Raw genomic sequence first — 57,124 nt, 5'->3', positions numbered from 1 at the left:
ACCGAAGAACAGCGGATCAATCTCGAAAACCGCCAGCAGCGGCAGGAAGATCGGCACGAAGATGATGATGATCTCGGACCATTCCAGCGGCCAGCCCAGCAGGAAGATGATGAGCTGCGCCATGATCAGGAACTGGATCGGCGACAGGTTCATGGATTGCACGAACTCCGAGATCACATGCTCCCCCCCGAGGTAGGAGAACACGGCAGAGAAGGTGTAGGAGCCGACGAACAGCCAGCAGACCATCGCCGTGGTGCGCACGGTGAGATAGACGCTTTCGCGCAAACGCTGCCATGTCATCGCGCGGTAGATGAAGGCAAGGAAGATACCGCCCAATGCGCCGATGGACGCCGCCTCTGTCGGAGTAGCGAGACCGAAAAGGATCGACCCGAGCACCGCAAAAATCAGGAACGCCAGTGGCACGAAAGAGGTGATGATCATCATCACCAGCTTGCCCATCGGCATATCCGGCACCTCATCCGCCGTAGGCTTTGGTGCCGACGATGGCTGCAGCAAAGACCGCCCGATGATATAGACCAGATACAGCCCCACCAGCGTCAGCCCCGGCAGCAGCGCCGCCGCATAAAGACGCACGATCGACACGTTGGTCGCCGCCGCATAGACGATCAGCATGATCGACGGCGGGATCAGGATGCCCAGGGTGCCGCCCGCACAGATGATGCCCGCCGCAAAGGACGGGTCATAGCGCGCTTTCAACATCGCCGGCAGCGCCAGCAGGCCCATCAAGGTCACAACCGCGCCCACGATCCCTGTCGCCGTGGCAAACAGCGCGCAGGTGATCAGCGCCGCCACCCCCATCGATCCGGGGACATTCTTTGACGCGATGTTCAGCGTGGTGAACAAACGGTCAACGATGTTGGAGCGTTCGACGATATAGCCCATGAACAGGAACAAGGGCACAGCCGTCAGCACCTCGTTCGACATCACGGTAAAGGTCTGGTTCACGAAGAGGTCAAATATTCGGTTGTTATAAAACCCCTCTATCCAACTCGACCATTGTTCCCATTGTCCGGCGGTTTCATCCAGCCGGTCAAAACCGCGCCACATACGGCGCGCATCGAAATAGGCGTAGTAGCCAAAGCCGATGCCCATGGCCATCAGGGTAAAGGCGATCGGGAAGCCCAGAAAAACAAAGATGATGAACAGCCCAAGCATCATCAGGGCGATTTGCGGATCGGTCATGTGATATGGTCTTTCTCGGCCATATTGGCCTTCTGGATCAAAAGATCTTCGGTCTCGAAAACGTCTTCGTCCGCTTCAAGCCAGTAATTGTCCCGGATCGCGATAATGCAGCGGCATACCTGCGCGATCCCCTGGATAAACAGCAATATGCCCGCCGCCACGATCACCGCTTTGAACTGGTAGATCGGCACACCCGCGGGACTGTTGACGGAGACCTCTCCGTATTGCCAGGACCGCGCGGCGTATTTCCAGCCGGACAGGATCAGGGCCAGCACACCGGGGAAAAAGAAGACGATATACAGCACGATATCGATCTTGCCCTGGGTCTTGGGTTGCAGCAGCCGGTACAGGAAATCGCCCCGCACATGCCCGCCACGCGACAGCGTATAGGCCCCGCCCATCATGAACAGCGTGCCGTACATGATAAAGGAAACGTCCAGCGCCCAGGCCGTCGGGCTGTTAAGCACATAGCGTACGAAAACCTCGTAGCCCGTGCCGATGGACATCAGCAAGATAAGCCACGCGAATGACTTGCCAAACCATGCCGACAGGCTGTCGGCGAACCGTATAAATGAAATCATGATGTCCCCATGCCTCGTCTGAAACCCCGGCACACAAAGGTGCCGGGGTTCTGTACTTTACCTGTCAGCGGGATCAGAGCTTGATCTTGCCAGGGAAGTAATGCTCGTAGGCCAGACCATAGTCGGGCGAGTTCATCAGCTCGTAATACGACACACGGCTGACCCACTCGCGCTGGCTGTCGAGGGTCTTTTTCATGAACGGATCGGCTTCCAGCTCGGGGATCAGTTCGTCCCATGCCTTCAGCTGTGCGTCCAGAATCTCTTTCGAGGTGCGGCGCACGGTGACCCCTGCTTCATCCTGCAAGAACTGAAGATCCGCAGAATAGCGGTTCATCGCCTTGGCTGTGTTCGCGGTAGAGGCCGCTTCGACAGCATATTTCAGGATCGCCTGCAGGTCCGGGTCCAGATCCTCAAGGAAGGTCCGCGAGAACAGGAATTCGAAGCTTTCCGACGCCTGGTGATAGGACGACAGATAGTAGTTCTTTGCCACGTCCTGCGCGCCAAAGTCCTTGTCCGACGAGGGGTTGTTGAACTCGAAAGCGTCGATCACGCCACGCTCCATCGCGGGCACGATTTCGCCGCCCGGCAGCTGAGCGACGGACATGCCGAGCTTGGCCATCAGATCGGCCGCCAGACCCACGGTGCGATATTTGAACCCCTGCAGATCCTCGACCGAATTCACCTCTTCCTTGAACCAGCCAAACGGCTGCGCAAACATCGGGAAACCCATGTAGCCAACCACATCGAGGCCCATGATGTCCTGTGTCAGCTCGTTATACAGCTCTTGGCCGCCGCCTTCGTAGAACCACGACAGCATGGTCGTTGCGGAGCCGCCGAAAACCGGACCTGTGCCGAACAGCGACGCGGCCTTGTTCTTGCCGTACCAATAGACAGGCACCGAATGCGCGGCATCGATCAAGCCGTCATTCACAGCGTCCAGCACCTGGAACGCCGCAACAACCGCGCCCGCAGGCAGCACATCGACCTTGACGCGTCCGCCCGACATTTCTTCGACGCGGGTGGCATAGTCGCGTGCGAAGTCCTGCCAGATGTTGGCATCATTCCATGACGTTTGCATTTTGATAACCAATGGCGCTTGCGCCAGAACCGCCGGAGCCGCCAGCATGCTGCCAGCCGCAGCCCCGCCAGCGACTGCCGATTTGGTCAAAAACGAACGTCGATTAATACTATTATTAGTCTTCATTTTGTTCTCCTCCCAGAGCGACTGCACGGCCCTTTTTCAAGTTCCCTACCGGCAATCGTGTCCCGACCTTACCGCCTTGACTGATTTAATCAAGAATTCTGATCATTGCTCTCCGCGTGGCTTGCCTGTAGGAAAAGAGTTACGTTATAACATAACGAATCACTTCCTTACCGACCTGAATGGAGCCCATGATGACCCGCATCCACACCGCATTTCTTTCCGCTCTGGCCGCGACCTCTCTTGCCGCCACAGCCCTGCCCGCCCTTGCGGATCACGCCAAAGACAAGGCGCATGACCACGAAGCCCACGATCATGACCATGACCATGACCATGACCATGACCACAAGCACGACCACGGCGACGACGACATCTACAAAGGCTACTTCGACGATGCGCAGATCAAACCGCGCCCACTGGCCGACTGGGAGGGCGACTGGCAGTCCGTCTACCCGCTGTTGCAAAGCGGTGATCTGGACGCAGTGATGGCGCATAAGGCGGCCAAGGGTGACAAAACCGCCGCGGAATACAAAGCCTATTACGCCACCGGCTATGCCACCGATGTCGACCGGATCGTATTCTCGGGCGATACCGCAACCTTCTACACGGGCGAGACATCGGTGCAGGGGCGGTATGAAAGCGACGGCTTCGAGGTGTTGACCTATGAAAAGGGCAATCGCGGTGTGCGCTATATCTTTGAAAAGGTCAGCGGCGACGCCGAGGCCCCGATGTTCTTCCAGTTCAGTGACCACAAGATCGCGCCCGCCAAGGCAGATCACTATCACCTTTATTGGGGGGATGATCGCGCGGCCCTGCTGAAAGAGGTCACCAACTGGCCGACATATTACCCCGCGGCCCTCAGCCCCGCTGACATCTCTGCCGAGATGCAGGCGCACTGACATCCTGCGCCGCTGCCTGCCTTGACGGTGGCGGCGCACCCCTTGCTTCCAGCGACAAAAGTACCATGCCGAAAACCACCCTTCGCCAGCCCAACTGCCGCAGCAGCCTTGCCGCACGCCGCCGTATGCAGGACCCAATGGCTGCCTATGACCGCTTGCCGCCGGAACTGCGCGGCTGGCTGGCCCAAGCGGCATTGCCTTGGTCCGCACGCTCTGCCCTGCGGGCGTGGCAGCGCGCCTTGCAGCGGTTCAGTGGCGATACGGATGCCGCAAAACAGCACCTATCGCGCTGTGAGCGCAACACGCTGACCCGCGACCGTCTGCATATGCCGGACGCCCCTGCCACATGCGCAGGTGTCCGCCCCCTCTGATCCGCTGATCTGGCCTTTGACCCGCGCCGCCCTACCTGAGCTGACAGAATGATACGAGATGCCGCCGCTTGGTGGTGCCCGTGATCGACCCTTGATGTGATAGGAAAGCTATGTGCCGCGTTCTCGCCTATATCGGGCCTGAAATCCCGCTTGAAAGCCTGCTGATCAAGCCGGAAAACAGTCTGATCAACCAAAGCCTTGACCCCGAGCTGCACCCGAACCTGCAGCTCGCCGGTTGGGGCTTCGGATTATGGAGCGCGCATCTGCTGAAGCCCGAGGAACCGCTGCTGTATCACCGCCCCATGGCCGCGTTCCACGATGACAACGCCCCCGGCATCATCCCCAGTTTGCAGGCCAGCACCATGCTCGCCCATGTCCGCGCTGCGGCCTATGACGCCCGCAATGTGCTGGCGGACGAGAACTGCCACCCGTTCTCGTTCAAGGGCACCCCGTGGATCATCGCGCAGAACGGAGCCCTGCCCCATTGGCGGCTGCTGCAGCGCGAATTGCTGCCCCTGTGCAAAGACGATTTCCTACGGCAGATGAAAGGCACGACAGACACGGAATTCTTCTACGTGCTGCTGCTGTCCCTGCTGGAAGGCGATAGCGATGACGACGTGCAGGCAGCGTTCGAGAAGCTTCTTGATGCCGTATTGCGGGCGATGCGCAAACTGGATCTGGTCGCCCTGACCAAGTTGAAGATCGCGCTGGTGTCCACCGATCGGATCATTGGCGTGAACTATGGGGCCGGCCACAAAGGCGAAACCGCACCCGAAGGCGACTGGAAAGACCTGCGCAAAGCCGGCCCCGGCACCGATGACTACGCCCTGTCGATGCTGCTTGAACCGATGTACCTGTTGATGGGCAAGAATTTCGAGGACTACGCCGACAGCTACAAGGTCGATGCCAGCCCCGAGGGCAAAGCGACCTCGGCCATTTTCGCGTCTGAACCGTTGACCGAGGATGGGTCAGACTGGCTACACATCCGCTTCGGAGAGATGGTGAGCCTGCGTCGCGTCGACGGCAAGATCAGCAAAACGATCACCAAGCTGGACGTATAGACTATGGCCGACCGCTACCCCGATTTCGCCACGCTCGCCGCGGCGCATGATCACGGCAAGGACTACCGTACCACCGTGCAGGATCGCGGCACGCGCGTCGCGATCCTTGCGCCCCACGGCGGGACGATCGAACCGGAAACGGCAAGCATCGCACGGGCTGTCGCCGGAGATGATCTGTCGTTCTATCTGTTCGAGGCGCTGCGCGCCGGGGCGCATGGCGATTACCACATCACCTCGCATCGGTTTGATGAACCTCGGGCGCTGGCACTGGTGGCTGGGGCGGACACGTCGATCGCCATTCACGGGCGCAAGGATGATGGCTCCGACACGGTCTGGCTGGGCGGGCGTGACGAAACCCTGCGGGATGCTGTCGGCGACGCATTGCGCGCGGCGGGCTTCGGGGCCGCGCTGAATACGGCCCTGCCCGGCGTACACCCCAGCAACATCTGCAACCGCACCCGCAGCGGCGCGGGCGTGCAGTTGGAACTGCCCCGATCCCTGCGCCGCAGCTTGTCACAGGACGCCACGATGATGGCGCGCTTTAGCACAGCGCTTCGGGCGGCCATTTCAGCAGCGGGCCTGGACGGCGACGAGGCTACCCGCCGAGCTTGATGCTTACCGGTCCGACCGACAGGGATTGCGGGGCCAGCGCATCGGCGTCTCGCAACCCCTTTATCAGCGCGATGGCAGAGGCCGAGGTGCCCGGCAGGAAGTGATTGCTGCCCGTGTCGGCAATGCCCGTCATATCCACCACGAAGACGCCAAGCCCTTCAAGCTGGTCCAGATCCTCTACCGATCCCAGACGGGCAGCCCCCCCTGACAAGCCCGACGACAGGCGCAGCAACCGGTCGTTCTGCGCGATCGCCACGGTAAAGGGCTGCGGCAAATGGCCAAGCGCATGGGCCTGCGCGCGGAACAGATCCATATCGATATCGGGCGAGATCAGCGTCGTCGCAGACAAACGGTCCAGCAGGGCGCGGTCCCCGCTCAGCGCGATCTGGCGCAACGTCTCCATAATCAGCAGCCCGCCCATCGAATGCCCCACCAGCGACACGCGCAGCCCGTCCTCGCGCAGCAGGCGCCGCAGCAAAGTCGCCAGCGCATCGCGGGCGATCAGCACGCTGTCACGGTCATAGGTATATTCGAAGGGGTTCGCCGCTGACGACCACGAAAAGTGGATCTGCGGCCCCTTGAGTTCATAGTCCCACGCCACCTGCGCATGACGGTATGCGGCTTTGGCAAAGCCGTTGTTATAGCCATGCACAAAGACCACCGCCTCTTGCCCCGGTGTCGACGCGGCGCGGGCGGCGGTGACCAGCGCCTCCAGATCCGGCAATGTCTCTGCCCCGGTGAGGGCGAAATGGCGTGCGGGGTCGGCCCGCGATCCGCGGCTGCGTTCGATCTGCCCGACCTTGTGGTTCGGCGGGATCGAGATGGCAAGCCGCGCGAAATCCAGCGTTTTGGCCCGCCCCGCACCGTAGGCGATCGGCGCGGGATCGGCGGTGCGTGTGGTCGCGACGAGCAGCTGTTGCACGCCCGCGCCCACATCCGCCCCAACGCCTGCGCTGGCATGGTCCGGATCAACGACAGAGAACCCGCCCTGCCCGCCACATCCGGCGACGGCACCCGCACTGGCAAGGGCAATAAAGTGGCGGCGGGTCGGTGTGCGCATCAGGGGGCCTTCCGGTCGTGTCGGGCGTATATACGCGCCGCCGCACCCTGCCCGTCAAGCCGGATGTCACGTCATGGCGGCTTTGGCCCCATACGCCGACGGTCAACAGGCTTGACAGCGACGGGCGCTTCTGGTCCGCCTGCGGCAGTTTTAGCAGGGCTCCGGACGGGGCATATTGGGCGGCAATCAACACAAAGGGCGCAGCATGGCGACACTCTTGATCCACACGGGCGGCACGATTGGCATGGCCCAGACCCCTGACGGTTTCGCCCCTCGCGACGGGGTGGTCGAAGATGCGGTCGCGGCGCTGGTGGCCAGCGGCAAGGTCACCGGAGAGGTCGAGGTGCTGCGCCTTGATCCGCTGATCGATTCCGCGCTCGCCACGGCGCAGGATTGGGCGCGCATCGCGCAGACCATCCATCAGCATCGGGGCCGCTTTGACGGCTTCGTCGTGACCCACGGGACGGATACGCTGGCCTATACCGCCGCCGCCCTGTGCCTTGCGCTGCCCGGTCTGGCGCAGCCTGTGATCGTGACCGGCGCGATGCGACCGCTGACTGTGGCTGACACGGACGGCACGGCCAATCTGATCGATGCGCTTGCCGCAGCGCGTACCGCACCGGCGGGGGTCTGGGTGCAATTCGGGGGCAAACGGCTGCATGGCGGGCGGGTGCGCAAGGCCCATTCGCAGGCGCTGGACGCCTTTACCGCCGCGCCAACCGACAGGGAACCGCGTGTCACCGCACCCGACCCGCAGCTCAGCCCCCTGCGCCCCCAAGAGGTTGCCCTTTTGACCGTCACCCCCGGTTTCAGCGCCGCCCTGCTGGATCATGCGGCGACCACCTGCGACGGGATCGTTCTGCGCTGCTTTGGCGCGGGCACGGTCCCCGACAGCCCCGCCCTACGTGCCGCCTTGGGCAAGGCGCAAGGCAAGGGCGTTCCCGTGGTGGCCGTCAGCCAATGCGCAGAGGGCGGCATGCAGATCGGCACCTACGCCGCGGGCAAGGCGCTGCGTGACAGCGGGGTGGTCGACGGCGGCCAGATGACAGCCGAGGCGGCCTTCGTCAAAATCCACCTCGCGCTAAGCTGCTTTGCGCAGTTTGACGCGCAACACGCCTATCTGGCTGCGGATCAATGCGGAGAAATGGCCGATTAACGCGCGAAGGGCCAACCCGCTAGAGTTGAATTGCGAAATAACCTGTATAAGGATCAACGCACTAGACGTCGCACAGGGGCTGCGTGCTTCGCGCTGCGTCATTCGGCTTTACGCTTTGGCCAAGAACACCGTAAAACGCGGCAAAACAAAGGGACATTTATATGGAATTTCTACAAACGCTCTTCGGCTGGATCGGAGACTTCACCTGGGGATGGTCGCTGATCCCGATCCTCGTCATTTTCGGTATCTTCATCACCATTGCCACCGGTTTTGTGCAGATCGAATACTTTGGCCGCATGTTCCGCGTGCTGTCGAACAAGAACAACGCGGATGATTCCAACCAGATTTCAGCGCGCGAAGCCTTGCTGGTGTCGGTCGGTGGACGTGTCGGCGGCGGCAACATCGCGGGCGTCGCGGTTGCGATCACCCTTGGCGGCCCGGGTGCGGTCTTCTGGATGTGGGCCATCGCGTTGGTCGGTATGGCCACGAGCCTTGTCGAATGTTCGCTGGCACAGCTGTTCAAGCGCAAAGTCGGAGAGCACAGCTACCGCGGCGGTCCGGCAGCGGCCATCATCCACGGGTTGGGCAAGGAATACCGCTGGCTGGCAGTGATCTACGCGATCTGCCTGATCGCGGCCTTCGGTCTGGGCTTCAACGCGTTCCAGGGCAACACGGTTGCAGGTTCGATGCAGGACAGCTTTGGCATTGACCGTCTGTGGACCGGTATCGCGCTGGCGGCCATCTCGGGCTTTATCATCTTTGGCGGCATCCACCGCATTGCCAAAGTGTCGGACGTTGTCGTGCCGATCATGGCCATCGGCTATCTGGCAATGGCGCTGATCGTGATCCTGCTCAACATCACCAGCCTGCCCGGCGTGATCTATGACATCGTGACCAATGCCTTCGGCCTACAAGAAGCCGTTGGTGGCGGTATGGGTGCTGCGGTTGCGCAGGGCCTGCGGCGCGGTCTGTTCTCGAACGAGGCGGGTCTGGGCTCTGCCCCGAACGTCGCGGCCACCGCCGAGGTACGTCACCCCATCAGCCAAGGCATCACGCAGTCGTTTTCGGTCTTTATCGACACGATCATCATCTGCTCGTGCACGGCTTTCGTGATCCTGCTGGGCGACGTCTATGTCCCCGGTGCCGAAGGCATCGACGGCGTGGCGCTGACACAGCAAAGCATGGTGTCGCATCTGGGCACATGGGTGCAGTATTTCCTGAGCGGCGCGATCCTGCTGTTCTCGTTCTCGTCGATCATCTACAACTACTATCTGGGTGAAAACGCGATGACGGTACTGACCAAGAGCCCCTTGGGCATTCTGGGTCTGCGGATCGCGATCATCGCGATTGTCTTCCTGGGTGCGACAGCACCGGCGGCGACTGCGGTGTTCTTCTTCTCGGATCCGATGATGGGTATTCTGGCGTTGGTCAACTTGCTGGCGATCATGATGCTCTTCCCCGTGGCCATGCGCCTGCTGCGCGACTTCCGTCGTCAGCTAAAGGCAGGCGTCGAACGCCCCGTGCTGAACCCGGACGATTATGCCGATCTGGATATCGACCGCGACGCATGGAAGCTCCCGGCAGAGTGATCCGGACGCATCTTACCTGAATTCGATACGGGCCGTAGCATCTGCTGCGGCCCGTTTCTTTTGCCCCCCGACGCAGCGTTCTGAAACTCGGCAATGGTCAATACCGTCTGCGCTGTCCCATAGTCGGCGCAAAGACATGCAACCAATCGGGGAGGAACGGCACATGGCTGAATTCGATATCATCATCTACGGCGCGACAGGGTTTACGGGGCGGCTGGTCGCGGAATACATCCACGCGACCTATCCGGACCGACCATGGGCGATGGCAGGGCGCAGCGCGTCCAAGCTGGCGCAGGTGCGCGACGAGATGGGCCTGCCCGCCGATACCCCCCTGATCGAGGCCGATGCCTCTGACCCTGCCTCGCTTGACGCGATGGTCGCGCGGGCGCGGGTTATCATCACCACGGTCGGCCCCTATCTGCTGTATGGCGAGCCGCTGGTCGCGGCCTGTGTCAAGGCGGGCACCGATTACGTCGACCTGTCGGGTGAGCCGCCCTTCATGTGGGACATGATCGAAAAGTACAACGATGCCGCCAAGGCCAGCGGAGCCCGGATCGTACACTCCTGCGGCTTTGACAGCATCCCCTTCGATATGGGCGTCTATTTCCTGCAGCAAGAGGCACAGAAACGCTTTGGCGCGCCGCTGAAAGACGTCAAGGGACGTGTGCGCGGGATGAAGGGCACGTTCTCGGGCGGGACGGCGGCGTCGGGCAAAGAGACGATGAAGCTGGCCATGGGCGATCCCGATGTGATGAAGCGTCTGGTCTCGTCCTTCGCGCTGACACCGGGGTTCGAGGGGCCGACACAGCCTTACGGCAACAAACCCTACGAAGACCCCGATTTCGGCATCTGGGTCGCCCCTTTCGTGATGGCGTCGATCAATACCAAGAACGTGCACCGGTCGAATATGCTGATGGGCCACCCCTACGGTACGGATTTCACCTATGAAGAGATGATGTTCACCGGCAAGGGCGAAAAAGGCGAGGCGATCGCCAAGAGCATCGCCAAATCCAACCCTATGGGCGACGATGATATCAAACCCGGCGAAGGCCCGTCGAAAGAAGAACGCGACAACGGCAGCTATGACCTGATGTTCACCGGCACCTCCGCAGACGGAGAGCGGCTGACCGTTGGCGTCAAGGGCGACCGCGATCCGGGCTATGGCTCCACCTCCAAAATGCTGACCGAAGCGGCGCTTTGTCTGATCGAGGAAGCCGCCGACACCCCCGGCGGCGTGCTGACGGCGGCCCCTGCCTTTGGTGGTGCGATCATTGACCGGCTCACAGCCAATGCAGGGCTCACGTTCGAGGTAGAGAGCTAAGCATCACACCCTCGCGGTGACCGCTATTGCGAGGGGGTACACGACCGCGCACGGGCCACAGCGGCTGACAGAAATCGCGCGGCGTAGCCTCTTGCACCTGCCAGAGGGATCGGCAACCCTACGCTGTGCGCCACTACTTCGGCGCGAACTCTGGGGAGGAGATCACCGATGAAGAAACTATTTACACTACTGGGCATCGCCCTGCTGGCCTTGCTTGCCTACCTCGCGTTCTGGCCCGTATCCGTCGCCCCCGTCGCGTGGGAGGCCCCGCCCGATCAGGGCTACACCGGTGATTTCGCGGCCAACGACCGTTTGACCGCATTGAAGATCGTCGAGCTTGAGGGCCGCAGCGGGCCGGAGGATGCCGATATCGGCCCGGACGGGCTGGTACATGTCGCCACCCACGATGGTGAAATCCTGCGGATCGAAGAGAACGGGGCCATCACCGTCTTTGCGCAGACCGAGGGCCGCCCCCTTGGGATCGAATTTGACGACAGCGGCACGCTTTACGTCGCCGACGCCTATCGTGGCCTGCTGTCGGTGGACCGCGGCGGCAAGGTGACCCTGCTGGCCGAGACGACCAAGGACGGCAGCCCGATCCTTTACGCCGATGATGTGGATATCGCCGCCGATGGGAGCGTCTATTTCTCGGATGCCTCGACCCGCTTTGGCGCGCAGGATAACGGCGGCACGCTGGCGGCATCGGTGTTGGATCTGGTGGAGCATTCGTCGAACGGGCGCATTCTGAAATACGACCCCGCATCGGGCGAAACGACTGTCTTTGCCGACGGTCTGAACTTTGCCAACGGGGTGGCGGTGGATGACGCGAACAGCGCGGTATTTGTGGTCGAAACCGGCAGCTACCGCGTCTGGCGCTTCCCCATGGACGGCAGCGCAGGCACGGTGGTGCTGGAGAACCTGCCGGGATTTCCCGACAATATCAACAACGCCCCCGATGGCACATTCTGGGTCGGCCTGGTCAGCCCGCGCAACCCCGTCATGGATCAACTGGCAAACAGCCCCTTCCTGCGCCGGGTGATCATGCGCCTGCCCGACGCGATGAAACCCGCGCCGCTGCGCTATGGCTTTGTCCTGCGGATGGATGCCTCGGGCAAGGTGCTGGAAACGCTCCAGGATCCGGCAGGTGACTATGCATTGACCACGGGTGCCGTGACCCTGCCCGACGGGCGCATTGCCGTGACCTCGCTGACAGAGCCACGTCTGGGGATGCTCGACGCCGCTCCGCGCTAAGACCTACAGGCGCTGGCCCAAGGGGCGGGCCAGTGTCACGCCTGTGACACATCCCGAAGCGCCGCCGCGACCTGTTCGATCTGCGTGCTGCGCAGGCCGGCGATATTGATCCGACCGGTGGCCGTGCCATAGATCGCGTGGTCACGGCGCAAGCTCTCCATCTGGTCGGGCGCGAGGGGCAGCAGGGAAAACATCCCCTGATGGTGCCGCAGCGCTTGAAATGCGGGGGCCGCATCTATCGCGGCCAGCGCATCCGCCAACTGCTGCCGCAGCGATTGGACACGGGCGCGCATGCTGTTGAGCTCTTCTTCCCAGATGGTGCGGGTGTCAAAGACGTGGCAGGCGACAGCGGCACCATGTTCGGGGGGCATCGAATAATTCGCGCGGGTCAATGTCTCTAGGTGGCGGCCCACATGGGCGATGGACGCCGCATCCGGCCCCAGCACCATCGCCGCCCCGATACGTTCGCAATATAGCCCCATGTTCTTGGACCCGCTTGCCGCAACCATCGCCACGGGCACCGCGTCGACCATCACCCGCAGCCCCGCCGCATCTTCGTCGAGCCCGCGGCCAAAGCCCTGATAGGCAATGTCGATCAACGGGATCAGCCCCCGCGCCGCGCAAAATCCGGCCAGCGCATGCCACATATCCGCATCGGGATCGATGCCCGTGGGGTTGTGGCAGCAGCCGTGCAGCAGCACCACATCCCCCGGCTTTGCCGCCGCCAGATCCGCGAGCACGCGGTCAAGATCCAGCGCGTCGCCCTTGGCCTGCCAGCGATACAGCTGCAGCGTCAGCCCCGCCCCCTCGAATATCGGACGATGGTTCACATAGCCGGGGTCCGTGCTCGAGACCGTGGTGTCGGGGCGCAGGCTGGCCAGCATATCCCCCAGGACGCGCAAGGCGCCTGTCCCGCCGACCGTCTGGATCACATGGCTGCGCGCGATCCGCGCGGGCGCATCGCCCAAGACCAGCCGCGCCATGCCCGCGTTGAACACCGCATTGCCCGCCAAAGCGCGGTAGGTTTTCGGCGCACTGTCCTGCGCCAAGGCGCGCTCGGCCATGCGCACCGCCTTCATATTCGGCGTGGCCCCGTGGTCATCGCGGTAGACGCCGATGACCATGTCGATCTTGTGGGCGCGCGGATCGGCGCGAAAGGCAGAGGTCAGACCCCAGATCGGGTCTTCGGGAAGGGCGGCAAGCGCGTCGAGCATCGGGGTTACTCCTTGGGGCGGTTGGCCAGCATGACGCCGGCGCAAATGATGAGAACGGCCAAAATCGTGCCAAGCGTCAGGGCCTCGTGCAGCAGCGGAACGGCAAGCACCGCCGCAATCGCAGGGGCGAGCGACCCGATCGCGGCACATTTCGCGACACCAAGGCGCGCGATGGCGATGGCATAGGTCAGGCTCGACACAAGGCCGACACCGACCCCTTGGGCAAGGATGAATGGCATCGCCTCGGCCAGTCGCACCTGCGTGAGGTTGCTGGGCAGCACCCCCGTGGCGAGCAGCGGCAGCAGCACCAGCGTGGATGGCAGTGCCAGCACCAGCGCGCAGCCGATCGGGTCCAACCCACTGCCCCGCAGCCCCAGCGTATAGCACCCCCAGAGCAGACTGGCCGACAGCAGCAGCGCCACGCCGGTCAAACTGCCTGCGGCCAAATTGCCCGAGGCCCCGATCAGCGCCGCCACCCCCACAAGGATGATCCCCAGCGGCAGCAACACAGCGGGGCGCTGCCGGTAGATCACCCACGTCAGAACCGCCACCGACACCGGTGTCGTCCCGGCAATCAACGCCCCCACATGCGTGGCCGAGGTCTGCGCCCCGCCCATAGCCGCGAGCCAGAAGAACGGCAGCCCCGCCCCCGCCGCGATCATCAGCCAGCGATGCGCGGGCAACCGCCTTAACACAGCGATACGTTTTGGCAGGAAGGGTAAAAAGAACAGCGCCGGAATACCCGACCGGATCAACGCCACATCGCCAAACGTCAGCTGCGCCCCGCTGGCGGCACGGGTGGACAGCGCGAACCCCGCCCAGACCAGCACGGTCACCGCAATCGCGAGATAGCCAACCAGGGGCCGAAGGGGGATCTGCCGCGGACCAAGTCCATGCGCGGCGGGCAGTGAGGGGGAACTGAGCATATTCGTCCTGCGCGTTGTATTTGCGCTGTTTTACGCTGTATCCACGGGCAGATTCTTGCTAATGATTGCGCAATAGTAAGAATTTTGGGCATATCCTGCCCTTAGAGGGCCAAGATGGACAGTAAAGATCGCGAGATCATCAAAGCACTGCAGCGTAACGGGCGTCTGACCAATCAGGATCTGGCGGCTCAGGTGAATCTGTCGCCCTCACCCTGTTTGCGGCGCACCCGCGCGCTTGAGGAAAAGGGCGTGATCAAGGGCTATACCGCGATTGTTGATGAACGCGCCTACGGGCTGCCCGTGACCGCGCTGGTGCGCATCCGACTGAGCAGCCACACGGGCGACGTGGTGAAACTGTTCGAGAAGAAAGTGCACGAGACCGAACAGATCCTCGATTGCTATGTCATCACCGGCAGCGAGGATTATCTGTTGCGCGTGCTGGTCGAGGACTTGAAAAGCTACGAGGAATTCGTGCGCCACAAGCTGCACAACATCCCCGGCATTGCGTCGATTGATTCCAGCTTTGCCTATGGCGTGCTGAAGCAGTCGAACGTCTTTCCCGTGGTGACCTGAAACACCCTAGGGATCGTCGAACCGGTCGTGAACCCCTTCAAGCAGCGTATCCAGCGCGGATAGGAAATGCGCCGCCGCTTGGGGGTCGAGCTTGTCCAGAAACCGCGCCTGATGCGCGTCGACCAGCACCCGCGCCCGCGCCAGCAGGTCTTGCCCCGCCGCGGTCAGCGTGATCGCACGGGCGCGCCCGTCGCCTTCTGTCAGGTTCTGCACCAGCCAGCCTTTGTCGCGCATCTGCTTGAAGGTCCGCGACGCCGTGGGGCGGGTGATGCCGATATTCTCGGCGATACCGGAGGGCGCGGTGATGCCTTCCAGCGCGATACTGGCCAAAACGCACCATTCCAACCGTGTCAGCCCAAGCTGCGAAAGCTCTGCATCCAGACTGGCACGCATAACAGCGGCCAGCCGCGACACGCGAAAGCCCAGCCTGTCGTGCAGACGATAGGAGGCAGTGGCTAAGGTGTTCTCGGGTCCGGTCATAAGGCATGAATACTTCATTTTTGCCGCACCGCTACTGTTTGCTTGCAAAATAGTTGATCTAGGACAACTATAGTGCCGAATTAAGAGGCAATATCCATGACCCCACGGCTGCGTTCCCGCAAAAACCGCCCCATCCATATGGGTGCCTACCCGACTGAAAAGCTGCGGCGGGCGGAGGGTGTTGCAGGGCCGGTGCCGGCCTTCACCCCCTTGGGGGTGACGGGCGACGCGCGTCCGCTGGCCCAAGCGACGCGGGATCACCGCGCCATGCTGGATGCGATCCGCGAGGGTCTGGTGAACAAGGCCTTGGCCGAGATCCCCGCCGATCTGACCGAGCGGGCGCAGCACCTCAAGGCGTTTGCCCATTTCAACGATGCGACGATGGTGGGCATTTGCAAACTTGCCCCCGACCACCATCTGGCACAGCCCCTGCGCAATGCGGATGTGGCGCGGCTGGCGCAGGATTTGCAGACGCGTCAGGTCAAGACGCTCGCCTCTGGTGTGGATGCGATCATGGCCGACCTGCGCGACTCCGTCACCGCACCCGAGACGGATATCGCAGGCCATACCCATGCGCTGGTGCTGCTTTTTGCGCATCCCCGCGCGGTCGAACAGGATGAACCCGGTGCGACATGGATCGCGGGGATGGAGGATTACCGGTCGTCCCTACTTGCCGCGGAATCGGCGGCGGTATTGTCGAATTACATCCGCCTGCTGGGGCGTCCGGCGCGCGGGCATACGATGACGGCAAGCGATGTGGACCTGAACCAGCTGGCGGTCGCGGCGGGTCTGGCGCTACCGCAAGACGGTCAGTTGACCGCCCCTTTCGTCGGCACGCGCTTTTCGCTGGCCGCCGTCACCATGGCGATGGATCTGGCCTGTGACCGCCCTCTGGCCGCCGCCGCCCTGCCCCGCACAGCGCCCGCCTATGCAACGCGACGCTTTGTCGATGGCGCGCAGCCTTTCGAAAAGCTTAAACGCGTAGACAGCCCCACGACCTATATGGACGAACCGCGCATCCCGCGCCTGCCCAAACGCACCGATATGTTCAGCCGTGCGCTGTTCGGGGACATGGGCAAAAAGCTGCAAGACGGAGCCACCGGCGGGCGCTATATCCGCAAGACGCCGACCTCTATGGCGCAGCGGCGCGCGCTTGGGGCCTTTGGCCTGCTGCAAGACGGACAAGCTGCCGAAACGCAAACCGCCCTCGCCCCGCAACAGGCAGCAGAGATGGTCAAGGTGGTTGCCTATTTCCTGGGGGCCGATGCCGTGGGCGTCAGCCGTTGTCCCGATTGGGCATGGTACAGCCATGACGCCACCGGCACCGCGATCGACCCGCCCCATGATCAGGCGATCAGCCTCGTGATCGATCAGGGGTTCGACACGATGGAAGGGGCCTCGGGCGATGACTGGATCAGCGTGGCGCAATCCATGCGCGCTTATCTGCGGTTCAGCCTTGTGGGCGGCGTACTGGCGCGGTTGATCCGCGATCTGGGATATCCGGCCAAGGCGCATACGGTGATGGATGGCGATGTGCTGCAACCCCCGCTGCTGCTGCTGTCGGGCTTGGGCGAGGTCAGCCGCATCGGCGAAGTGATCCTGAACCCCTATCTTGGCCCGCGTCTGAAATCGGGCGCGGTGACGACCACCCTGCCGATGACCCATGACAAGCCGATCGACTTCGGCCTGCAGAAATTCTGCGAAAGCTGCCAGAAATGCGCGCGGGAATGTCCCTCGGGGGCGATCACGGCGGGGCCGAAGCTGATGTTCAACGGCTACGAGATCTGGAAATCCGACAGCCAGAAATGCGCCACCTACCGGATCACGACCGAGGGCGGCGCCATGTGCGGGCGCTGCATGAAGACCTGCCCGTGGAACCTTGAGGGGATCTTGGCCGACAGCGTGTGGCGCTGGACCGCGATGAAGCTGCCCGCTACCGCACCAGCGCTGGCCAAGCTCGACGATCTGCTGGACCGTGGCGACATCAATCCCGTCAAGAAATGGTGGTGGGATCTGGAGGTGCAGGACGACGGCGGCTACCGCCCCACGGACAAGCCGGTGAACAGCCGCGGTCTGCAAAAAGACCTGAAGCTGCGCGCGACGGACCAGACGCTGGCCGTCTACCCTGCGCCGCTTGCCCCGCATCCCTACCCCTACCCCGACCCGATGGACCGCGAGGCCGGCATCCGCGCCTATGGCGCGATGATCCCCGCCGCCACACACCGCGCGCGGGTCGCAAGCGGAGACACGCAGGGTCTGGTCCCTGCGCTCAAGCCCTTGGCGGATAGTCCGGTATTGCCGCTGACCGTCACCCGCGCGGATGTGTTAAGCGACGGCATCACGCGATATGAACTGCGCGATCCCGACGGGGCCGATCTGCCCCTGTGGCAGGCAGGGGCGCATCTGGATGTGGTGATCGCGCCCGAGTACCTGCGCCAATATTCCATGTGCGGCGATCCCTCGGACCGGTCGCGCTATGTCATTGCCGTCCAGCGCGAGGATCAGGGCCGCGGCGGCAGCGCCCTGATGCACCGTATCTTCACGCAGGGGCGCAAGATTTTCGCCGCGCGTCCGGTCAACCATTTCCCCCTGACCGAAGACGCCCCCTTCAGCGTGTTGATGGGCGGTGGCATCGGTATCACCCCGATGATCGCCATGGCGCACCGCCTGCATCAGTTGGGCCGCGATTTCGCGCTGCATTATTCTGCCCGCACCGCCGCTGATCTGGCCTTTGCGGCCGAGATCGCTGCCGCCCCTTGGGCCGCCCATGCCGTGCTGCACGTCAGCGATCAGGGCAGTCGGGCAGAGTTTGACACGATCCTGTCGGCCCATCCTGCCGGCAGTCATGCCTACGCCTGCGGCACCCCCGCCTATATGGAGGCCGCAATGACCGCCGCCGCCCGCGCGGGCTTTGCCGAGGATCAGTGTCACATCGAATATTTCGCCGTCCCCGAAGCCCCCCCGCGCGAGAACCACAGCTTTACGGTCCATCTGGCCAAGACCGGCAAAGACATCCACGTCCCCGCCGACCGCAGCCTGTCGGATATGCTGACAGAGGCAGGCGTGCCCGTCGATGTGAAATGCGCCGACGGGATCTGCGGGGTTTGCGCTTGCGGGCTGGTCGAGGGTGACGCCGATCACCGCGATTATGTGTTGTCACAGGCGCAGCGTGAAACCACGTTGATCACCTGCCAGTCGCGCGCGGCGGCAGCGGGGGGGCATCTGGTGCTGGATCTGTGAAAACCTAGCGTTCAGCACATCGGTAAAGTCAGGGCGGGTATGCGAAAACTGCGCTTGCAATACCCCCTGCCTTTCTGTCTACGGGCGCCACCGCAACCGACCGCAGGCTGGACCGATCATGACAGAACCCAACGGCGCTTCGATCACGTTCGAGAACGTGGGCAAAGCCTATTCCAAATCCGGCGGCACGACTGTCACGGCGCTTGAAGGCGTCTCTTTGGCGATGGAGCCGGGATCAATCACCGGCATCATCGGACGGTCGGGGGCTGGCAAATCGACGCTGCTGCGCATGGTCAACGGGATCGAGCGGCCTACGACGGGCGCGGTTCTGGTGGGCGGACAGAATGTGGGGGCTGCAAAAGGGTCCAAGCTGCGTGCGATCCGCCGCGATGTGGGGATGATCTTTCAGCACTTTAACCTGCTGGCCTCGCGCAGCGTGGCCGGCAACATTGCCTTGCCGCTGGAAATCGCCGGTGTGCCGTCCTCGCAAATCAAACCCCGCGTGGAAGACCTGATCGAACGGGTCGGACTTAGCGCGCACGCCACACGCTATCCGGCAGAGCTGTCGGGCGGGCAAAAACAACGCGTCGGGATCGCGCGGGCACTGGCCACCGGCCCCAAAGTGCTGCTGTCGGACGAGGCGACATCCGCGCTGGACCCTGAAACGACGCAAACGGTGCTGTCGCTGCTCAAGGACATCAACCGCGAGCTGGGGCTGACCATTCTGCTGATCACCCACGAGATGGCCGTGGTCCGTGACATCGCCAGCCACGTCGCCGTGATCGACGGGGGCCGCATCGTCGAACATGGTGAGACCTACGATATCTTCACCGCGCCTCAGCATGCGACCACGCGGTCTTTCCTGTCGGGGGTGACCGGCGTCACCCTGCCCGCTTTCGTCAAGGATCGTCTGATCTCAAACGCCCCCGCGCAGGGCGGCGACGAGGTGATCCGCGTGACCTTTGCGGGCCAGCACGCCACCGACCCGATGCTGGCGCGGCTGACGCAGGACATGGGCATTCCGGTCAATATCCTTGCCGGTGCGGTCGAGGAAATCGGCACCCGCCCCTTCGGCAATCTGCTGGTATCGCTGCCTGTGGCCAAGGCCGCAGAGGCGCGTTCATTTTTGGAAAGCCACGGGCTTATGACGGAGGTGCTTGGCTATGTCGGCTAACCTTATCAACCTACTGATCGAGGCCACGGGCCAGACGCTTTATATGGTCGCCATCTCGGCGCTTCTAGGGGCGCTGCTTGGCCTGCCCTTGGGGTTGTTTCTGGCGACCTCGCAACGCGGCGAGCTGCTGTCGGCCCCGTGGGTCAACAAGGTGCTCGGGCTGGTCGTCAATGCCACGCGGTCGGTGCCGTTCATCATTCTGGTGGTCGCGATCATCCCCTTCACGCGGATGGTTGCGGGCACGTCGATCGGCACGACAGCCGCGATTGTGCCATTGACGATCGCCACCGTGCCCTTCATCGCGCGTCTGGTGGAAAACGCGATCCGCGAGATTGATTCCGGCCTGATCGAGGCGGCGCGCGCCATGGGGGCGACCCCGTTGCAGATCATCCGCAAGGTGCTGCTGCCCGAAGCGCTGCCCGGCATCACGCTTGGCCTCACCCTCGCCATCGTGAGCCTGATCGGCTATTCCGCCATGGTCGGCGCCGTGGGCGGCGAAGGTTTGGGCGATCTGGGCATTCGCTATGGGTATCAACGGTTTATGCCCGACGTTATGGCTGTTGTCGTGATCATCCTCATCGTCTTGGTGCAGCTTGTGCAATCGATCGGCGAACGCATCGCAGCCGCTGTCGACAAACGCGCCACCAAAAGCGGCGGGCAATAGCGCCCGTCTCCTCCTCCCAATTTCGTTTCCCAGTTAAAGGAGCATATACATGCTACGCATTGCGACCCTGACCTCTACCCTCGCGCTTTTGGCGACATCGCTGATGGCCGAGCAGATCAAAGTCGGCGTTTCCCCCGGCGAGCACGCCGAGATCATGGAAGAGGTCGCCCGTGTGGCCGAACCGATGGGCCTTGAGATCGACGTTGTCGAATTCTCTGATTATGTGGTGCCGAACCAGGCGCTGGCCGATGGCGACATCGAGGCGAACTCCTTCCAGCACGTGCCTTACCTTGAGACACAGATGAAAGACCGCGGCTTTGCGCTGGCGGTTGTGGGCAACACGATCACCACGCCGATGGGCATCTATTCGGACAAGATCACCGATATCGCCGCGCTTGAAGAAGGCGCGACCTTTGGCATCCCGAACGACCCCACCAATGGCGGGCGCGCGTTGCTGGTGCTGCAACAGCTTGGCATGATCAAGGTCGACCCCGCTGCAGGTCTGGTGCCCACCGTTCTGGACATCACCGAGAACCCCAAAGACCTGTCGTTCAAGGAACTCGACGCGGCGCAGCTGCCCCGTTCGCTGGCCGATCTGGATGCGGCGCTGATCAACACCAACTACGCCATCGCCTCGGGCCTTAGCCCCAAAGAGGATTCCATCGCGATGGAAAGCGCCGACAACCCCTATGTGAACGTGATCGTTGTACAAGAGGGCAAGGAAGACGCGCCGTGGGTCAAGACCCTGCTAGAGGCGTATCACTCGGACGAGATCAAAGCCTTCATCGATGAAAGCTACCACGGGACCGTCATCACATCGTGGTAAACTGACGCGCCGGATACCGCCAATGACAGGCGGTATCCGGTCTTTTGGGCCGCGCCCCTGTGGTCAGACCGGCACACGCAGAACGCCTGCGGCGGGCAGTTCGACACCGTGGCAGGCAACCTCTGCATCTGAATAATTGAACCAGAACCGTTCGCCCCCCGTCGTGCGGGTACGGACCCCTTCGGGCATCGGCAGCACGTCGATCCCTGCCTCGCCGCACAGCCCGCTGACGAATTGGTCGAGCGTGTCGTCATCCAGCCAGCCCCCCAGATAGATCTGCTGCCCGTCGCGCATGGCAACCGGCTCTGCGTCTGTGGTCTGCAAGATCACCTTTGCCGTGCCGTCCAGCACATCACGGTAGCGGATCACTTTCCCACCGCCCTCCAGCGGTACAGAGATGTCATGCCGCAAGCTTTCGACCTGCGTGACCGTCACGTCCAACCCGTCGATTGCGGGGGGCAGCGGCACGGGGATCGCCATCTCGGACGTGCGCGCGCCGCTGCGGGGGCCATAGACGACCGTCGCCGCGCTGCGCGCCAGCGCCTGTTTCAGAGCGTCCGGCATGTGCATCACCCCCGGTGCCATCACCAGCCCGTAGCCGTCAAAATCGCGGCAGGTGGCGGGCAGGATATCAACCGACAACCCCTGACGCCGCAGCGCCTTGTAGGTGTGAAAGACCAACCCGAAATAGCTTAGATCCGCACCATGGGGCTGGGTCGCCCATGCGAAATCCGCGTCATAGTCGAACAGCAGCGCGACCGGTGCTTGCGCGGGCTGCACATCCGGAGCCTTGGCCATCTCTGCGCCGACCTGCCGGACCTCCGCCATCGCGAAGGCGTCGGCACTGTCGGGGCGGAGCAAGCCGGCGTGCAGTTGCTCTTGGGCGAAAGGGGCCTGTCGCCAGCGGAAATAGCACACCGCTTCGGCCCCGTGAGCGAAGGCCTCCCATGTCCACAGACGCACCATACCGGCCAGTGGCACGGGGTTGTGCGGGGCCCAGTTGACCGGCCCCGGCTGCTGTTCCATCACCCACCAGCGCCCCTTGCCCACGGCGCGGTAAAGATCGTGGTGGAACGCCTGAAAGTCAGGGTCACCCTGCCGCGCATAGCGGTGCTGCTGCGCCGCATCCGCGCCCACCCGATCCTCGAGAAAGCCCAGCGGGTAGCTGTCCCAAGTGGCGATATCAAGATTTTCACCCACTGCGAAATGGTCAAAATCGGTGATCCGGCCCATGTAGTTATGGCTCACGGGGGCGGCGCTGTGCTGGCGGATCACGTCAAGCTGAAGCCGGTTGAATGCCACCACCTGATCCGAGCTGAACCGCCGAAACGCCAGACGATGCGCAGGGTTGGCTTCGGTCACGGTCAGGTTGGGCGGGTCGATGTCGTCAAAACTGTCGTAGTCCATCGACCAGAACGTATTCCCCCACGCGGCATTCAGCGCGGCGGGGGTACCGTAGCGTTTTGCCAGCCAGCCGCGAAAGGCATGGGCTGCCGCATCACTATACGAGATCACCGTGTCGTGGCAGCCGTATTCATTGTCGATCTGCCACGCGGCCACATGGGGGTTCGCGCCATAGCGTTTGGCCATCAACGTGGCAATCGTGACGCATTCCTTCTGATAGCCTTCGTGGCTGAAACAGTAGTGCCTGCGCGACCCGAACTTGCGCGGACGCCCTTCAATATCCACGGCAAGCATGTCGGGGTGGCGTTTCAGCATCCAGCGGGGCGGGGTTGCAGTGGGGGTGCCCAGCACAACCCGCAGACCGGCAGCCCCTAAAACCTCGATCGCGCGGTCCAGCCACGCCCAGTCATACTGGCCGGGTTGCGGTTCTAGTTTGCTCCATGAAAACTCGCCGATGCGCACCCATGTCAGGCCCGCCTCACCCATGCGGCGGGCGTCGGCTTCCCACATCTCTTCGGGCCATTGTTCAGGGTAGTAGCAAGTCCCTAGAGTTCGTTTCATCACGCCTCACAAAATTATCCGGTGTTCCCGCTGGCCTCGCACGTCCGATGCAAGCTGGAAGGTCTGGCCATCCTCCGCCTCGTCGCGGCCCTGCGCGGCAGAGGTGACAAAGAGCGTCCGCAGATCCGCATCGCCAAAGGCCGGACAGGTGGCCTGCGCTGCTGGAACATCAACGGTCTGCAACAAGGTGCCATCGGGGCTGTAGCGGGCGACCTGCGCGGCCCCCCATTGCGCGTTCCACAGGCAGCCGTCGCTATCGACAACCGCGCCGTCGGGGTTACGCTTGTCTTTCTTGAGATCGACAAACACCTCTGGCGGGGCCGAGGGCCAGCCGTCTGCGGCATCAAGGGGCACGCGCATGATCTGGCGCGTGGGCGTGTCGGTGTAATAGGCAAATCGTCGGTCGGGCGAAAAGCAGATCGCGTTCGAAATGGTAATCTCCGCGAAAAGCTGTCGCAGCGCGCCTTTATAGTAGCGGTAGATCGCCCCCGCCCCTCGCTCTGCGTTGAAGCCCATTGTCCCGATCCAGAACCCGCCCCACGGGTCGGCGCGCCCGTCGTTGGATCGGGTCAGGGGCTGATCCGCCTCGAGTGGCACGACGAGGGAACGCTCCGCTCCGTTTAGGTCGAACCGCCACAGCGCGGTTTCGGACGCGACAAGCAAGGTATCCCTATCGATCCACCCGGCGGCAGAGACGCATTCGTCAAACTCCCACGACAGCGTTTTGTCGCCCTGCCGCGACATCAGGGTTTTGCCGAGGATGTCGAACCAGAACAACTGGCCCCGTTCGGGATGCCACAGCGGCCCTTCGCCCAACTCGCACGTCCGCGCATCAAAGAGTGTCGCGTTCAAGAGAGGGTCGCCTTGTCATAGGCGCTTACCGCCGCGCGCGCGCTTTGCGCGACATCCGCCGCGCTTTGCCCCGGTTTATACAGACTGGACCCAAGGCCAAAACCCGTCACCCCTGCCGCAAGCCATTCCGCGAAATTCGACGGGCCGACGCCGCCAACCGCATAGGTTTCGGTCTGCGCCGGAAGCACCGCCCTGATCGCCTTTAGCCCTTCGACCCCCAGCAGGAACGACGGAAACAGCTTGAGCCCATCGGCCCCGGCCTTAAGCGCGGCAAAACATTCCGTGGGCGTCATCACACCGGGATAGGACATCATGCCCGCCGTCTTGCTTGCCGTGATAACAGAAGGGTCCGCATTCGGAGAGACAATCATCCGCCCCCCCACAGCCGCCACCGCCGCGACGTTTTCAACGTCCAACACCGTGCCCGCGCCGATCAACGCGTCGGCCCCATAGGTTTGGGCCATCGTTTCGATGGATTTCAGCGGTTCTGGCGAATTCAGCGGCACCTCGATGCGGGTGATGCCTGCGTCGATCAAGGCGGCGCAGATGTCGGCGGCCTCATGCGGCTGGATGCCACGCAGAATGGCGATGATATTGCGGCTCATACAAGGGCCCCTTTCAATGAACGATAGGCAGAGGTCAGGCCCGCCAGCGTCAGACCCGCGTTATCCAGTGTTTCGGCCTGCACACCCTGTGCGGCCAATGCGCACCGGTAATGCGCGGCGACGCTGTCTGCGCCCAGAATGGCGACATGGCGGCCCAGCCAATAGGGGCGCGTGCCGGCCAGCTCTAACCCCACAAGCAGCCCTGAAAGCCGCGCCCGCGCCGCCCCTGCAGATGTGCCCTGCAACAGCCCCCCTGCACGCAGGCCAAATAGTCTGGAGGCAAAGCTTTGCGGGCTGTCCATCGCCTGCGTGACGCCGTCGATAAAGCTGTCCTCGTCCCACTCTGCCGTGGTGACCGAATGGCGCAGGACCGACTGGTTGGCCAGCAGCGCGAAGATCTCGCCGGTCATGCAGGTCTGGAAGCTCACGATCTCGCCCGCGCTGATATGGACCCATTTGGTGTGGGTGCCGGGCAGACAGAGGATGCCGTCAAACTCCGGCTGACTGTGCAGCACCCCTGCGATCTGGGTTTCCTCGCCGCGCATCACGTCAGGGGCAGCCATCTGTTTCACGCCGGGCAGGATGTGGACCGCGATCCGCGGGTCATGGGCCTTTACCGCAACCGCCGCCCGCGCATCCGGAGGCGCGCAGGGCGTGGCGACGTAGGGGGCCTCGCGCCAGCCTTCGCGGGCGCCCACCATACCCGCGCAGATCACAGGGGTCACATGGTCCGGATTTAGGTAGGGGTCTATCAATGAAAGCAAGGCAGGTTCGAACCCGTCCTGCGTCAGCCCCCCCATCCCCTTGTCAGACCTGTCAGAGGCAAAAGGCTTGCCATCGGCCCCCATCATCCAGACCCGCAGGTTTGACGTTCCCCAATCGACAGCGATCCATTCAGCGTAGTGTTGCACGGTATCCCTTCCTATCCGGTGACCACAACGCCGCCATCGACGGCCATCAACTGCCCCGTCATCATGCGGCTGGAGGCAGAGGATAAAAACAGCACCGCATCCACGATGTCTTGCGGCTTCAACGTATCCTTAAGGCATTGCCGGTCAATATGCGCCGCCAGTGCTTCGGGCGTGACCCATTGTTCGATCTGCTTTTCCGTCAACACCCACCCCGGTGCCAGCGCGTTAAAGCGGATCTTGTCCGGCCCGAATTCCCGCGCCAGCGAACGGGTCATACCGTTGATGCCGGCGTTGGCGGTCGTATAGGCAGGATAGCCCGCGTTCCCCATCATATACGAGATCGAGCTCATGTTCACCACGGCCCCGCCACCCGCGGCGCGCATCCCTGCGAGTACGGCCTGACAGGCGAAGAAATAGGACTTGAGGTTGATCGCCTGCGACTGGTCCCAGAAGTCTTCGGTGACCTCTTCGGCGGTGTGACGGGCATCATTGGCGGCGTTGTTCACCAGAACCGTGACCGGTCCATGCTCATCGGCGGCCGCGGCCAGACTGGACCGAAGTGCCGCAATATCCGAGATATCGCAGGTCTGCGCATGGGGGCGCAGGCCGTGTTTTTCCTCCATCTCGTTGCAAAACGCGGTGGCGTCGCTGCGCTGGACAAAGCTGACCTTGGCCCCCTGCGCCAGAAACCCGTCGGTCAGAAAGGCACCGATCCCCGCGCCGCCGCCGGTGATGAACACCGACCGGTCGCGCAGATCGGGAAATGTTGCGTTCAGGGTCATCAGTGGCTCTCCCGTGTGACGGGGCGGGTGTCTTTACCCACCAGAAAATCAAGGTCCGCGCCTTTGTCTGCCTGCAATACCGTCTCGGTATAGAGCTTGGCATAGCCGCGGTCGTATCGGGGTGGTTCGGGCACCCACACCGCGCGGCGCTCTGCCAGCACCTCGTCAGAGACAAGCACGTCCAATGTGCCCTGCGCCACCGACAGCCGGATACGGTCGCCGGTCTGTACCAGCCCCAGATTGCCGCCTGCGTTGGATTCAGGGCTGACGTGCAGGATAACGGTGCCATAGGCGGTGCCGGACATACGCGCGTCGGACACCCGGACCATGTCGCGCACGCCTTCTTTGACCAGACGCGCGGGGATCGGCATATTGCCGACTTCGGGCATACCGGGATACCCCTTGGGGCCGCAGCCCTTGAGCACAAGAACCGTATCCGCGGTCACCGGCAGATCCTCGCGGTCGATATTGGCTTTCATATCCTCGATATTCTCGAAGACATATGCCTCGCCCTCGTGTTCCAGCAAGGCGTCCGTCGCCGCCGAGGGTTTCACGATCGCCCCATTGGGCGCGATATTGCCGCGCAGCACCTTCAACCCGGCCGCAGGGCGCAGCGGATTATCCAGCGGGCGGATCACATCCTCGTTGTAGCATTCAGCCCCTTCGGCATAGGCAAGGATATCCCCGCCCATGACGGTCTGCGCGGGCCGCAGCTTGTCGCGCAGATGGGACAGCACCACGGGCATCCCGCCCGCATAGCAGAAGTCCTCCATCAGATATTTACCCGAGGGCATGCAGTTGACCAGCAGCGGGATATCCGACCCAAGCTCGAAATCATCGAGCGTCAGGTCGATGCCGACGCGGCCCGCGATGGCCAGCAGATGGATCACGGCATTGGTCGACCCGCCGACAGCGGCATTGGCCAGAATGGCGTTCTCGATAGAGGCACGGGTAACGACCTGCGATAGCTTGATATCTTCCTCGACCATCTCGACGATGCGCTTGCCGGTCAGATGCGCCAGCGCCATGCGGCGCGCATCAACGGCAGGCAGCGCGGCATTGGTGGGCAGTGACATCCCCATCGCCTCTACCACACTCGCCATCGTAGAGGCCGTGCCCATCGTCATACACACGCCCTTGGACCGGCTCATGCCGGATTCAGCGGCCATGAAATCCTGCAAGGTCATCTCGCCCGCGCGCACATCTTCCGAGAACTTCCACACATCCGTGCCAGAGCCGATGTCCTTGCCCTTCCACTTGCCGTTCAGCATCGGGCCGGAGCTGACAACGATCGTCGGCAGATCGACGCTTGCCGCGCCCATCAGTTGACCCGGCGTGGTCTTGTCACAGCCGCCCAGCAGAACCACACCGTCAATACCATAGGCGCGAATGCTTTCTTCGACGTCCATCGCCAGCAGGTTGCGAAACAGCATGGCGGTCGGCTTCATCTGGGTCTCGCCAAGGCTCATCACCGGAAATTCGACCGGAAAGCCCCCTGCCTCCCACACGCCGCGCTTCACCCCTTCGGCCAGATCGCGCAGACCGGAATTGCACGGGGTCAGCTCGGACCATGTATTGCAGATACCGATAATGGGGCGGCCATCAAAGGCGTGGTCGGGAAAGCCCTGATTTTTCATCCAGCTGCGGTGAATGAACCCGTCCCGATCATTCTTGCCGTACCAAGCGCGGTTGCGTTTCTCTTTTGTCATAGCCGTGTTCCTTCAATGACCCACATGCGTTCAGGGAACGACCATGGCAGGGTCACGCCATGGTTCATGAGGTACTGGCCCGACAGCACCAGATCGCGGGTCTTGAGCGCGGCATCGCCCCGTGACAGCGCGACCGCCTCGTCGCGGTTTGCCAGCGTGATCCGGTAGCGCGCTTGCGGGTCAAGTGCGGTCAGCCGCAGCGGGCGCGGTGAGATCTGGGCCGAGGTCGCGGCATTGCCTGCGAACACCACGAAACGCATCCCATCGGCGGCCTGTTGCTGCTCTGCGATCACCGCTGGATCAGCGCTGTCGAGCCGCAGGATATCCGCGGTGCGCATCCATCCGCGATTGTCCTTCCACCACTGCGTGACCTGTTTCAGCACATCGGTTTCGCGGGCGTCGAGCTCGCGCGGGTCCATCTCGAACCCCATGTGGCGCTGCGCGGCGACCCAGGCGCGAAAACTGATGTCCAGCGTGCGGCCAGAGGTATGGCAGTGGCGTGGGCCGACATGGCTGCCGGTCACGGCAGCGGGCAGGAACAAGGCAGCGTCATGCTGGATGCGAAGCCGTTCCAGCGCGTCGTTGCTATCCGACAGCCAGACCCGCTGGGTCCGCGCCATGATCCCGAAATCGATCCGCCCTCCGCCTGACGCGCAGCTTTCAATCTCGACCAGCGGGAAATCGGCGCGTAACCGGTCCAGCAGCGCATAGACGCCCCGTGTCTGCGTCGCCTCGGGTGCGGGCAACACGCGATTATGGTCCCATTTGATATAGTCGATGGCATTGTCGCGCAGCACCGTGGCGATACGGTCGTAAAGCAGGTCTTGGACCTGCGGCAGCGCCATGTTCAGCACCAACTGCTGACGCCCCTCTATCTGGTCCTGCGGGCCCAGAATCCAATCGGGGTGGGCGCGGTAGAGGTCGCTATCGCGCGAGACCATCTCGGGTTCGAACCAGAGGCCAAAATGCATCCCCAAGCCCTGAACATGGTCGATTAGCGGGGTCAGCCCCTTGGGGTATTTGCGCGGATCGATGATCCAGTCGCCCAGACTGCTCGTGTCGTCGTCGCGCTGTCCGAACCAGCCGTCATCCAGCACGAAACGCTCTGCCCCCAAAGCGGCAGCACGGTTGGCGATATCGGTCAGGACAGACCAGTCGTGGTCGAAATACACCGCTTCCCAACAGTTGTAATGAACGGGGCGCGGGGTGTCGGGCTTGGGCCATGTCACGATGCGGTCGCGCAGATGGCGCTGAAAGCTGACGGCACAGCCGTTCAGGCCGGTGTCAGAATAGGTCAGGTAAAGCGGCGCCGTCTGGAACTGTGTCGCGGGGGCGTCCTGGGTGCCAGCCGCATGACCCCATTGAACCTGCCGCCGCCCGTCCTGAAGCTCTTCGGCGATCATCGTATGACCGCCCGACCAGCCATAGTGGAACCCGTAGCATGTCCCTTGGGTGTTTGTGGTCCCCGTGGTCGGGATCAACAGTCCGGGGAAGTGTTCGTGGCCCGTGCGGCCCGTACGGTTGTCGCGCGCGTGGATGCCTGCCCGCCACGCGGTGCGGTTCAACTGGAATTCACCGCACCATCGGCCCGAGACGTCGATCATCTCTGTGCTAAGCTGCGGCGCGGGCACCACCGGCGCGGCAAGCCAGTGCAGGCGCACGGGCTGCGCGGCCTCCAGTGTCGTCTGGCAAGTGATCACGCCGGTTCCCGCATCAACCGCAAAGTCAAAGGTCAGCGTCAGCCCCTCGTCCGGTGCCGCGCAGGTGAACCGCAGCCCTGCATCCTGCACCACGTTGCGCAGGTGAAACACGGGGCGCAGCGGCGTGCCATCGGCGCGCGCAACCGCGATCCCCGCCTGCCCCGGAAAGCTACGCCCGGCTTCAGGGCACAGCGACAGATCAGGCGTCTCGTCCAGCATGCCGCCGGTCACGTCGATGGCATGGGCGGCGCATATCTCTTCCAGATTTTCGCCGTCGGGCAGCGGGCTGCCCCAATAGACCACCTGCGGCAAGCGGTCGTGCGCAGAGGCCAGAACAAGCGTCTGGTGCCCGTCATCAAGGCGGTAGGTCTGTGTCATAACTCTCTACTTTACTGCGCCAAGCGTGAGACCGGCGATGAAGTGCTTTTGCATCAGAAAGAACATCGCGACCGGCGGAAAGGCGGCGACAATCGATCCCGCGCTCATCAGGTGATAGGCTGCGCGGAACTGCGAGTTGAATTCGGTGATGCCCGCGGTGACAGGTTGCGCGCTTGGCCCTTGGGTCAGCACGACCGCCCAGAAATAATCGTTCCAGATGAAGGTAAAGACCAATACCGCCAGCGCGGCCAGCGCGGGCTTCATCAATGGCAGCACGACAAAGAAGAAAATGCGCCATTCGGCCACGCCCTCGACGCGGGCGGCCTCGATCAAGGGGAAGGGCAATGCGCGGATGAAGTTGCGCATGAAGAGCGTGCAAAAGCCCGTCTGGAACGCCACGTGAAACAGGACCAGCCCCTGAATACTGTCATACATCCCCAGCGATATGGTCAGGTCGCGCACGGGCACCATCAGGATCTGGAACGGGACAAAGTTGCCCGCGATGAACATGAAGAAGATCAGCAGGTTGCCCTTGAACTTGTAGATCCCCAAGGCGAACCCCGCCATGCTGGACAGCGCAATCGCCCCCAGCACAGTGGGCAGCGTGATAAAGACCGAGTTCATCAGGTAACGCGGCATATTGCTTTCAAAGAAGACCTTGCCGTAGTTCGTCAGTCCCTCGAAGCTGGACGGCCATCCCCAGTAGTTCCCGGCGGCGAAATCCGACCCCGGCTTGATAGAGAACAGGGCCACCGCGATCAGCGGCAAGAGCCACAGGATCAGCGCGACGGGCAGCAACGTCTGATAGGTCAGCTGGCGGCTGCGCGATTGTTTGGCGATCGGTGTAGGGAACATCAGCGAGCCTCCCGCTCTTCGCGCCACATGGCATAGAGGAAATAGGCGATGAACCCGAGCATGATGAGGAACAGGATCACCGCGATGGCAGAGCCATAGCCCATGCGGAAGCCGAACTCGGACAGCGCTTCTTCGAACATGTAGAACGACAGCACGCGGGTCGATCCGAAGGGGCCGCCGTTGGTCATGACGCTGATCAGGTCAAACGACCGCAGCGCGCCGATGATGGTGACGACAAAGGCGATGAACGTCGCGGGCTTGAGCTGGGGCAGGATGATGTACCACAGCATCTTGCGCCCCTTGGCCCCGTCCAGTCGCGCGGCCTCGATCTGTTCGGGGTCCACCGCATTCAGACCCGTTAGATAAAGGATCATGCAATAGGCCGTCTGCGGCCACAGCCCCGCCGCGATGATCCCGTAGGTCGCCGTAGACGGGTCGCCCAGGATATTCACCGGCCCTGCCCCGAAAATCGCCAGCATCGCGTTCAGCAGCCCTTCGCGTGGCAGGTAGAACCACGAGAACACCAGCCCGACGACCACCTGGGAAATGACAAAAGGAAAGAAGAACAACGACTTGTAGATACGGATGCCGCGCACGGTCTGGTTCAGGAACAAGGCGATGAACAGCCCCGCTGGCACGGCCAGCAAATACAGCACCAGCCATTTGAGGTTGTTCCAGAACGAGATCTCAAACTTGCGGTCCATCTTCTGGTCGCCGATCCCCAGCAACCTTTCGTAGTTCGCGGTGCCGACAAAGGTCTTTTCCCCCAGTCCGTCCCACTGGTAGAAACTGATCGCGACGCTTTGGCCGATGGGAATGATCACATAGACCGCAAAGAACAGCATCGCCGGCAGCAGGAAAAGCCACGGCGTCAGCGCGATCTCGTTGCGTTTGTACCAACTGCGCGCGGGGGGCGGTGTTGTTGCTGCCATGCCGTGGTCTCCGGTAAATCAACACATGCGAAAACCGGCCGTCGGCGGGCTTGCGAATGGATTGAGGCGGTGAGTTGCGTCCCCCCGATGCGGGAGGACGCGACGCTTTCGCGTTATTCGTAGATGCGCTGACGCGTTTCTTCGAGCCGCTCTAGGATGTCGTCAAGGTTGTCGGGAACCACCATGAATTCCTGCAACCCCTCCATGCCGACGCTGGCCATCTCGGCGCTGAAGTCGCGGTCAAAGAACTGGGCCACACCGCCCTTGGCGCTGGTGTTCAGCATCTCGAACCCCTGCTCGAGGAACTCGTCCTTATCGACCGAGGATTCAGAGTTGATGGGCAGCTGCCCCAAGGCGTCGCCTGCGTTGATCTTGGTCTGCACATCAGCCGATGTCACATACTGAAGGAACGCGCGGGCGTTTTCCTTGTTCTTGGCACCTGACGGGATGTGGAACGTGTCGGTCGGGGCATCCTCGCCCTGTGGCACATCCGCGATCTTCGGGAACTGGTAGAAGTCGATCTGGCTGTCGTCCAGGCCGCCTTCGCGCATTGCGGCAACGGCGAAGTTCCCCATCAGATAGGCAACCGCCTCGCCTTCGATCATGAAGTTCAACGCTTCCTGCCAGGAATAGGATTGGTGATCGGCGACATAGCCACCCATGTCGATGATCTTGCGCCAGTTGGCAAAGGTTTCGCGGACGCGCGGATCGGTCCAGGGCACCTCGCCACGGGCAAGTTCCATGTGGAAGTCGAAGCCGTTGGTGCGCATGTTCAGATAGTCGAACCAGCCGCCAGCGGTCCACAGGAACTTGGTCCCGATGGCATAGCACGCACGGCCCGAGGCAACGATCTTTTCGCAGTTCGCAAGCTCTTGTTCAAAGGTTTCAGGCTCGGTCAGTCCCAGTTCCTTGAAGATATCTTCGCGGTAGTACATGCCCCACTGGTAGTAGGTATAGGGCACACCATATTGCTTGCCGTCGATGGTCAGCGCACCTTTGACAGACTCAAGCCCGGGCAGATCGCCGTTGGCATACATATCAGAGATGTCTTCGAACAACCCGGCAGAGACATAAGGGCCCATGCGGTTCGCGGCATACCAGTTGACCACATCGGGCGGGTTCGCCCCCAAGGCGTTCCGGATCTGCGTCTTCCACGCTTCGCGGTCGACGATCGTCAGTTCGATATCGACGTCCGGATGCAGCTCTCCGAAACCGGCTGCCAAACTCTCCATCACCGCGCGCGGCGCGGGGTTCGACATGTCAGAGGTGATCTTGAGCTCCCCTGAAAGCTGACTTTCGTCCGCGACAGCAAACGATGTTGAAAATCCCGCAGCGACAACGGCCGCGAGTGACCTCTTGAGAATGGAATGCATGGTATCCTCCCTGATGCTTCCGCAATCCAAAACTGTCTCATTATTTGAAACTTAGTTTTGTATATTGATATATAAGATCAAGCTCGCTAGCCTTGTCAACAGTTTGGTGCGCCGCATGGGGGAAAGGTCAGTCAAAAGACCCCACAGGATGCAGCGCCCTGAGGGACGGAGAACGATATGAATGTGGTGAACAGCGACGGGACTGTTGCAAAGGCGCTGAGCGTGCTGGATCAGGTGACAGCAATGGGCCGCCCTGTCCGCATGCGCGAATTGCTGGAGACATCGGAGTTTCCAAAACCGACGCTGTACCGGCTACTTCAGACGCTCACCAGTCAACGTATGCTAAGCTATGACAAGGATCAGCAGACCTATGCGCCGGGCATCCGTCTGGTCAGCCTTGCCCATTCCGCATGGTCGCAAGCCTCGCTTGCACCGATTGCCGCCCCCTATATCAGCGCCCTCGGCGAACGCCTGCGCGAGGCGATCCACCTTGCGCAGATCGACAACGGTCAGGTCGTGTTCGTCGACAAGCGTCAGGCCAGCAGCCGCTTTGCCACGCTGGCGCGCACCGGTCAGGTCGCCCCGGCCTATTGCACAGGAGTCGGCAAGGCGATTCTCGCGCATCTTGAACCCGAAGCACAGGCGCAGGCGTTACAGCAGCAGGCGTTTTTGAAATATACCGATGCGACCCATACCAGCACCGAAACCCTTGTGCGCGAGCTGGAACAGATCCGCGCCGAGGGCATCGCCTTTGACCGCGAGGAACACGAGGCCGGCATCATCAGCATCGCCGCCCCCATTCTGACCGACGCGGGCCGCGTCGTGGGTGCCGTATCCATTGCAACCGCAACACACCGTCATACGCTGGACGGTCTGAATGCGTTCCGCCCTGCCCTGCTTGAGTGTGCCACCCGCATCGGGGCCGAGGCGCAATCCTGGCAGTCCCCCTCTGTCCCCTCATAAAAGGAAGTCGTATATGGCCGGTGTCGTCATGAAAGATGTCGTGAAACGCTATGGCGGTGTTCAGGTGATACACGGGATCGACCTTGAAATCGAAAATGGCGAGTTTTGCGTTTTTGTCGGCCCGTCAGGCTGCGGCAAGTCGACCTTGCTGCGCATGATTGCGGGGCTGGAAGAAACCACCGAAGGCAGCATGAGCATCGGCGACCGGGATGTGACCCGCATGGACCCGGCAGAGCGCGGGGTCGCGATGGTGTTCCAGACCTACGCGCTGTATCCGCATATGACCGTGCGCGACAACATGGGGTTCGGCCTGAAAATGAACGGCCATCCCAAAGCCGAGATCGCCCAGAAGGTGGCCGAGGCGACGCGGATCCTGAAGCTGGAAGAGTATCTTGACCGCAAGCCCGCCGCCCTGTCGGGGGGCCAGCGGCAACGCGTATCTATCGGGCGCGCCATCGTACGCGGCCCCGAAGTTTTTCTGTTCGACGAACCGCTGTCCAACCTCGACGCCGAGTTGCGTGTCGAAATGCGCGTCGAAATCGCCCGCCTGCATAAGGAAATCGGGGCGACGATGGTCTATGTCACCCACGATCAGGTAGAGGCGATGACCCTCGCCGATAAGATCGTGGTGCTGCGCAAGGGCCGGATCGAACAGGTCGGCGCTCCGCTTGACCTGTACCGCGATCCTGACAACCGCTTTGTGGCAGGCTTCATCGGTTCGCCCGCGATGAACTTTCTGGATGGCACCACCAGCGGCGGCAAGGTCGTGCTGGACGGGTTGGACGGCAGCTATGCCCTGCCCGTGACCCCACCCGAAGACGGCCGGGACATCACCCTCGGCATCCGGCCAGAGCACATCGAAATTGAACCCCAAGGCAAAGGCTTCACCGTCGAAATGACCGAGGCTCTTGGCGGCGTGTCCTATGTTCACCTGCTGTCCGACACCGGTGCCAAGATCATCGTCGAGGAACGCGGCGACGACCGGTCTCGTGAAGGGGCGCAGGTTGGCGTGAAAATCCCGCCCGAGCGGGCGATGCTGTTTGACGCCAACACCGAACAACGTCTGCGCTAAGGCGCAGGCGGGTCATCGGTCACGTAAACCTAGACAGAACCAGACATTCCTGAAAAACAGTTGGGGCGTGCAAGCGAGCCTTGCGCGACAGTCCCGCCGGAGCCGACCGCCCGGGCGGGACGGGCACCGTAGATAGGGAAGCAGATTAATGGCGAAACCAAGACTTACGCTCACCTATATCGTGGAACCGCCCTCTTACGACATCATGGCCTGTAGCCTGCTTGCCTCTATCCGCGAGCAGTTTTCCGAAGACGTGGCCTGCATCGGCTATGTGCCCGAACATCGCATGAACGACGTCCACCCTTCGGTGTTCATCGCACACGAGAAAATGGGGGCGGAGCTGCGCCCGATGAAAACGGAAGGCATGTGGCGCGAGCCCTATCCCCACGGCAACAAGATCATCGCCGCGATGCAGCCCCGCGAGAGCGAGTTTTCCGCCTTTGTGGATTCCGACGTCTTGTTTATCCGCCCCAATACAATCGACAATATCGTCAAATCCGGCCATGTTTCCTGCTCTGTCGCGGCCAGTATGTATTGGGCGCAGAAAGACATCTGGGACCTGATCTACGGGGCCTTCGATATGGAGATCCCGGAAGAGCGTGTGTATCTGATGCGCCAGTCGCGCCGCCCCAAAGTGCCCTATTTCTCGTCCGGTTTCGTCCTTTTCCCCGAAGCCGAAGGACCACAGGGCCGGTTTGCCGATGTCTGGTACGAGACGGCCCGACGGATTGACGAGATCGACACGCTGGAAAAGCGACGCCCTTATCTTGATCAGATGAGCCTTCCTGTCGCCATCCGCCGTGCGGGCCTGACATGGAACCCGCTGGCGGAAGAGCAACATTATATCCTGGGCGGCAAGATACGGGGGGAGCCCCTGCCCGAAGATCGCGATATCTTCACGGTGCATTACCGCAACCCCAAGGTGCTGGAAGAAGTCGGCCTAAAGCATAAATCCCGACGCATGCTGCGCCGTCAAACGGGCGTCAGCTTTGTGCGCCGCTTGGCCCGGACGGACGAGACCACGCCGGAATAATCCTGCCGGCCTACGCAAACCATTGATATTGGCGCGCCTTGCGCCATCTTGACCCTCAGCGGTTGTTGACGATGACGACCCTGAGGGAAGCGGTATGTCCAATCAATGAACAGTCTACGCAGTACGATTAAAGCTTTATACGATGGACAAACCACGCGCTCGCGGCGGTTTCGTTATGGGTTGATCCTGTTTGATTCACTGACGATCATCTATTTCATCGCGACCGCCGCGTTGCCGTCCACGCCGGTGATTACGGCGGTCAATGCGTTCTTTGGCCTGTTCATCCTGTTCGACCTTGCCGCGCGTCTTTGGATCTCTACGAACCTGCGCAAAGAGCTGACGCGCATCTACACCCTTGCCGATCTGGTCGTGGTGATATCGCTGGTGCTGGCACCGCTTATGGCCGAAAGCTTTGCGTTCCTGCGGGTCTTGCGCGGTTTGCGGCTGATCCATGCCTATCACCTGCTGCACGACCTGCGGCGAGAAAGCGCGTTTTTCCGCAAACACGAGGACGCGATCCTTGCGGCGGTCAACCTGCTGGTGTTCATCTTTGTCATTACATCGCTGGTGTTTGTGCTGACCTTTGAAGAGGACGCGGGCGTCGCGGGCTATGTCGATGCACTGTACTTTACAGTGGCGACGCTGACGACAACGGGTTTTGGCGACATCACGATGACGACAACGGGTGGCAAACTGCTGTCGGTGTTCATCATGGTGGTCGGGGTCGCGCTGTTCGTGCAATTGGCGCGGACGATTTTCCAACCCTCCAAGATCAAGCACACCTGCCCCGAATGTGGCCTGAACCGTCACGAGACAGACGCCGTTCACTGCAAACACTGCGGCACCACGCTCAAGATCGAGACGAAGGGCGATACGGGCGGTTAATGTCGCGGGGTATCAGACACGCGCGTGGCTGTTCTAGCGCGCGGATCCCTTCATAAAGGACGCACGCTGATCTTTCTTGATGAATGTCCAGGCGATGAACCGGCTTGTCTTTTGCCCCTGCGCCATCTCGACCACATCGCAGTTGGCGACCTTGGCCTTTTTCAGGATTTTATAAAGCGTCTGCACGTTGTCCTTTTTCGACACAAGCGACGTAAACCACAGACATTGCCCCGCAATCGCGCGGCTTTGGTCGACCATGCTGGCGATGAACTTGATCTCGCCGCCGGGGCACCAGAGCTCGGCGTTTTGCCCGCCGAAATTGAGCTTGCCTGAACGCCCTTTGCCAAGGTTCGCCCACTTCCGTTGCGTGCCCTTCGTCGCCCTTTCCATCGAGGCATGAAAGGGCGGGTTGCACAGGGTGACGTGGAAACGGTCGTCAGGATTGATCACCCCGTCGAAAATATCCTCGCGGTTCTCTTGCAGCCGCAGGTCCACGTCCAGCGCGTTGGCCTTTGCAATCTGTTGCGCAGACTTGATGGCCACAGGGTCGATATCGACACCGGTAAACTGCCAGCCATAGGCGCTTTGCCCCGTCAGCGGGTAGACCAGGCTTGCGCCGGTGCCGATGTCCAACGCCTTGATCTGCGGCCCGCGCGGGATCTCGTTGTTGTTGCTGCGTGCAAGCAGATCGGCCAGATGGTGGATATAATCGACGCGCCCCGGAATGGGCGGGCAAAGGTAGTTCGGCGGGATGTCCCAGAAATCAATGCCGTAGTCCGCCTTGAGCAGCGCCCGATTGAGCATACGCACAGCCGCCACGTCCCGAAAATCGATGGTGGTCTGCCCCGCTGGATTGAGGCCGGTAAACGGCCCTAGCTCGGGGAGGGCCGCAATCAGACGCGCGAAATCATACCCCTCGTTGTGGAGGTTGCGGGGGTGCAGGTTGGTTTTGGTGGCCATGGGAAAGCCTTTGTTGAAAGTGGTGAAAAGCAGCCAGGCCGTTGGCCTGTCTTACCCCCTGAAGGCCCCATAGTAAAACCGAAGACGCGGCCGTTGGCCTCGAGAAAAACTGAAGCCCCTATCGCCGCGGGCTCCCTATTTTCAGCATCTTACCGCCCCGCCATCGTGGATAGGACATCATCACGCTGGATCAGCCGATGCCAAACGACTGCCATGAAGATATGCCCAAGCACCACAAGGGCAAGGATCCAGCCCAGCTCTCCATGCCATTCCGCGGGCGCTTGCATCCAGGCGACCTCGGCGGTTTGGGGCGAAAATATCTGTACCCCGAAATAGCTCAGCCCACGGGTGCCGCCCGCTGCGGCCAAGAGCCGTACGCCCGGGACGATCACCATCAAGGCATATAGAACCAAATGACCCGCGACAGCCGCCTGCCCCATCAAACCGGCATTCGTAGGCCGCCGTTGGATGTTCGCCAGCCCCCACAGACCACGCACGAGGACCAGCGCAAACAGTGTCACCCCCAGCGTCGTATGGTAGCCCCAAAGAAGCTCGCGCAGGGTGTTCTCTCGCGGAAGCGCCCAATGCGCCGCGGCGGAGATAAACTGCGCCGCAAACAATGCGGCCATGCCCCAGTGAAGCAGCCGGCTTACGGTGCCGTAACGGGTTGGTGTATCAGATAGTTGTGTCACAAAATGCCCCTGTCTCTGGCGATATCACGATCGTTAATTACAGCGTCTGCGCGGTCGCCTTAGGCAGACAACTGCGCTGGATGAAGCTTTAACAGACCATCCAGCGCAGTTGTCGCGCAAATCATTCAAGCCGCGTCCCGTTCAACATACGGATATTTCTGCCCCTGCGGTCGACAACTCGGTCAGATCGACTTCTGGTTCACGCGCTTCGACAGCTCGACGGCGCTTTCCTTCCGCTCGCTATAGCGATCCAGCAGGTAGTCTTTCCTGTCTTTGGTCAGCATCGTGAACTTCACCAGCTCTTCCATGACATCAACGACCCGATCATAGAATGGCGATGGCTTCATCCGATCCGCGTCGTCAAACTCCAGAAAGGCTTTGGGGGTGGAAGACTGGTTCGGGATCGTGAGCAGCCGCATCCAACGCCCAAGAATGCGCAGCTGGTTCACGGCGTTAAAGCTTTGTGACCCCCCGCTGACCTGCATGACGGCCAGCGTTTTGCCCTGCGTCGGACGCACACCGCCCAAGGACAGCGGAATCCAGTCGATCTGGGTTTTCATGATGCCGGTCATGGCCCCGTGGCGTTCGGGTGAACACCAGACCATCCCGTCGGACCATGTGACCAGATCACGCAGTTCCTGCACTTTGGGGTGACTGGCGTCGGCATCATCCGGCAACGGCAGGCCAGACGGCGAATAGGTACGCGTCTCGGCCCCCAGCCGTGTCAGAATGCGCGCGGCTTCCTCTGTCATGAGCCGGCTGAACGACCGGTCCCGCAATGATCCGTAAAGCAGCAGGATACGCGGGCGGTCCGCGTCTGCTGCGGGCTCAAGCAGACGCGCCGCATCAATCGCTTTGAAATGGGTGTCATCAAGGTTCGGGGTATCAGGCAACTCGGTTTCCTTCCGCGTCAATCAGTAAAGAGCCGTCTTCCTTGGTCAGCGGCCCCTGTGGGAGGTGGTCAAGCAAGTCCAGCACGGCCTCGCTTGGGCGGCACAGCCGGACGCCTTTGGGCGTGCAGACAATGGGGCGATTGACCAAGATGGGGTGTTCCAGCATGGCGGCCAAAAGGGCTTCGTCGTCCACGTCGGGATCCAGCAACCCCAATGCCTCTGCCGGAGATCGCTTTACCCGCAGGGCGCTGCGCGGCGTCAAAGCCGCCGCCGCGAAAAGCCCCAAAAGCTGTCCGCGCGTCCAGCCGGTATCAAGATAGGGGATCACAACGGGCTCCACGCCCGATGCTTTTATGATGGCCAGCACATTGCGGGACGTGCCGCAGTCGGGATTGTGGTGAATGACAACACTCATGCTGACCCCTCCGAGGCAGGGAACCAGTGCCGGGTTCTGTTTGCAAAAGCGACAAGCGACAGCATGACCGGCACTTCGACCAAGACACCGACCACCGTCGCCAATGCCGCACCGGATCCGAGCCCGAAAAGGCTGATCGCAACCGCGACGGCCAGCTCGAAAAAGTTGGAGGTGCCGATCAAGGCGCAGGGCGCCGCGACATTGAAGGGAATACCCCAGGCCCGCGCGACCCCATAGGCCAGAAAGAATATCCCGTAGGACTGGATCAGAAGCGGCACAGCGATCAGGGCAATCACCAGCGGCCGGTCCAGGATCACCTCGCCCTGAAACGCGAAAAGCAAGACCACCGTCACAAGCAGACCGATGATCGAGAACGGCTGCACACCCGACTTGAACCGATCCACCGCCGCTTCGCCGCCTTGCGCAATCAGCCGCTGGCGCGTCAGATATCCCACGAAAAGCGGCAGCATCACGTAAAGGCCCACGGACAACAGCAGCGTATCCCAAGGCACGACGATATCCGTGGCCCCCAGCAAGAAGGCAACGATGGGCGCGAAGGCGAACACCATGATGACGTCGTTCACGCTCACCTGCACCAGCGTATAGGTCGCATCCCCCCGCGTCAGGTTAGACCAGACGAACACCATCGCGGTACAGGGCGCGGCCCCCAGCAGGATCACGCCCGCAAGATAGGCCTGCGCGTCATCCGGCGGGATCAGGCCTGCGAAAAAATAGTTAAAGAACAACACGCCAAGGGCGGCCATGGTGAAGGGTTTGACCAGCCAGTTCACCACCACCGTGACAACCAACCCTTTCGGCTTGTCCCCCACCTGACGTAAGGCTCCGAAATCCACCCCGACCATCATCGGGAACACCATCGCCCAGATCAGCACCGCAACGGGCAGGTTCACCGACGCCACCTCAAGCCCGGCAAGCATACCAAACGCAGTCGGGAACAGATTGCCAAGCAGCAGCCCCGCGCCAATCGCCAGCGCCACCCAGACGGACAGCCATTTTTCAAACGTGCCCAGACCCGCCGCCGCGGGAAGTGTCGTATCAGTCATGTCGAACCTTCAAAAATTGCAGCCCCTTGGCCGTGAATATGTGGTTGCCCGATGTCAGCACAGGAATGTTACAGGACCAATGCGGCACCTCCCCCATGCGCGCCTAACAGGGGCAGGCGAGCTCGTTTATGATGGGTTGGCAGAGTTCCGGGCGCCCGCCGCAGCAATCCTCCATCAGAAAGGCAAGCAAACCGCGCAGCCCCTCCATATCGGCAAAGTAACGAATGCTTCGCCCTTCGCGCTTGCTGCGAATAAGGCCCGAACGTGCCAGAATCGCGAGGTTGGTCGACATCGTGTTCTGCCGCACCCCCAAGGTGTCGCCGATATCGCCTGCCGACATCCCCCCTTCTCCGGCTGTGATGAGAAGACGGAAGACATCAAGGCGGGTGACCTGACTAAGCGCCGCAAAAGCGTCGAGAGCGTTGTTCTTATCCATATATCGAGAATTATTGATTCATTTAACGCAGGTCAAGCCCTGATCAGCAACCCGTTGCGCTTGCGCGAAACTATGGGCAATCTACGCGCCCCTTCACAGGCGCAAGGGACGCGGGGGCGTGGCGTGAACATGGCACGACGCCCCCGCGTGATTTCTATTACTTAAAGCCCGCCAAGCACCTGTTTGCCAATCACGCGACCGCTTTCTTGCCGCAGATGCGCTGCGCGCAGCGCCTCGACGGTCAGCGCCTCGCCGCGCTCGGTGACTGTCGACTGCAATGTGCCTGCGTCGATCATCGCTGCAACGCGGTTCAGCAGGTCTTGCTGGGCATCCATATCGTCGGTCGCGAACATCGAACGGGTGAACATGAATTCCCAATGGACGCTCAGCGCCTTGGGTTTGGCCGCCTTGATATCCAGCGCCTCGGGGTCGTCGATCAGCGCGATCTGGCCGCGTGGCGCGATCAAGTCGATGATTGCGGGCCAATGCTGATCCGTCGCCGTCAACGCGGCGACATAGCTTGGGGTCTGGCCCAGCTCTGCCAGCTGCGCGGGTAGGTCACCGCGATGGTCAACCACGTGATCCGCCCCCATCTTGCGCACCCAATCCTCGGTCTCGGGCCGAGAGGCCGTCGCAATGACGGTAAGCCCGGTCAGCGCTTTGGCCAACTGGATAAGGATAGAGCCGACGCCGCCAGCGCCACCGATCACCAGCAAGCTTTGCCCCGCGCCGCCCCCTTCGGTCAGGCGGAATGCGTCGAACAACATCTCCCACGCGGTGATCGAGGTCAGCGGCAGCCCCGCCGCTTCGGTAAAGTCGAGACTGGCCGGCTTGCGCCCGACGATCCGTTCATCGACGGCATGGAATTCCGCATTGGTGCCCGCGCGCATGACGTCGCCCGCATAGAAGACCTCGTCGCCGACCTTAAAGCCGGTGACCGACGCGCCCACCTCGGCAACGACGCCTGCTGCGTCAAAGCCCAGGACGCGCGCCGCGCCTTCGGGTTGGGCGGCGGCGCGCAGCTTCACGTCGACCGGATTGACCGAGATGCCTTTCACCGCGACCAGCAGATCACGCGGTCCCACCTCGGGCCGGTCGATTTCAATCATATCGAGCGTGTCCGCAGGGCCCGCCGCGCTATAGCCAATGGCTTTCATTTCTTTGTTCCTTCATTGTGTCGCTGAAAAATAGGTCTTGTGAAACGGTAGAAAACCGGCATTTTTCCGATTTGATTATTCGGATAACGGAGATAATAGCGGTGGATACTGACAACCTGCGCCTTTTTGTGATGGCCGCCGACCGGCTGAATATCTCTGCTGCCGGACGGAATCTGGGTCTTGCCCCTGCGGTCGCCAGCGCCCGCCTTGCCAAACTGGAACAAGAGCTTGGCGTAGAGCTGCTGCGACGCACCACCCGCAAAGTGTCGCTGTCGCTCGAAGGGTCCGACTTCCTTCCCTACGCGCGGGAGATTCTGGCGCAGGCAGAGGCCGCGAAGGCCGTTCTTGGCAGCCATGAAACCAGCCCCAAGGGCACCATCCGATTTGCCGCGCCAAGCAGTTTCGCGCAGCGCCACATCATGCCGCTTCTGCCGCAGTTTCACGCGGCGTTCCCCGACCTTACGCTCGAACTTCGCCTGTCTGACGCACGGTTTGACGCGATCGAGGGCAGTTTTGACCTTGCATTGCGCGCGGCCCCCCTGACCGACAGCAGCCTCAAGGGGCGCAAGCTGGCGGGTGATACCCGCGTCCTTTGCGCCTCTCCCGCATATCTTGAGGAACACGGCGTACCGCAGTCACCGGCAGAGCTTCGGGGGCATCGGTTTCTGGCATGGATCGACCTTGAGCCGCGCGAATTGATCGGCCCAGAGGGCGAAACCGCGCCGCTTTACCCAGCCCAGATGATCTGCCGGACCATCGTTGACGATGGTGACGCTCAACGTGAGGCCACGCTTGCCGGGGCCGGTCTGTCGATCAATTCTATCTGGAGCGCCTCGGACGAGCTGCGCTCGGGCCGGTTGATCCGTGTCCTGCCGGAATGGAAGCTGAACGACAGTTCGGTCTTGTGGTTGATGTACCCGCGCTCAAACGTGCTTACCCCCAAGACGCGCATCCTGATCGACTTTCTCATCGCGCATCTTGGGTCACATGCAGAATGGGGCGCGTAGAAGCCAGACCCGCGCCCACAACACGCCCGTTATCGGTATAACCGTCACTCATGCCGCGGACTGGCACAACGCCTATCCTATGCGGTCATCGTCGCGCTGGACGAAAGCGACCTGCGGTCCACGGGGTTGATCACCGGTGGCTCTGCCGTGGCATTGGGCCTGCCGGATGATTTTCATCCGCGCAAGACACCTCAAAAGTCGTAGCCGCCATACTGCCGGATACGGTCCTCGAAGCTCGATACCCGCTCTGCCGCGTCATCTGAACGCGCGGCCATGCCGACCAGCAGCATCTCCACCGCTAGAAACGCCGAATTGAGCGATGGCAGGAAATGAGGTCCGGCCATGGGCAGCGGGACCACTTTCCAAGCGCCAACCGCGATTGGGGACGCATGACTGTCCGTCAGCGCCAGAACCCGCGCGCCGCGGGACTGGGCGATCTGGCAGGCCTGAACCACCTCTGCCGCGTAATGTTCATAGGTGATCCCGACGATAATATCCTCGGACGTGGCCTGAGACAGAACATCGACAATGCCCCCCGGCAGAGTCGGCACGTCTACGAAATTCGAAAACGCCATGCCGCCCACATACGAGAAATAATGCGCGATCGCATAGCAGCTGCGCACGCCGACCACATAGACTTTGCGCGCCCCGAGCAACGGGTCGATGCACGCATTCAACGTGTCCAGAATATCTGCCGAGAAAAGCATCGCCGTGTTTTCACCATGCGCCTCCATGAGCGCGGCAAACGCGCTGTCGCGATGTTCGTGCCTTAATGTCTGGGCACGCGCGCCGTAGTTTGGCGCAGGTGTCTGGATCGTTGCCTGCACATCCGTGCGGAAGGCGTCAAAGCTGGTATAGCCAAGCTCCTTCGCCATACGGGTCACGGTATTCGGATTGACCCCTGCCTGCTTGGCCAGCCCGCGAATCGAGCTAAAGGCCACGAGCGAAAGGTTATCAAGAAGCCACCGCGCAAAGGACCGAAGCGCGGGTGTACCTTGCGCACTTACCTGTGACAAGCGGTCTTTCAGCGTTTCATCGTTGGTCATCAAAGCCTTACCTCTTGTTTATGCGTGCCAGCCTTCACGCCGCTGTCACACCCGATGCACAGCAAAAATACATTTGCTTAATCTATGGTAATAAAATAATACAAACGCATCATCGCGCAGGCAAGTGCTGATGTCACGTCACCCAAAGCGCGTCTTCAAGCAAGGACTACAGTCATGAAAAGTCATATCTTCGGCAGATCCACCAAAGGCGCGCTGCCGGTCGCCACCAAGGGGGACGGCTGCTATCTGATCGATGCGGACGGACGCAGATATCTTGATGGTTCGGGTGGTGCTGCTGTTTCCTGTCTGGGGCATTCAAATCAGGCTGTCCGTGCCGCCCTGCACGCCCAGATTGACCAGCTTGCCTTCGCGCACACCGGATTCTTCACGTCCGATCCGGCAGAGCGTTTGGCCGATCGCCTGGTCGAGAACGCGCCTGCGGGCATTGATCGGGTTTATCTCGTCTCTGGCGGCTCCGAAGCGGTCGAGGCATCGATCAAGCTCGCGCGGCAGTATTTTCTGGAAATCGGGCAGCCCAAGCGCCACCGCGTCATTGCCCGCCGCCAAAGCTATCACGGGAATACATTGGGCGCTTTGGCAGCTGGGGGGAATGCGTGGCGTCGTACCCAGTTCGCACCCCTGCTTGCCGACACCACCCATATCAGCCCCTGCTATGAGTACCGCGACCGGCAGGACGGCGAAACGCAAGAGGCCTACGGCCTGCGCGTGGCGAATGAGCTGGAAACCGAAATCCTGCGGCTTGGCCCTGATACGGTGATGGCCTTCCTCGCGGAGCCTGTCGTGGGTGCGACCTCGGGCGCGGTACCTGCCGTGCCGGGGTATCTCAAGCGCATCCGCGAGATTTGCGACCAATATGGCGTGCTGCTGATCCTGGACGAGGTGATGTGTGGCATGGGCCGTACCGGCAAACTGTTCGCCTGCACCGAGGACGGCGTCGCCCCGGACATGATCACCATCGCCAAAGGACTTGGGGCGGGCTATCAACCGATCGGCGCGCTGCTGACCTCGGCTGCCATCTATGATGCGATTGCGGCAGGCACCGGTTTCTTCCAGCACGGCCACACCTATATGGGCCACGCCATGGCGGCCACGGCGGCCAATGCCGTGCTCAGCGAAATCCTTGACCGCGATCTGCTGGCCCATGTCACCACCCAAGGCGACAAGCTTGACGCAGCACTAAAGGCGCAGTTCGGCGATCATGACAACATTGGCGATATACGCGGGCGCGGGTTGTTCCGCGGGATCGAACTGGTTGCCGACCGCAGCACCAAAGCACCCTTCGATCCGACCCGCGGCCTTGCCGCGCGGATCAAGAAGGAGGCCTTTGCCGCCGGTCTGATCTGCTATCCGATGTCTGGCACAATCGATGGTCAATATGGCGACCACGTGCTGCTCGCGCCGCCGTTTATCATCGAGGACGCGCAGATCGATGAGCTGGTGAGCAAGCTATCAACAGCCATCGACAAGGCGCTTGCCGCATGACCGCATTGCCCAGATTTATGGTCGCGCCGAATGGGGCGCGGCTGACCAAGGCGGATCACCCTGCCCTCCCCGTCACCATAGAAGGGACGGTCGCCTGCGCGCTGGCCTGCCATGCTGCGGGTGCCGATGGCCTTCATGCGCATGTACGCGATACCGAGCAACGGCATGTTCTGGACGTCGGGCTTTATGCCGAGCTTCTGAGCGAGCTCGGCCAGCACGCCCCTGATCTCTATGTTCAGATCACCAGCGAGGCCGCGGGCCGCTTTACCCCCGCAGAACAACGCCATCTGGTCGAAACCCTGAAACCTCGCGCCGTGTCGGTCGCGCTGCGCGAGATCACGGCCAATCAAGAGAATGCCGCCACCCGACGGTTCTTTGCCATGTGCGCCGAAGCGATGATCGACGTTCAACACATTCTCTATGACGCCGCGGATATTGCCCATCTTGCCCGGCTTGTCGCGCAAGGCGATGTCCCCTGCGACGGGCTGAAGACCCTGATCGTTCTGGGGCGTTATACCAACGGCCAGACCAGCACACCCACGGAAGTCGCAGCACTGGCACAAAGGCTAAAATCGGCCTTGCCGGACGCAGACTGGGCCGCCTGCGCCTTCGGGCCACAAGAAACCGCCTGCCTGATCGAGGCCATGCGCCACGGCGGCAAGACCCGGATCGGATTCGAGAACAACCGCTTGAACGCAGACGGACAAGTCGCGGCAAACAATGCCGAGAGGGTCACCGAACTGGTGACACAGGCCAAGCGCGCTGGATTTGCGTGACCGTTATCGCGAGACGCAAGTGAAGCGGGTTCGGTGAGGGTGTTGATCGCTGACTCGAAGCAACACCACACACAGGCCCGCGGCCTTGATTGTGCATTCAACTGCAGATCTTGGGGATCCGAAAATTGGACGCAATGGTTTGAGGAATACGGGTGAGGTTTTGAAACCTCACCCCCAACTCCAATTAGCCACACTTACTATGGCCGCAGCTGCCGCAGGTCATGCAGCCTTCGACCATGCGCAGGTCGTATTGGCCGCAGCTGCTGCAGGCTTTGCCGCGGGGGGCCTCCAGGCCGACGACCTTGGCTTGCGGGTCGGATTTCAGCCCCTGCCCTTCGCCCGCGATAAAACCGGTGGCGATCAGATGTTGTTCGATCACGCCCCCGATGGCGGCCAGCATCGACGGGATGTATTTACCGCGCATCCAGGCTCCGCCGCGCGGGTCAAAGACGGCCTTCAGCTCTTCGACGACAAAGGACACATCGCCACCGCGACGGAACACGGCAGAGATCATGCGGGTAAGCGCGACCGTCCAGGCAAAATGCTCCATGTTCTTGGAGTTGATAAAGACCTCGAACGGACGACGGTGCCCACCGATCACCACATCGTTGATGGTGATATACAGCGCATGCTCGCTGTCGGGCCATTTGATCTTGTAGGTGGAGCCCTCAAGCTCTTCCGGGCGGTCCAGCGGATCGGACATATAAACGACCTCGCCGCCTTCCTCAGCGGTGGCTTGGGCCGCGACCTCGCCCGGGGCTGTATCGGCGCTTTCCGATACCGACAGAACCGATCCGGTCACGTCATTGGGACGATAGGTCGTGCAGCCTTTGCAGCCCTGATCCCAAGCGGCCATATAAACATCCTTGAACGCGTCAAAGCTGATGTCTTCGGGACAGTTGATGGTTTTCGAGATGCTGCTGTCGACCCATTTCTGTGCCGCGGCCTGCATCTTGACGTGATCCAGAGGGGCCAGCGTCTGTGCATTAACGAAATAGTCCGGCAAGGGCGCGTCGCCCTTCAGATCGCGCCACATCTGTACGGCGTAATCGACGACTTCTTCCTCGGTACGGCTGCCATCCTTTTGCAGAACCTTGCGGGTGTAGGCATAGGCAAAGACCGGCTCGATCCCTGAGCTGACGTTGCCTGCATAAAGGCTGATGGTGCCTGTCGGCGCAATCGAGGTCAAAAGCGCGTTGCGGATGCCGTTTTCGGCAATGGCGTCGCGCACGTCATCATCCATCTGCTGCATGGTGCCGGAAGCCAGATAGGCGTCCGCCTCGAACAACGGGAAGGCCCCCTTTTCCTTCGCCAGATCGACGGAGGCCAGATAGGCCGCCCGTGCAATCGCCTTGAGCCATGCCTCGGTCTGCTCTGCCGCCGCGTCCGAGCCATAGCGCAGCCCGACCATCAACAAGGCATCCGCCAGACCGGTGACACCCAGACCGATGCGGCGCTTGGCTTTCGCCTCTGCCTGCTGTTCGTCAAGCGGGAATTTCGACACGTCAACGACGTTGTCCATCATGCGCACAGCGGTCGCGACCAGCTTGTTCAGCGCCTCGACATCCAGCTGAGGGTTGTCGCCAAACGGGTCGGATACCATCCGCGCCATATTGATCGACCCCAGCAAACAGGCACCATAGGGCGGCAGCGGCTGTTCCCCACAGGGGTTTGTGGCGGCGATGGTTTCACAATAGCTCAGGTTGTTGGCCTCGTTGATGCGATCGATAAAGATCACACCGGGCTCGGCGAACTCATACGTGGCTTTCATGATCCGGTTCCACAGGTCACGGGCCTGAACGGTGCGATAGACCTTGCCGTTGAACTGCAGATCCCAGCTGGCATCGGCCTTGACCGCATCCATGAAAGGGTCTGTGATCAACACGGACATGTTGAACATCCGCAGCCGCGCGGGGTCGGATTTCGCGGCGATGAAGTCTTCAACATCAGGGTGGTCACAGCGCATGGTCGCCATCATCGCGCCACGGCGCGACCCGGCGGACATGATGGTCCGACACATCGCATCCCAGACATCCATAAAGCTCAACGGGCCGGAGGCGTCAGCAGAGACCCCCAGCACATCCGCGCCACGGGGACGGATGGTGGAAAAGTCATAGCCGATCCCGCCCCCCTGCTGCATGGTCACAGCGGCTTCTTTGAGCATATCGAAGATGCCGGCCATGCTGTCAGGCACGGTCCCCATGACGAAACAGTTGAACAATGTCACACGGCGCGCAGTACCTGCCCCGGCAGTGATGCGGCCCGCGGGGAGGAATTTGAAATCCTCCAGCGCTTCGTAAAATGCCTCTTCCCATTTTTCCGGTGCTTTTTCGACCTGTGCCAGATCACGGGCGATTCGCCGCCAGCTGTCTTCTACCGTCACATCGCGCGGCGTGCCGTCGGCATCTTTAAAACGGTATTTCATGTCCCAAATCTGTTCGGCAATGGGGGCGGCAAATCGTGACATATTCGATTCCTTGAGGGCTGTTTGGGAAGGTGTTCACCATACCCCAAATCAAAGCGCAAGCACAACAGGTTGAAGAAAGTGTGTATTAGAATACATGATGCTGTAGCAGCGACGGAGGATTCTGTGAAAAATCATATACATCTCATCAAGTTGTCCGTCGGCACGGAAACCGTCGATGATCTGGCCGCATGGCAGGAAAAAAAACGCGTGCAAACCGAGGACGGTTTTCCCCGTCACGTGACGCGCATGTGGCCCAAACGCGAACCCGAGATTCTGAACGGCGGGTCGATCTTCTGGGTGATCAAAGGTGTGATCCAGTGTCGTCAGAAAATCCTGCGTCTGGACGAGACGTCGGGCGCGGACGGCGTGCGCCGCTGCGCGATCGTGCTGGACCCCAAGATCATCCGCGTGCAAGGCAGCCTCAAACGCCCGTTTCAGGGGTGGCGCTACCTTGCGCCGCAGGATGCCCCTGCCGATCTGCCCGAAGGCCGCGACCACGAAGAGCCTCTGCCCATCGAGTTGAACCGCGCGCTGGCCGAGATCGGCGTGCTCTAGCAGCAGCCCCTGCGCGCGCATCCCCCGCGGAATTTGAGTTTATTTGGCAAAATGAAGCAGGGCCGCGCGAGCCTCTTCATTTTGCCCTTAAACTCCCGCCGGAGGCGCATCCGCAGGATGCCGCGCGCATGCGCGTCAGGACAGCCGCGCCAGCAGGGCCGTCATCGTCGCGCGATCCGCATCATCCATCTCTGCCATCCGGCTGCGCCAAAGCGTCGCCTGTGACCGCAGGATCAGCCCGTCGGACAGGATCTTGAGGTGATTGGCGCGCAATGTCTCCCCGCTCGAGGTGATGTCGGCGATGGCCTCTGCGGTTTCATTCTTGATCGTGCCTTCGGTCGCCCCCTGGCTGTCGACCAGCGCATAATCCGCGACACCGGTGCTGCGCAGGAATTCCCGCACCAGCCGGTGGTATTTCGTCGCGATGCGCAGGCGGAACCCGTGCTTGTCGCGGAAGGCCGAGGCGGCGGCATCCAGATCATCGAGCGTATCAACATCGATCCAGGCCTGAGGCACCGCGATGATCAGATCGGCATGCCCGAAGGCGAGCTCTTCTACCGGGGCGACAAGCTGATCCCACAGCGCCAGTTTCTCTTGCACCAGATCGGTGCCGGTGACGCCCAGATGGATACGGCCAGCGGCGAGTTCGCGGGGGATTTCGCCCGCAGAGAGCAAGATCAACGACACGCCCTCAATGCCTTCGACGGCCCCCGCGTATTCACGTTCGGAGCCTGTGCGCTGCAAGGTGATCCCGCGCGCGGCAAACCATTCAAAGGTTTTCTCCATCAGACGCCCTTTGGAGGGCACACCGAGTTTGATCGTCATTGGCCTGCCTCCAGTTCCAGCATCAGCCCGGGGCGCATGACGCCCCCCACCGCGGGGATTTCACCGCCCTGCCCCAGCCGCCGTGTCAGCGCGTCATAGCGTCCGCCTGTGGCGATGGTGGGCAGGTCGGGCCGTGTCGCCGCGCGGAAGCCGAAGACGAACCCGTCATAATATTCCATCGACACGCGGCCAAAGCTGGCTTCGAACATCAGGTTACCGGTGTCGACACCGCGGGCGGCAAGCGCCTTTTCCCGCGCCGCGACACGGTCCACCGCATCCGAGATCGCGGGCATATCGACGGCAAGGTCATGCAACTGGCTGATCGCATTGGGCATGGTTTCACGCACATCCAGCAGCGCCAGCAGCAAGGACACCTGCGTCCGCGACAGGGCCGGCTCGGTGGCGTCGGCGCGCAGGGCGGCGATGCGTGTTTCAATCTCGTCCAGACTGCGCAGGCCGATCAGTGGTGCGGTGATAGCACCGTCACTGGCCAAGAGCGCCGCGCGGGTCGCGGGCATCGGCGTTTTGCCAGCATAGCGGTCGAGCAGCGCACGGAACCGGCGGGGCCGCCAGATGTGCCGCATCAATGCCGCCTTGCGCGACGCCGATGTATCCAGCCCCGCAACCGCAGCCATCAAGATACCGATATCCCCCGTCACGGCAGTGACCGGAAGCCCCTCCAACGCGCCCTGAATCAGGGCAAAGACTTCGGCATCGGCTGCCGCGGGATCGCCACGGTCAAAGACTTCGTAGCCCGCCTGAATATATTCATTGGCGCGGTTGGGGTCACGTTCCTGACGGCGGAACACTTCGCCCGCGTAGGTGTAGCGTGCCGGGTCCGCCCCATGGGCCATATGCATCTGCACCACGGGCAAGGTATAATCGGGGCGCAGCATCTGTTCGCCCCGCATCGCATCCGAGGTGACATAGGCGCGCGCGCGGATGTCTTCGCCATAAAGGTCCAGCAGGGTCTCGGCGGGTTGCAGGATCGGGGGTTCCACCACCGCGGCCCCCTGTGCCTCGAACAAGGCGCGCAGGCTTGCGGCTTTGGCGAGGATGTCGGATCGTGTAGCCATCAGCGGTTCAGCTCCAGTATCTCGCGCACTTTAGAGACAAGATCCCCACGCGCCACTTCATATTGGCTGGGGCGGTCTTTCCATTCCTCCAGCGTGGCGCTTTCAGCGATTTTCGCGCCCAAGATCAGGTCCTTGATCTGGATCATACCCTTGTCGAATTCATCCCCGCCCGCGATCACCGCCACCGGGCTGGCGCGGCGGTCTGCATATTTCAGCTGGTTGCCAAAGTTCTTGGGGTTGCCCAGATAAACCTCGGCCCGGATGCCTGCCTGACGCAATTCGGCAACCATCGCCTGATAGTCGGACATGCGCGCCTTATCCATCACGGTCACCACCACGGGCCCTTCGGCCTGCGCCGACATCCGGCCCTTGGCCTGCAGTGCGGCAAGCAGCCGGTCGACGCCGATAGAGACGCCCGTTGCAGGGACTTCCTGACCGGTGAAGCGCTTGACCAGATCGTCGTAGCGCCCACCCCCTGCGACAGAGCCAAAGTTGCGGGGCCGGCCTTTTTCGTCCTGGATTTCGAAGGTCAGTTCCGCCTCGAACACCGGACCGGTGTAATAGCCAAGACCCCGCACGACAGAGGGGTCGATCTCTACGCGGTCAGCGCCGTAGCCGCCGGCCGCCATCAGATTGGCGATGGTTTCCAGCTCGTCCACGCCCTGCGCGCCTGTCTCAGAACCCGCGACCAGTTCACGCAACCGCGCGACGGTTTCCGCACCGCTGTCGCGTTTGGCTTGCATAAAGCCCATGACCACATCGGCCTGTTCATCGCTGAGCCCTGCGCCATCGGTAAAGTCGCCGCTGTCATCCTTGCGGCCCGCGCCCAGCAATGCGCGCACCCCGTCCAGACCCAGCCGGTCGAGCTTGTCAATCGCACGCAGCACGATGCCGCGCTCGTGGGCGAAATTGTCGGGGTTGGCAGGATCGAGCACGCCTGCGACCTCCATCACACCGTTAAGCACCTTGCGGTTGTTCACCCGCACGATGTAGTCCCCGCGGTCGATCCCGACTTCTTCCAGACAATCGGCCAGCATCGCGCAGATTTCTGCATCCGCCGCGACCGACGGTGCGCCGACCGTATCGGCATCGCATTGATAGAACTGGCGGAAACGCCCTGGCCCCGGCTTTTCGTTGCGCCAGACCGGCCCCATCGCATAGCGCCGATAGGGCGTGGGCAGATCGTTGCGGTGTTGAGCATAGACGCGTGCCAGCGGTGCCGTCAGGTCATAGCGCAGGGCCAGCCAGTCGCCGGGCTTGTCCGCCTCTGCATCCTCTTGCCACGCGAATACGCCCTCATTGGGGCGATCCACATCGGGAAGGAACTTGCCCAAAGCCTGCACCGTCTCGACCCCGGAGCTTTCCAGCGCGTCAAAGCCATAGCGATGATAGACCTGCGCAATCTTATGCAGCATCTCGGCACGCTGTGTTACTTCTGCACCGAAATAGTCACGAAACCCCTTTGGCGTTTCGGCCTTGGGGCGGGGGGTCTTTTTTGGCTTGGCCATTGGATCACATCCTGTGGGCTGAATATCGCGCTTCGCGTCTAGCCCAACCCCCCGCCAAGGGCAAGCGACGCGGCCCCGCCGCGGCACGCATGCCCCCTTATCGAACGCGCGACAACCTGTTAGGAGGACGGCAAACGCGCAAGCTGCAAGGTGCCCTCATGGATAAGCTCGAAGAACAAATGGCCCATCTGATCCGTACGGTGGATGACCTGTCCGATGTCGTCGCCCGTCAGGAGACAGAGATCGCGACCCTGACACGGCGGGTTCATATGCTGATGCAGCGCGAGGGCGAACGCGAGGCAGCGGGCTCCGAAGGGGTTGTCATCGGCAACGAACGCCCGCCGCACTATTGATCGGATGCCTCATCTAGGAAGCTGCCGCCGCCCCGATGGGCCGCGTCAGATTTCCTCTACCTCCATCACGCCGGTCAGGGACCGGATCGCGCCCTTGATCTTGGGGGTGACAGGGTATTCGGCGCAGAGGTCTACCTCCACCTCGCCGGGCAGGGTCGGGTCCATCAGGCACAGTTGTACCGGCCCCTTGCCCGCGCTGCGCGCCGCGGATCGGGCACCGGCCAGCACATCGGCGACCGCCTGAATAGCCCCCGCATCATCCACAAAGATCCGCAGCCCCATGTTGCCCGCATCCTCGACCACCGTGTCGATCGGCACCACGGACCGGCCCAGCAGTTTCAACTGGTCGCTTTCCATCGTCGCCTCGACCATGACCACGACCTTCGACCCTGTTTCAAGGTGGTCGCGCGCCAGTTCCAGCGTGTCAGAAAACAGCGTCACCTCGTAGGCACCCGTCGGGTCCGACAGTTGCGCAAAAGCAAAGCGGTTGCCGCGCGCTGATTTACGTTCCTGCCGTCCGGCGACGATCCCTGCCAGACGGGCGTTCATCGCTCCTTTGACCGAGACTTTCTCGGTCAACTCGTCCAGCGTCAGGAACGGCACACCGCCTGTTGCGGATTTGCGTTTCATCGGCCCCATGTAATCGTCCAGCGGGTGGCCCGACAGATAGAAGCCCACGGCCTTGAACTCTTCGGTCAGGCGCTCGGCGGCCTCCCAATCGTCGCAAGGCACGATGCGCGGCTCTGGCAAGTCATCCCCCGCCTCGCCAAACAGCGACACCTGATTAGAGGCTTTCTGCTCGTGGATCGCGGCGGAATAGCTGACCAACCCGTCCAGCGACTGCCAGACGCGGCGGCGGTTGTTGTCCAGCTGGTCGAACGCACCGGAGCGGGCCAGCATCTCAAGCGGACGTTTCCCCACCCGTTTCAGATCAACCCGCCGCGCCAGATCAAAAAGCGTGGCAAAGGGCTTGTCCACACCGTCCACCTTGCGGCCTTCGGTGATCAGCTTCATGGCTTCCACCCCGACGTTTTTCAGCGCGCCCAAAGCATAGACCAACGCGCCCTCGACCACCTTGAACGTCGCATCACTGCGGTTCACACAAGGCGGCACCCAGGGCAGTTCCAGCCGTTTGCGGACCTCTTCGAAATAGACCGCCAGCTTGTCGGTCAGATGGATATCACAGTTCATCACGCCGGCCATGAATTCGACCGGATGGTTCGCCTTGAGCCATGCGGTCTGATAGCTGACCACCGCATAGGCGGCGGCGTGGGATTTGTTGAAACCGTAGTTGGCGAATTTTTCCAGAAGGTCGAAAACCTCAGACGCCTTTTTCTTGTCGACCCCGTTGGCCATCGCGCCCTTTTCGAACTTGGGGCGTTCCTTGGCCATTTCCTCGGCGATCTTTTTACCCATCGCACGGCGCAGCAGGTCAGCGCCGCCAAGGCTGTAGCCCGCCATGACCTGCGCGATCTGCATCACCTGTTCCTGGTAAACAATAATCCCCTGCGTTTCCTCCAGGATATGGTCAATCGACGGATGTACGGATTCCCGTTCGCGCTGGCCGTTCTTGACCTCGCAATAGACCGGAATATTCTCCATCGGGCCGGGCCGGTACAGCGCGACCAAGGCGACGATGTCTTCGATACAGGTCGGCTTCATCCGCTTGAGGGCATCCATCATGCCGCTGGATTCCACCTGGAACACCGCCACCGTCTTGGCACTGGCATAAAGCTTGTAAGAGGCCTCGTCGTCCAGCGGGATGGTGGCGATATCGTCGATCAGCCCCTCGGGCGGCTCGAACAGCTCTGTCCCGTCGGCGGCCACATGCAGGTGACGGCCCGAGGATTTGATCTGGTCGACCGCGTTCTGGATGACGGTCAGGGTCTTGAGGCCCAGAAAGTCGAACTTGACCAGACCGGCCTGTTCGACCCATTTCATGTTGAACTGCGTCGCGGGCATATCGGACCGCGGGTCTTGATAAAGCGGCACCAGCGCGTCCAGCGGCCGGTCCCCGATCACAACCCCCGCCGCGTGGGTCGATGCGTTGCGCAACAGCCCCTCGACCTGCTGGCCATAGTTCAACAGCCGCGCGACGACTTCCTCGTTCTTGGCCTCCTCGCGCAGGCGCGGTTCATCCGCCAGTGCCTTTTCGATGCTGACAGGCTTCACGCCCTCGACGGGGATCATCTTGGACAGGCGATCCACCTGCCCGTAAGGCATCTGCAACACCCGCCCGATGTCACGCACCGCCGCCTTGGACAAAAGCGCCCCAAAGGTGATGATCTGCCCCACCTTGTCGCGCCCGTATTTGCGCTGCACATACTGGATCACCTCTTCCCGGCGATCCATGCAAAAGTCGATGTCAAAGTCGGGCATCGAGACCCGTTCGGGATTCAGGAACCGTTCAAACAGCAGTTGATAGCGCAGCGGGTCCAGATCGGTAATCGTCAGCGCATACGCCACCAGACTACCCGCCCCCGAGCCCCGCCCCGGCCCGACGGGAATATTATTGTCTTTCGCCCATTTGATAAAATCGGCAACGATCAGAAAGTAGCCGGGGAACCCCATGCCCTCGATGATGCCCAGCTCGAAATCCAGCCGTTTTTCATATTCTTCGACGGTGGTGGCATGGGGGATCACCCTCAGCCGGTTTTTCAGCCCCTCATGCGCCTGCCGCTTGAGCTCCTCGATCTCGTCATCCGCAAATTTCGGCAGGATCGGATCGCGCCGATACGCCATAAACGCGCACCGCTTGGCAATCTCGACGGTATTCTCGATTGCCTCCGGCAAATCCGCAAACAGCGTCACCATCTCGGCCTGCGACTTGAAATAGTGCTGCGCAGTCAATCGGCGACGGTCCTGCTGCTGATCGACATAGGCCCCGTCCGCGATACAGATCAGCGCGTCATGGGCCTCGTACATATCGGCCTTGGGGAAATAGACATCATTCGTCGCGACCAAAGGGATGCCC

The 57,124-nt window shown here is 61.8% G+C and carries 52 protein-coding genes (2 of these 52 running past the window's edge); 22 read left to right on the top strand and 30 right to left on the bottom strand.

Annotated features, from left to right (window positions below):
* The 3 genes from ABM428_RS05975 to ABM428_RS05965 all read right to left on the bottom strand — a co-directional run.
* On the bottom strand, window positions 1-1,203 hold the 5' portion of the coding sequence (locus tag ABM428_RS05975) for a TRAP transporter large permease subunit (protein ID WP_005852158.1). The gene continues 216 nt to the left of window position 1, outside the view; only the first 1,203 of its 1,419 coding nucleotides appear in the window; its start codon is at window positions 1,201-1,203; its stop codon lies off the left edge, out of view.
* Complete coding sequence (locus tag ABM428_RS05970; RefSeq protein WP_005852157.1) at window positions 1,200-1,784, bottom strand: TRAP transporter small permease subunit; 585 nt, start codon at window positions 1,782-1,784, stop codon at window positions 1,200-1,202. Before ABM428_RS05970 ends, ABM428_RS05975 begins: the two co-directional genes overlap by 4 nt.
* 73 nt (window positions 1,785-1,857) lie before the next feature.
* Window positions 1,858-2,988, bottom strand: coding sequence for a TRAP transporter substrate-binding protein (locus tag ABM428_RS05965; RefSeq protein ID WP_037943698.1), 1,131 nt, complete (start codon window positions 2,986-2,988; stop codon window positions 1,858-1,860).
* Between the two features lie 191 nt (window positions 2,989-3,179).
* On the opposite strand from ABM428_RS05965, the gene ABM428_RS05960 reads away from it, so the two are divergent.
* The 4 genes from ABM428_RS05960 to ABM428_RS05945 all read left to right on the top strand — a co-directional run bounded on the left by ABM428_RS05960 (window position 3,180) and on the right by ABM428_RS05945 (window position 5,928).
* Window positions 3,180-3,884, top strand: coding sequence for a metal-binding protein ZinT (locus ABM428_RS05960; protein WP_353628279.1), 705 nt, complete (start codon window positions 3,180-3,182; stop codon window positions 3,882-3,884).
* Window positions 3,885-3,949: 65 nt separating this feature from the next.
* Window positions 3,950-4,255 (top strand): DUF6525 family protein, encoded by a 306-nt coding sequence (locus ABM428_RS05955; RefSeq protein WP_353628278.1) that lies wholly within the window; start codon window positions 3,950-3,952, stop codon window positions 4,253-4,255.
* 110 nt (window positions 4,256-4,365) lie between these two features.
* Window positions 4,366-5,316, top strand: a complete 951-nt coding sequence (locus ABM428_RS05950; protein ID WP_353628277.1) for a class II glutamine amidotransferase — start codon at window positions 4,366-4,368, stop codon at window positions 5,314-5,316.
* Between the two features lie 3 nt (window positions 5,317-5,319).
* Window positions 5,320-5,928 (top strand): poly-gamma-glutamate hydrolase family protein, encoded by a 609-nt coding sequence (locus ABM428_RS05945; RefSeq protein ID WP_037943694.1) that lies wholly within the window; start codon window positions 5,320-5,322, stop codon window positions 5,926-5,928.
* Here the strand turns inward: ABM428_RS05945 and ABM428_RS05940 are convergent.
* Window positions 5,912-6,988, bottom strand: a complete 1,077-nt coding sequence (locus ABM428_RS05940) for an alpha/beta hydrolase (protein WP_132996956.1) — start codon at window positions 6,986-6,988, stop codon at window positions 5,912-5,914. The genes ABM428_RS05945 and ABM428_RS05940 overlap by 17 nt on opposite strands.
* Window positions 6,989-7,193: 205 nt before the next feature.
* On the opposite strand from ABM428_RS05940, the gene ABM428_RS05935 reads away from it, so the two are divergent.
* The 4 genes from ABM428_RS05935 (at window position 7,194) to ABM428_RS05920 (ending at window position 12,305) form a co-directional block, all read left to right on the top strand.
* Window positions 7,194-8,144 carry an asparaginase gene (locus tag ABM428_RS05935; RefSeq protein WP_132996957.1) on the top strand — a complete coding sequence of 317 codons (951 nt, stop codon included), beginning with the start codon at window positions 7,194-7,196 and terminating at the stop codon, window positions 8,142-8,144.
* 161 nt (window positions 8,145-8,305) lie between these two features.
* Window positions 8,306-9,733, top strand: coding sequence for a sodium:alanine symporter family protein (locus ABM428_RS05930; RefSeq protein WP_037943691.1), 1,428 nt, complete (start codon window positions 8,306-8,308; stop codon window positions 9,731-9,733).
* Between the two features lie 163 nt (window positions 9,734-9,896).
* Window positions 9,897-11,054, top strand: coding sequence for a trans-acting enoyl reductase family protein (locus ABM428_RS05925; protein ID WP_289081962.1), 1,158 nt, complete (start codon window positions 9,897-9,899; stop codon window positions 11,052-11,054).
* Between the two features lie 168 nt (window positions 11,055-11,222).
* Window positions 11,223-12,305, top strand: coding sequence for an SMP-30/gluconolactonase/LRE family protein (locus tag ABM428_RS05920; protein WP_132996959.1), 1,083 nt, complete (start codon window positions 11,223-11,225; stop codon window positions 12,303-12,305).
* A gap of 35 nt (window positions 12,306-12,340) precedes the next feature.
* On the opposite strand, the gene ABM428_RS05915 is transcribed toward ABM428_RS05920, so the two are convergent.
* Both ABM428_RS05915 and ABM428_RS05910 read right to left on the bottom strand, forming a co-directional pair.
* Window positions 12,341-13,519, bottom strand: a complete 1,179-nt coding sequence (locus ABM428_RS05915) for an aromatic amino acid transaminase (RefSeq protein WP_353628276.1) — start codon at window positions 13,517-13,519, stop codon at window positions 12,341-12,343.
* A gap of 5 nt (window positions 13,520-13,524) precedes the next feature.
* Window positions 13,525-14,445, bottom strand: a complete 921-nt coding sequence (locus ABM428_RS05910; protein ID WP_240790793.1) for a DMT family transporter — start codon at window positions 14,443-14,445, stop codon at window positions 13,525-13,527.
* Between the two features lie 114 nt (window positions 14,446-14,559).
* Here ABM428_RS05910 and ABM428_RS05905 point away from each other — a divergent pair, with 114 nt between their 5' ends.
* Window positions 14,560-15,018 (top strand): Lrp/AsnC family transcriptional regulator, encoded by a 459-nt coding sequence (locus tag ABM428_RS05905; protein WP_037943687.1) that lies wholly within the window; start codon window positions 14,560-14,562, stop codon window positions 15,016-15,018.
* Window positions 15,019-15,024: 6 nt separating this feature from the next.
* Here ABM428_RS05905 and ABM428_RS05900 read toward each other — a convergent pair whose 3' ends face one another.
* Entirely contained in the window at window positions 15,025-15,498 is a 474-nt protein-coding gene (locus ABM428_RS05900) for a MarR family winged helix-turn-helix transcriptional regulator (RefSeq protein WP_132996961.1), read from the bottom strand.
* 96 nt (window positions 15,499-15,594) lie between these two features.
* On the opposite strand from ABM428_RS05900, the gene ABM428_RS05895 reads away from it, so the two are divergent.
* The 4 genes from ABM428_RS05895 to ABM428_RS05880 all read left to right on the top strand — a co-directional run bounded on the left by ABM428_RS05895 (window position 15,595) and on the right by ABM428_RS05880 (window position 21,402).
* Window positions 15,595-18,738 (top strand): 2Fe-2S iron-sulfur cluster-binding protein, encoded by a 3,144-nt coding sequence (locus ABM428_RS05895; protein ID WP_353628275.1) that lies wholly within the window; start codon window positions 15,595-15,597, stop codon window positions 18,736-18,738.
* 118 nt (window positions 18,739-18,856) lie between these two features.
* Entirely contained in the window at window positions 18,857-19,912 is a 1,056-nt protein-coding gene (locus tag ABM428_RS05890) for an ATP-binding cassette domain-containing protein (protein WP_353628274.1), read from the top strand.
* The gene (locus ABM428_RS05885) at window positions 19,902-20,576 is read left to right on the top strand and encodes a methionine ABC transporter permease (protein WP_132996964.1); all 675 of its coding nucleotides are present in this window, start codon (window positions 19,902-19,904) and stop codon (window positions 20,574-20,576) included. Before ABM428_RS05890 ends, ABM428_RS05885 begins: the two co-directional genes overlap by 11 nt.
* A gap of 49 nt (window positions 20,577-20,625) precedes the next feature.
* Window positions 20,626-21,402 carry a MetQ/NlpA family ABC transporter substrate-binding protein gene (locus ABM428_RS05880; protein ID WP_132996965.1) on the top strand — a complete coding sequence of 259 codons (777 nt, stop codon included), beginning with the start codon at window positions 20,626-20,628 and terminating at the stop codon, window positions 21,400-21,402.
* A 63-nt stretch (window positions 21,403-21,465) separates the two neighbouring features.
* Here the strand turns inward: ABM428_RS05880 and ABM428_RS05875 are convergent, their stop codons facing one another.
* The 10 genes from ABM428_RS05875 to ABM428_RS05830 all read right to left on the bottom strand — a co-directional run bounded on the left by ABM428_RS05875 (window position 21,466) and on the right by ABM428_RS05830 (window position 33,464).
* A complete protein-coding gene (locus ABM428_RS05875) occupies window positions 21,466-23,367 on the bottom strand; it encodes a beta-galactosidase (RefSeq protein ID WP_132996966.1) in 1,902 nt (633 codons plus the stop codon).
* Window positions 23,368-23,373: 6 nt separating this feature from the next.
* Window positions 23,374-24,219, bottom strand: a complete 846-nt coding sequence (locus ABM428_RS05870; RefSeq protein ID WP_132996967.1) for an SMP-30/gluconolactonase/LRE family protein — start codon at window positions 24,217-24,219, stop codon at window positions 23,374-23,376.
* Complete coding sequence (locus tag ABM428_RS05865; protein WP_353628273.1) at window positions 24,216-24,824, bottom strand: 2-dehydro-3-deoxy-6-phosphogalactonate aldolase; 609 nt, start codon at window positions 24,822-24,824, stop codon at window positions 24,216-24,218. The genes ABM428_RS05870 and ABM428_RS05865 overlap by 4 nt, the downstream gene beginning before the upstream one ends.
* The gene (locus ABM428_RS05860) at window positions 24,821-25,735 is read right to left on the bottom strand and encodes a 2-dehydro-3-deoxygalactonokinase (RefSeq protein WP_353628272.1); all 915 of its coding nucleotides are present in this window, start codon (window positions 25,733-25,735) and stop codon (window positions 24,821-24,823) included. Before ABM428_RS05860 ends, ABM428_RS05865 begins: the two co-directional genes overlap by 4 nt.
* A gap of 11 nt (window positions 25,736-25,746) precedes the next feature.
* Window positions 25,747-26,517: an SDR family oxidoreductase gene (locus ABM428_RS05855; RefSeq protein WP_340243111.1), complete on the bottom strand. Its 771-nt coding sequence runs from the start codon at window positions 26,515-26,517 to the stop codon at window positions 25,747-25,749.
* The gene (locus ABM428_RS05850; RefSeq protein ID WP_064217341.1) at window positions 26,517-28,226 is read right to left on the bottom strand and encodes an IlvD/Edd family dehydratase; all 1,710 of its coding nucleotides are present in this window, start codon (window positions 28,224-28,226) and stop codon (window positions 26,517-26,519) included. The genes ABM428_RS05855 and ABM428_RS05850 overlap by 1 nt, the downstream gene beginning before the upstream one ends.
* Complete coding sequence (locus ABM428_RS05845) at window positions 28,223-30,304, bottom strand: alpha-galactosidase (protein WP_353628271.1); 2,082 nt, start codon at window positions 30,302-30,304, stop codon at window positions 28,223-28,225. Before ABM428_RS05845 ends, ABM428_RS05850 begins: the two co-directional genes overlap by 4 nt.
* A 6-nt stretch (window positions 30,305-30,310) precedes the next feature.
* Window positions 30,311-31,159, bottom strand: a complete 849-nt coding sequence (locus tag ABM428_RS05840; protein WP_005852118.1) for a carbohydrate ABC transporter permease — start codon at window positions 31,157-31,159, stop codon at window positions 30,311-30,313.
* The gene (locus ABM428_RS05835; protein WP_005852117.1) at window positions 31,159-32,091 is read right to left on the bottom strand and encodes a carbohydrate ABC transporter permease; all 933 of its coding nucleotides are present in this window, start codon (window positions 32,089-32,091) and stop codon (window positions 31,159-31,161) included. The genes ABM428_RS05840 and ABM428_RS05835 overlap by 1 nt, the downstream gene beginning before the upstream one ends.
* A 113-nt stretch (window positions 32,092-32,204) precedes the next feature.
* Window positions 32,205-33,464, bottom strand: coding sequence for an ABC transporter substrate-binding protein (locus ABM428_RS05830; RefSeq protein WP_181358628.1), 1,260 nt, complete (start codon window positions 33,462-33,464; stop codon window positions 32,205-32,207).
* A 177-nt stretch (window positions 33,465-33,641) separates the two neighbouring features.
* Between ABM428_RS05830 and ABM428_RS05825 the strand changes: the two genes are divergently transcribed.
* The 4 genes from ABM428_RS05825 (at window position 33,642) to ABM428_RS05810 (ending at window position 37,417) form a co-directional block, all read left to right on the top strand.
* Window positions 33,642-34,427 carry an IclR family transcriptional regulator gene (locus ABM428_RS05825; protein WP_009826389.1) on the top strand — a complete coding sequence of 262 codons (786 nt, stop codon included), beginning with the start codon at window positions 33,642-33,644 and terminating at the stop codon, window positions 34,425-34,427.
* A gap of 13 nt (window positions 34,428-34,440) precedes the next feature.
* Entirely contained in the window at window positions 34,441-35,499 is a 1,059-nt protein-coding gene (locus ABM428_RS05820) for an ABC transporter ATP-binding protein (RefSeq protein WP_037943674.1), read from the top strand.
* 148 nt (window positions 35,500-35,647) lie between these two features.
* Window positions 35,648-36,532, top strand: a complete 885-nt coding sequence (locus tag ABM428_RS05815) for a hypothetical protein (RefSeq protein WP_132996972.1) — start codon at window positions 35,648-35,650, stop codon at window positions 36,530-36,532.
* Window positions 36,533-36,637: 105 nt separating this feature from the next.
* Entirely contained in the window at window positions 36,638-37,417 is a 780-nt protein-coding gene (locus ABM428_RS05810) for an ion channel (protein ID WP_132996973.1), read from the top strand.
* 33 nt (window positions 37,418-37,450) lie between these two features.
* On the opposite strand, the gene rlmF is transcribed toward ABM428_RS05810, so the two are convergent.
* The 7 genes from rlmF to ABM428_RS05775 all read right to left on the bottom strand — a co-directional run bounded on the left by rlmF (window position 37,451) and on the right by ABM428_RS05775 (window position 43,034).
* Window positions 37,451-38,377, bottom strand: coding sequence for a 23S rRNA (adenine(1618)-N(6))-methyltransferase RlmF (gene rlmF / locus ABM428_RS05805; RefSeq protein WP_353628270.1), 927 nt, complete (start codon window positions 38,375-38,377; stop codon window positions 37,451-37,453).
* Window positions 38,378-38,526: 149 nt separating this feature from the next.
* A complete protein-coding gene (locus ABM428_RS05800; protein ID WP_353628269.1) occupies window positions 38,527-39,069 on the bottom strand; it encodes a cytochrome b in 543 nt (180 codons plus the stop codon).
* Window positions 39,070-39,251: 182 nt separating this feature from the next.
* Window positions 39,252-39,962: an arsenical resistance protein ArsH gene (arsH, locus tag ABM428_RS05795; protein ID WP_353628268.1), complete on the bottom strand. Its 711-nt coding sequence runs from the start codon at window positions 39,960-39,962 to the stop codon at window positions 39,252-39,254.
* Complete coding sequence (arsC, locus tag ABM428_RS05790) at window positions 39,955-40,377, bottom strand: arsenate reductase (glutaredoxin) (protein WP_180828909.1); 423 nt, start codon at window positions 40,375-40,377, stop codon at window positions 39,955-39,957. Before arsC ends, arsH begins: the two co-directional genes overlap by 8 nt.
* Entirely contained in the window at window positions 40,374-41,441 is a 1,068-nt protein-coding gene (gene arsB, locus ABM428_RS05785) for an ACR3 family arsenite efflux transporter (RefSeq protein WP_005852103.1), read from the bottom strand. Before arsB ends, arsC begins: the two co-directional genes overlap by 4 nt.
* A gap of 103 nt (window positions 41,442-41,544) precedes the next feature.
* The gene (locus tag ABM428_RS05780) at window positions 41,545-41,877 is read right to left on the bottom strand and encodes a helix-turn-helix transcriptional regulator (RefSeq protein WP_132996977.1); all 333 of its coding nucleotides are present in this window, start codon (window positions 41,875-41,877) and stop codon (window positions 41,545-41,547) included.
* Window positions 41,878-42,038: 161 nt separating this feature from the next.
* Entirely contained in the window at window positions 42,039-43,034 is a 996-nt protein-coding gene (locus ABM428_RS05775) for a zinc-binding alcohol dehydrogenase family protein (protein WP_353628267.1), read from the bottom strand.
* 101 nt (window positions 43,035-43,135) lie between these two features.
* Between ABM428_RS05775 and ABM428_RS05770 the strand changes: the two genes are divergently transcribed.
* Window positions 43,136-44,041: a LysR substrate-binding domain-containing protein gene (locus ABM428_RS05770; RefSeq protein WP_353628266.1), complete on the top strand. Its 906-nt coding sequence runs from the start codon at window positions 43,136-43,138 to the stop codon at window positions 44,039-44,041.
* Window positions 44,042-44,232: 191 nt separating this feature from the next.
* On the opposite strand, the gene ABM428_RS05765 is transcribed toward ABM428_RS05770, so the two are convergent.
* Window positions 44,233-45,087 (bottom strand): MurR/RpiR family transcriptional regulator, encoded by an 855-nt coding sequence (locus ABM428_RS05765; protein WP_353628265.1) that lies wholly within the window; start codon window positions 45,085-45,087, stop codon window positions 44,233-44,235.
* A gap of 174 nt (window positions 45,088-45,261) precedes the next feature.
* Here ABM428_RS05765 and ABM428_RS05760 point away from each other — a divergent pair, with 174 nt between their 5' ends.
* Window positions 45,262-46,590 carry an aspartate aminotransferase family protein gene (locus ABM428_RS05760; RefSeq protein WP_353628264.1) on the top strand — a complete coding sequence of 443 codons (1,329 nt, stop codon included), beginning with the start codon at window positions 45,262-45,264 and terminating at the stop codon, window positions 46,588-46,590.
* On the top strand, window positions 46,587-47,366 hold the full coding sequence (locus tag ABM428_RS05755) for a 3-keto-5-aminohexanoate cleavage protein (RefSeq protein ID WP_353628263.1): 780 nt from the start codon (window positions 46,587-46,589) through the stop codon (window positions 47,364-47,366). Before ABM428_RS05760 ends, ABM428_RS05755 begins: the two co-directional genes overlap by 4 nt.
* A 184-nt stretch (window positions 47,367-47,550) precedes the next feature.
* Here ABM428_RS05755 and ABM428_RS05750 read toward each other — a convergent pair whose 3' ends face one another.
* Complete coding sequence (locus ABM428_RS05750; RefSeq protein WP_132996983.1) at window positions 47,551-49,833, bottom strand: adenosylcobalamin-dependent ribonucleoside-diphosphate reductase; 2,283 nt, start codon at window positions 49,831-49,833, stop codon at window positions 47,551-47,553.
* Between the two features lie 123 nt (window positions 49,834-49,956).
* On the opposite strand from ABM428_RS05750, the gene ABM428_RS05745 reads away from it, so the two are divergent.
* Window positions 49,957-50,388 (top strand): DUF1489 family protein, encoded by a 432-nt coding sequence (locus tag ABM428_RS05745; protein WP_005852088.1) that lies wholly within the window; start codon window positions 49,957-49,959, stop codon window positions 50,386-50,388.
* 135 nt (window positions 50,389-50,523) lie between these two features.
* Here ABM428_RS05745 and hisG read toward each other — a convergent pair whose 3' ends face one another.
* The 3 genes from hisG to hisS are packed head-to-tail and all read right to left on the bottom strand — an operon-like array spanning window position 50,524 to window position 53,797.
* Entirely contained in the window at window positions 50,524-51,213 is a 690-nt protein-coding gene (gene hisG, locus ABM428_RS05740) for an ATP phosphoribosyltransferase (protein WP_037963380.1), read from the bottom strand.
* Entirely contained in the window at window positions 51,210-52,289 is a 1,080-nt protein-coding gene (locus tag ABM428_RS05735) for an ATP phosphoribosyltransferase regulatory subunit (RefSeq protein WP_180828887.1), read from the bottom strand. The genes hisG and ABM428_RS05735 overlap by 4 nt, the downstream gene beginning before the upstream one ends.
* Complete coding sequence (hisS, locus tag ABM428_RS05730) at window positions 52,289-53,797, bottom strand: histidine--tRNA ligase (protein ID WP_132996985.1); 1,509 nt, start codon at window positions 53,795-53,797, stop codon at window positions 52,289-52,291. Before hisS ends, ABM428_RS05735 begins: the two co-directional genes overlap by 1 nt.
* A gap of 158 nt (window positions 53,798-53,955) precedes the next feature.
* On the opposite strand from hisS, the gene ABM428_RS05725 reads away from it, so the two are divergent.
* Complete coding sequence (locus ABM428_RS05725) at window positions 53,956-54,150, top strand: SlyX family protein (RefSeq protein WP_005852080.1); 195 nt, start codon at window positions 53,956-53,958, stop codon at window positions 54,148-54,150.
* 45 nt (window positions 54,151-54,195) lie between these two features.
* Here the strand turns inward: ABM428_RS05725 and dnaE are convergent, their stop codons facing one another.
* Window positions 54,196-57,124, bottom strand: the 3' portion of a protein-coding gene (dnaE, locus tag ABM428_RS05720) for a DNA polymerase III subunit alpha (protein ID WP_132996986.1). 605 nt of this gene lie beyond the right edge of the window; 2,929 of the gene's 3,534 nt are visible here — the last part of the coding sequence; its start codon lies off the right edge, out of view — the gene reads right to left on this strand; it ends in the stop codon at window positions 54,196-54,198.

The sequence above is a fragment of the Sulfitobacter sp. TCYB15 genome, from assembly GCF_040435955.1.
Taxonomy (GTDB): domain Bacteria; phylum Pseudomonadota; class Alphaproteobacteria; order Rhodobacterales; family Rhodobacteraceae; genus Sulfitobacter; species Sulfitobacter pontiacus.
The sequence above is the reverse complement of the archived record's forward strand: the minus strand, read 5'-3'. Positions and strand labels throughout refer to the sequence as shown.

Coding starts and splice junctions, on each gene's coding strand:
- ABM428_RS05815 (WP_132996972.1), top strand. CDS start 35,648: ATGGCGAAACCAAGACTTACGCTCACCTATATCGTGGAACCGCCCTCT.
- ABM428_RS05825 (WP_009826389.1), top strand. CDS start 33,642: ATGAATGTGGTGAACAGCGACGGGACTGTTGCAAAGGCGCTGAGCGTG.
- ABM428_RS05850 (WP_064217341.1), bottom strand. CDS start 28,226: ATGACAAAAGAGAAACGCAACCGCGCTTGGTACGGCAAGAATGATCGG.
- ABM428_RS05945 (WP_037943694.1), top strand. CDS start 5,320: ATGGCCGACCGCTACCCCGATTTCGCCACGCTCGCCGCGGCGCATGAT.
- ABM428_RS05750 (WP_132996983.1), bottom strand. CDS start 49,833: ATGTCACGATTTGCCGCCCCCATTGCCGAACAGATTTGGGACATGAAA.
- ABM428_RS05950 (WP_353628277.1), top strand. CDS start 4,366: ATGTGCCGCGTTCTCGCCTATATCGGGCCTGAAATCCCGCTTGAAAGC.
- ABM428_RS05845 (WP_353628271.1), bottom strand. CDS start 30,304: ATGACACAGACCTACCGCCTTGATGACGGGCACCAGACGCTTGTTCTG.
- arsC (WP_180828909.1), bottom strand. CDS start 40,377: ATGAGTGTTGTCATTCACCACAATCCCGACTGCGGCACGTCCCGCAAT.
- ABM428_RS05915 (WP_353628276.1), bottom strand. CDS start 13,519: ATGCTCGACGCGCTTGCCGCCCTTCCCGAAGACCCGATCTGGGGTCTG.
- ABM428_RS05840 (WP_005852118.1), bottom strand. CDS start 31,159: ATGTTCCCTACACCGATCGCCAAACAATCGCGCAGCCGCCAGCTGACC.
- hisS (WP_132996985.1), bottom strand. CDS start 53,797: ATGGCCAAGCCAAAAAAGACCCCCCGCCCCAAGGCCGAAACGCCAAAG.
- ABM428_RS05865 (WP_353628273.1), bottom strand. CDS start 24,824: ATGAGCCGCAATATCATCGCCATTCTGCGTGGCATCCAGCCGCATGAG.
- rlmF (WP_353628270.1), bottom strand. CDS start 38,377: ATGGCCACCAAAACCAACCTGCACCCCCGCAACCTCCACAACGAGGGG.
- ABM428_RS05875 (WP_132996966.1), bottom strand. CDS start 23,367: ATGAAACGAACTCTAGGGACTTGCTACTACCCTGAACAATGGCCCGAA.
- ABM428_RS05765 (WP_353628265.1), bottom strand. CDS start 45,087: ATGACCAACGATGAAACGCTGAAAGACCGCTTGTCACAGGTAAGTGCG.
- ABM428_RS05925 (WP_289081962.1), top strand. CDS start 9,897: ATGGCTGAATTCGATATCATCATCTACGGCGCGACAGGGTTTACGGGG.
- ABM428_RS05910 (WP_240790793.1), bottom strand. CDS start 14,445: ATGCTCAGTTCCCCCTCACTGCCCGCCGCGCATGGACTTGGTCCGCGG.
- ABM428_RS05900 (WP_132996961.1), bottom strand. CDS start 15,498: ATGACCGGACCCGAGAACACCTTAGCCACTGCCTCCTATCGTCTGCAC.
- ABM428_RS05890 (WP_353628274.1), top strand. CDS start 18,857: ATGACAGAACCCAACGGCGCTTCGATCACGTTCGAGAACGTGGGCAAA.
- ABM428_RS05835 (WP_005852117.1), bottom strand. CDS start 32,091: ATGGCAGCAACAACACCGCCCCCCGCGCGCAGTTGGTACAAACGCAAC.
- ABM428_RS05830 (WP_181358628.1), bottom strand. CDS start 33,464: ATGCATTCCATTCTCAAGAGGTCACTCGCGGCCGTTGTCGCTGCGGGA.
- ABM428_RS05725 (WP_005852080.1), top strand. CDS start 53,956: ATGGATAAGCTCGAAGAACAAATGGCCCATCTGATCCGTACGGTGGAT.
- ABM428_RS05885 (WP_132996964.1), top strand. CDS start 19,902: ATGTCGGCTAACCTTATCAACCTACTGATCGAGGCCACGGGCCAGACG.
- ABM428_RS05970 (WP_005852157.1), bottom strand. CDS start 1,784: ATGATTTCATTTATACGGTTCGCCGACAGCCTGTCGGCATGGTTTGGC.
- ABM428_RS05780 (WP_132996977.1), bottom strand. CDS start 41,877: ATGGATAAGAACAACGCTCTCGACGCTTTTGCGGCGCTTAGTCAGGTC.
- ABM428_RS05755 (WP_353628263.1), top strand. CDS start 46,587: ATGACCGCATTGCCCAGATTTATGGTCGCGCCGAATGGGGCGCGGCTG.
- ABM428_RS05905 (WP_037943687.1), top strand. CDS start 14,560: ATGGACAGTAAAGATCGCGAGATCATCAAAGCACTGCAGCGTAACGGG.
- ABM428_RS05935 (WP_132996957.1), top strand. CDS start 7,194: ATGGCGACACTCTTGATCCACACGGGCGGCACGATTGGCATGGCCCAG.
- ABM428_RS05880 (WP_132996965.1), top strand. CDS start 20,626: ATGCTACGCATTGCGACCCTGACCTCTACCCTCGCGCTTTTGGCGACA.
- ABM428_RS05960 (WP_353628279.1), top strand. CDS start 3,180: ATGACCCGCATCCACACCGCATTTCTTTCCGCTCTGGCCGCGACCTCT.
- arsB (WP_005852103.1), bottom strand. CDS start 41,441: ATGACTGATACGACACTTCCCGCGGCGGCGGGTCTGGGCACGTTTGAA.
- ABM428_RS05735 (WP_180828887.1), bottom strand. CDS start 52,289: ATGGCTACACGATCCGACATCCTCGCCAAAGCCGCAAGCCTGCGCGCC.
- hisG (WP_037963380.1), bottom strand. CDS start 51,213: ATGACGATCAAACTCGGTGTGCCCTCCAAAGGGCGTCTGATGGAGAAA.
- ABM428_RS05920 (WP_132996959.1), top strand. CDS start 11,223: ATGAAGAAACTATTTACACTACTGGGCATCGCCCTGCTGGCCTTGCTT.
- ABM428_RS05810 (WP_132996973.1), top strand. CDS start 36,638: ATGAACAGTCTACGCAGTACGATTAAAGCTTTATACGATGGACAAACC.
- ABM428_RS05940 (WP_132996956.1), bottom strand. CDS start 6,988: ATGCGCACACCGACCCGCCGCCACTTTATTGCCCTTGCCAGTGCGGGT.
- ABM428_RS05965 (WP_037943698.1), bottom strand. CDS start 2,988: ATGAAGACTAATAATAGTATTAATCGACGTTCGTTTTTGACCAAATCG.
- ABM428_RS05930 (WP_037943691.1), top strand. CDS start 8,306: ATGGAATTTCTACAAACGCTCTTCGGCTGGATCGGAGACTTCACCTGG.
- ABM428_RS05820 (WP_037943674.1), top strand. CDS start 34,441: ATGGCCGGTGTCGTCATGAAAGATGTCGTGAAACGCTATGGCGGTGTT.
- ABM428_RS05775 (WP_353628267.1), bottom strand. CDS start 43,034: ATGAAAGCCATTGGCTATAGCGCGGCGGGCCCTGCGGACACGCTCGAT.
- ABM428_RS05895 (WP_353628275.1), top strand. CDS start 15,595: ATGACCCCACGGCTGCGTTCCCGCAAAAACCGCCCCATCCATATGGGT.
- ABM428_RS05855 (WP_340243111.1), bottom strand. CDS start 26,517: ATGACCCTGAACGCAACATTTCCCGATCTGCGCGACCGGTCGGTGTTC.
- ABM428_RS05760 (WP_353628264.1), top strand. CDS start 45,262: ATGAAAAGTCATATCTTCGGCAGATCCACCAAAGGCGCGCTGCCGGTC.
- ABM428_RS05955 (WP_353628278.1), top strand. CDS start 3,950: ATGCCGAAAACCACCCTTCGCCAGCCCAACTGCCGCAGCAGCCTTGCC.